We start from the raw sequence: 40,556 nt of genomic DNA on the forward strand, positions 1-40,556 counted from the left end.
AGATTGGCATTAGCCAGCTCGGTGAAGCAGGAACCGGCATCGCAAGCAATTGTGGTGCACCGGCGCTGGTTTTCAGCTAACCGGAATCCCCTTCCTTTCCCGACTTGTCGGGCGCGTTAGCGAGGGGGGGGAGGACGTCAATGATTGGGTGATAATACCAATTCCACTAAATATCTAATCAATCCTACAGGCTAAATGAACCACTTCTGCGTTAGAAGTTTTGCAAAGGAAACAATTGATTAGTGCAACTGCTACCTTGAATTGATTCATTTTTTCTCGGTGATATTTGCTCACATACTTAATGGATTTGCTATAAAATATTTGCTTAGACTTATGCCAATTCAATGGAAAATTGCGTCCGGGAAATCTCTGAGGTTGTATTGTTTTTTCATAATTACATTTAGTGTATACGTTTCCACTTTATGTTATAAAGGCCTCTCTTGTTATTTCTAGCGGGTTTATATTATGTCTGAGTCACTGACACCAAATATCGAACTATTTATTGAAAAGATAGATCCTTTTAGCCGTTTGCCCGAAAAGCTGCTGAAGCAAGTAACCTCAACAATCAAAATTATCTACCTTGCGAAAGGAGAGGTGATTCCCCCTCCGCAAACCGATAAAGAAAAGTTTCTGTTTATCATCAGAACAGGTGCGGTAGAGCAAAGATTAACTGATGGTACGCTCAGAGGCCGCCTGGAAGAGGATGATGTATTCGGGTTTAGTCTTTTTTCCGAGTCAGAGACAAGTTATCAAATACAAGCGATAGATAATACATTGCTTTATATTGTACCTGCAAAAACGATCTATTACATTCAGTCTACCTATCCTGAATTCGCGCAACATTTTACCGATAAACCTGAAGACCGGATCTATTCCGCGGTCGAATCAACCTGGACAGATATTAATAGCAGCTCTTTTTTTTATACCGTAGATCAGGTCTCCAGCGCACGGTATACCGAAGTTAATAGTCATGATTCGATTCGCGCGGTTGCCAAAATACTGCGTGCTAATGATGCAGATTGCGCGATTGTCAAAGATGACAATAGGCTGATCGGCATTGTAACGGGCACCGATTTAATAGGGCGGGTTATTGCTGACGGCAAACCTACTGATTCGCCCATCAGCGAGATCATGAGTCCGGATCCGGTTACAATTGGTCCGCAGGAAACTGTTTTTGACGCAGCCATCTGTATGATGGAAAAGAACATCAAAAACCTGCCGATTGTTAAAGATAAGCAAGTGATTGGCTTGCTTTCTCTGCATCAGTTGTTTCAAAATCAGCGCATACAAGCGGTTTATCTGATTGATAAGATAAAGAAATCAAGCAGTGAAGTCGAATTAGCTGAATATATGCCTGAGCGTGGAAGAATCTTTCAGAAATTGGCAAATGATAAGGTGCCGGCGGATCTTATCAGTACCATTCTCAGCACTATTATGGATGCGGTTAACCAGCGACTGATTGACCTTGCTATTGATCGGTTAGGACCACCACCTTGTGACTTTGCCTGGATTGTTTCAGGCTCTCATGCGCGAAAAGAAGTCAATATTCTCTCGGATCAAGATAGCGGAATTATCATGTCAGATCAGGCGACAGCAAAAGATAAGGTCTATTTTCTGCACCTTGCAATGATTGTCGCCAAAGGAATGGATCTGTGCGGTTATGAACTTTGTCCCGGCAAATTTATGGCTGCCACACGCAAATGGTGCCAGCCACTTTCGGTGTGGCGGCAATATTATAAAAAGTGGATTCAGAATCCGGATTATGAACGCCTGTTAAATCTCAGTGTTTTCCTTGATACCCGCGTTATTTACGGTAACGGTCAATATCGGACAATATTATTTGATGAATTTAAAGAGATGACCTCACAGCGTTTTTTCCTGGCCAAGTTAGTCAGAGATGCTGCTGAAAATCGTACCCCGCTAGGTGTATTTCATAATCTTGTGTTAACTAAGAATGAGAACAATGAAAAAACTTTAAATATTAAGCGCTACGGCATTAATATCATTGTCGATCTCGCGCGGATTTATGCGCTTTCAGCTAAGGTTGATGCCTGTAACACGACCGAGCGATTAATTGCGGTCAATAAAGCCGGGTTGATTGAGGACGGTACATTAAAAAATGTCCTCAGTGCCTATAACTTCCTTAAGAGTTTTCGTTTCTCTTATCAGGCGGACATGATGAACAAAGGGGAAATCCCGAATAATCAGATAAACCCTGATTATTTTGGCAGTTTCGAACGTAAGCATATCAAGGACACTTTCCGTTTAATTGACGACTGGCAACAGTTTCTAAAGATGAAGTTTAACTAATGCTGCGCTTTTTTAAAAAAACTGACCTGCTCAGAGAGCTAAAAGACAAACGGGTTGCATGTTTACAACAGGCTCTACCGGATTCGATAAAAAATAATTTGCGTCAGCCAATACCGGATAAAAATACGCCTTTTAGAGCGCTTTCTTTTTTGGTTGTTGACTTTGAAACGACCGGAGTTGAGGCTGAAACTAGCGATATTCTGAGTATTGGTTGGATAGAAATTTCAAATATGCAGATAGACTTTGCTTCGCAAAGGCATTTCTATATTAATAACGGTCAATATATCAATCATGAAACCGCTGTTATCAACCACATCGTACCGCAAATGGTGCATCATGGTGTTAATCTGGCAGAAGCAATTGATATTCTGTTGGATCACGCGAAAGGTAAAATACTGGTGGTTCATGGCAAAGTCATTGAAAAGCGTTTTCTTGATTGCTACGCGCAGAAAAATTTACAGCTTCCAGAGCTTCCTTTGATATGGCTTGATACCTTGAATATAGAGAGGTGGCGGACAATGAAAATGGAAGCGAAGATTGATCAGGATACGAGTCTTTCCTCCGTCAGAAAACGCTATAACCTTCCACAATATAGTGCGCATAATGCCCTTATCGACTCGATTGCAGCGGCTGAACTTCTGCTCGCACAGGTTGCAAATATTTATCGGGATAGAAACGTAACATTCGAGCAGCTATATGGAATAAGCCAGTAGGTTGCCTGCTGTTTTAGCAATTGATTATCTTTCCGTTTTAAAACACCTATCCAAACCTGATCACAGGCTGGTGGTTTCTTCTGCTTTCAACGATACTGGTTGTCTTTGCTGCTACGCAGCAAGGACAGAGCCGTTATCTTCCACAGCGTTAATTCCGGCTCAACGAGCCGTATAATTTTCTATAGAGCACCATATAGTGATTTGGCTTGTGTAACCAAGTCATTACGTTGATCATGGCTGCTCACCCTGGCATAGCCAATCTTCAACTTGTCATTATGGCCTAAATGATATCGTCGGTGGTTGCCTGGCGTTCTGATAGTTGATGTTAACCGCCCAGTTTTATCCCAGCGGCGCATTGTCGGCACCGATACGCTATAAAAACGAGCAGCTTCACTAATACTAACCAACCTGAAATCGAGTGTTTTCATAACTCAACACCCCCTATGAGCAGGTTTAGTTAATTATTCCACTTCTTGCAAAAGCCCTCTTTACTCGTTTTTTGGAGAAGATCACCGGGTGCCCATAGCGATGGAATAGTTGTTTTTATCAGGCTCCCTATTATTGTTTTCGAAAACATTGCTTGGCGAGATCAAGGTCACATTATAACCGCCGACAGGTTGAGCTAGATCTCATTATGAACTGGATTCGCTATATAGAATCCGTTGGCGTTGCTAATGTTCATTTATTGTTTGCGGAAACAATAAAGTTTTGCTTTCAACTTACTTTTTAACCTTAATAATTAACCGGAGAAATTACATGTCAATAACGATTCTTTTGTCATTCTTTTTCTTTACCGGCTTTGTGGTTTTATACACATGGTCCAAAGTAAAGAAAGATGATCATGACTCTAAAGATGGCTACTTCCTGGGCGGACGTAGTTTAACGGGTGGTCTTATTGCAAGCTCACTAATCCTTACCAACCTTTCTGCTACCAGTTTTGTTGGTATGAGTGCACTTGCATTTAAAGGTAACATGTCGGTAATGGGCTATGAAGTAGCATCAGGTATTACCCTGGTAATCATTGCACTTTTCCTGGTTCCACGCTACTTGAAGCAGGGTATCACAACCATTCCTGATTTCCTGGAGTCTCGTTATGACCTTTCTGTAAAGAAATTTGTAACCATCCTATTCCTTTTAAGTTATATCATTAACTTATTACCAAATACGCTTTACGCAGGCGCGATGGTTATCGGCGGTATCTTCGATATTGAAACGCTGTTGGGTATTGATCGCTTCCAGTCTGTGCTTCTTATCTCAGCTGTTATCGGCTTCTTAGGTCTATTCTATGCAATCTACGGTGGTCTGAAAGCCGTTGTTATTGCAGATAGTATGAACGGTGTGGGTCTTGTTGTCGGTGGTCTAATGATCCCTATCTTTGGCCTTTATGTCCTTGGTGATGGTAGCTTTATGGATGGCCTGACAACAATCACAACCCAGGCAACAGATAAATTACAAGCTGTTGGTGCATCAGATGATCCTAACGTTCCATTTTCAACGATGTTTACCGGTCTTTTACTTGTTAACCTGTATTACTGGGGTACTGATCAGGCAATCATCCAACGTGCTCTTGGTGCGAAGAACCTTAAAGAAGGTCAAAAGGGTGTTATCTTAGCGGGTGCGATCAAAGTAATTACGCCTCTATTCCTTATCATCCCTGGTATTATTGCTTACCATATGTTCGGTACTGTAGATGCAGCAGGTCAAAGCTTTGAAGCAGATACAATGTACACGCGTCTGGTAGGCGAAGTACTGCCTAAGCCATTAGTGGGTTTCTTCATCGCGGCGATGTTTGGTGCAATCCTATCGACCTTTAACGGTGTATTGAATTCATCAACAACACTATTTACGTTAAATGTATATAAACCTTTCTTTGATAAAGAGGGTAAACTTTCTGATGAAGAGTTAGTACATAAAGGTCGTATATTCGGTGTGTTCATTGCAATCTCATCGGTTGTTATTGCCCCGTTCGTTATGTATGCACCAAACGGTCTGTTCGATTTACTACAGCGTCTTGCCGGTCTATTTAGTGTGCCGATCTTCACTATTGTATTCATGGGTTACTTAACTAAGTATGTTCCTGCTATTGCAGCAAAAGTTTCACTGGCGTTTTTCGTAGTCGCTTACGGTATCATTCAGTTCACACCAACTGAGTTCCATGATTACTTAGGTCCACTTAAGCCGCTTGCTGAATTACACTTCTTCCATCAACTGGCTGTACTATTCGCTATCTGTTGTGGAATTATGTTAGTTATCGGTAAACTACGGCCTCGTGAGAGTGCTTACATTATGCCTGTTAACGAAAATATTGATATCACACCTTGGGCATTCCGCTTTGAAGCATCAGGAATCATTCTTTACATGGTACTGGGTGCGTATATCGTATTCTCTGACCTTGGCCTGGTAACGGGTGATAAAGGCTTAATGGTCATCTACGCTATCGTTGGTCTAGTTCTTCTTACTGGTATGTTCTTCAGAATTAAGACGAAAAAAACTAATCTTCTTAACATGGCGGAAATGCCTGCTAACTAATAGCTAAATTTCTTCCACGTCCTAAAGCAGAGTTAATAACTCTGCTTTTTTTTGCCTGGCAAAGTAGGTAAACCCGCTTATACCAATCTAAATTGCGCAGCTAAAAATAATGAGAACAAGGCTTTGATTGAGCAATAGCAGGCTATTGTGATTGAAAACAACGCAGTTATCGTTAATTTTAACCAGCAAGATAGATTAGATATTTACTTAGATTGGTATTATTTGCAAAGCAGTGAGCTCCCTCTGACTAAGTCGAAGATAACCCCAATAGCGGCTTAGATAATAAATTCCAGTAACCCTATGAATCACTTAGGTGTAATTTCCACCTGTCGTTTTTTATCTTGATTGATATGGGACAATAAAGGCACCCTTTGATAGGTAGCCTATTTTCTGCTAAGTGTGTAAAATAGCATCACTGAATCAGTGAAATGTACACCGCACAGGCCATAAACACGATTGCTTTGTAGGGGGTATAAGGAAGTAAAGCTGCCATTATGCAGCAAAAACATTAACGTATATGGATGCAGATAATGAGTGTGACATTTAAGGACGTGGCAAAGTTAGCCAATGTATCGACGCAAACAGTTTCCCGGGTCACTAATGGCTCGCCTAATGTGGCGGAAGAGACCCGAATAAAAGTCAATGCAGCCATTAAACAATTAGGTTATATCCCCAATAAAGGTGCACAGATATTAGGTCGGGCAAAATCAACCATGATTGGCGTAGTAACCATCGATATTCTGCTGCATGGTGCCTCATTGATTGCCAACGGTATCCGTCAACAGGCTAAAGACCTCGGTTACGGCACCTCCCTGGCGGTTGTTTCTGAACATTCACTGGAGAAAATAACAGCGGCAATTGACGAGCTTAAATCGCAACGGGTGGAGTTCATTATAATGAATATTCCGCTCAGCAAAGAAGAGTCGGAAATGCTGGTTGCACGCTATTCAGGTATTCATTTTGTATTTATTGATGTTCCCCCAAACAGTCAGGTTAATGCAGTATGTGCAGCGAACTATGAGGGCGCGCGGCAAGCTGCTGAGCTGATGCTCTCCCTGCAGAGAAAACGATTTTTACTTATTACCGGCCCACATGATTCCAGCGCGTCGGAACAGCGCCTGCATGGGTGGCTGGACGTATTAAAAGAGCATCCTGATGCTCAGGTTGTCAACCAGCTTGAAGGGGACTGGCAGGCGCGCAGCGGTTATCTGCGCACCCGTGAAGCACTCGGTAACAGTAGTGATTTTGACGGCGTGCTGGTTGGTAGTGATCAGATGGCGCTCGGCGTTATAAGGGCGTTAAACGAATTTAACTTGAGTGTGCCGCAGCAAGTTTCTGTTATCGGTTTTGATGATACGGCTGACAGCGCTTATTTCTCGCCGCCTCTGACAACCATCAGGCAGGACTTTTTATTGATTGGAGAGCGCAGCGTTTTAATGGCCTTAGGCATGGCTGATAAACCGGCAAAACAGTTTCAGCAGGAATCCATTGTCACCCAGTTAATCGAAAGAAAAAGTACCCAGCTTTACCAGCAGGCACAAGATAATAAGCAAAAAATGCGGGAATTACTCAGGCAGTTTGAACAACTGCTTGGCGACTAGAAAATAGGCAAAAAAAAGCTTCTCATTGAGAAGCTTTTTGTCTTTGAAAGCAATGTGCAGCTTTAAACCTGGGCAATTTTACAGGTGTTGGTTGAGCCAGCATAGTGATCTTCACCATGGGTGATTAACACTAAATCGCCTTCCTGCAGGTAACCACGCTGTTTTAATGTTTCAATTGCATTACGTGTAAATTCGGCATTATTGGTGGTGGTTGAATTAAAATTAACCGGTGTGACACCACGGTATAGGGCACAGTAGTTTAATGTCTGCTTATTGCTGGAAAGTGCAAAAATCGGCAATCCAGAACTTAGACGTGACATTAATAACGGGGTTGTCCCGGACGCCGTCAAGGCAACAATCGCTTTAATACCTACTGTATGGTTTGCGGCAAACATTGCGGTCATCGCCAGTGCTTCAGTCGGGTCATCAAACATATACCCCATACGGTTTTTAGAAATATTGATGCTTGGATGTTTTTCTGCACCCAGACACACTTCACTCATCGCTTTGACGGTTTCAACAGGATAAGCGCCTGCAGCTGTTTCCCCGGAGAGCATCACCGCATCAGTGCCATCTAATACCGCGTTGGCCACGTCCATTACCTCTGCACGTGTCGGCATCGGCGCGCTGACCATCGATTCCATCATCTGTGTGGCAGTGATAACCACACGGTTTAAACGGCGGGCAGTGCGGATCATGTTCTTTTGTACGCCAACCAGACGCGCATCACCAATCTCGACACCGAGGTCTCCACGGGCAACCATTACCACATCAGAGGCAAGAATAATATTTTCCAGTGCTTCCTGAGTTTCTACCGCTTCCGCGCGCTCTACCTTAGCAACGATTTTAGCGTTACAACCGGCTTCTTTGGCCAGGCGGCGTGCATAGTGAATATCTTCACCATTACGCGGGAAAGAGACGGCCAGATAATCACAACCGATTTCAGCGGCGGTGATAATATCTTTTTTATCTTTAGGGGTTAACGCCGCTGCCGATAAACCGCCGCCTTTTTTGTTAATCCCTTTATTGTTAGATAAAGGCCCGCCAATGGAGACTGTGGTGTGTACCTGGTTGCCGATAACCTTTTCAACAATTAACTGTACACGGCCATCATCCAGTAATAACAGATCACCAGATTCCACTTCCTGCGGCAGGGTTTTGTAGTCAAGACCGACCGCCTGCTGGTCGCCCTGACCTTTTTTTATATCACTGTCTAATATAAATTTATCGCCAACTGCGAGTTGGATTTTACCGTCTTTAAAGGTTGATACTCGAATTTTCGGGCCCTGCAGGTCACCCATAATAGCGACTTCTTTGCCTAAACGGGCGGCAATTTCCCGTACCTCATTGGCACGTTTTATATGGTCAGCAGGCTCGCCATGGGAAAAATTCATGCGCACCATATTGGCACCCGCAGCGATAATTTTTTCCAGATTATTATCACGGTCGGTAGCCGGACCTAATGTGGTAACAATTTTTGTACGTCTGGTCATTTTTAGTTCCTATTAGTGTTGATTGTTGATTGTTGATTTATCCCCAATTCGCAACAAGGTAGTGCCGCGCAAATTTGGAGCTAAATTAGCTTGTTATGGTCATTATGTGTCTGGCGCCATCTTTCGCCTGACTGAGGTAGATCGACTCTTTTAAGCCTGTAGCCGCCTCGTATTGAGCGGCAATGGCTGCTTCTACCTGTTTAACCAGAGTAACCGGGAGTAATGCAGCAACGTAGCTGCCAAAACCACCAGCGATCATCCGCACTCCGCCCAAGTCGCCAATTTCAGCTTTGACAATCTCTACAAGCAGATCAATTTCAGGCTCCGTGATTTCAAAATCATCGCGCATGGAGCGATGTGACTGTTCCATTAATTGCCCGATTAGCAGCATATCTCTTTGACTCAATGCATCAGCAGCCTTTAAGGTTCGCTCATTTTCACTGATAACGTGGCGTGCGCGTTTTGCCAGCTTTGTATCCAATTCATTAAAATGTCTCTCAAACTGTTGATGAGTTACATCCCGCAAGGCCGGCACAGAGAAAAATTTTGCCACTTGCTGACATTGCACACGGCGGGTATTGTATTCATTGTCAACTAAGGCACGCTTCTTATTAGCGTTGATGATCATCATGGTCATATTTTCAGGGATAGCTATCTGCTGGGCCTGCCGTGAGCGGCAATCAATCAGCAGTGCGTGATCCTCTTTAGCACAGGCTGATACAAGCGGATCTGCAATGCCGCAGTGACGGCCGATAAATTCATTTGCAGCCTGCTGAGCGTTTAATGCGAGATCGGGCTGGCTGATCTGCAGGGCGTAGAGTGTTTTAAAAGTCTGCCCAATTACTACCTCAAGTGCTGCAGATGAACCCAAACCCGCTCCCTGAGGGATATCCCCGCTGAGCACCAGATCCGCCCCCCGAAACTGATACCCGCATGCCAGTAAATGCTTCACGATACCGCGAATATAGTTTGCCCAGATATAATCGCTCTGAAACTCAATCTCTTTGCTCAAATCAAATAACGTTTCCTGATAACCGTAATCAAGCGAAATAACCCGGACGATATTGTCATCACGTTTCGCTGCTGCCACCATCAGCTGATAGTTAATCGCACAGGAGAGGGCAAAACCGTCATTATATTCACACAGCTCACCGAACAGGTTAACACCACCGGGCGCCTGGATAATATGGGTAGCAGGGTAGGCAAACAGGCTGGTGAAAGCCTCTTTTACCCTGGCAATTAAAGTATTCATTACCTTTTCTCTAAGTTCGTTTTTAAATCAGTAATAGCAAGATTTAACTCCACCGCGCAGAATCCTGTAGCCAGATAACCGGATTGATTATTCCGCTAGCCGAAACTCAAACAGGTTTCTTATTTCTCTTTTACAATAAGATGTTGCTGTGCAGGCAGGTTGCGAACAGCTACCTGAATAAGCAGGTAGCTGCTGCTAATTTGCCGGTACTAGATTTTTTTCAGATAGAGCATCAGCGCTGATTCCGGATCAAGAATCGGTAAGGTCAGACCAATCTCTTTGAGGTTTTCACCACTTAAAGTCAGTGTTTTATCCAGCCATTTAGGGCGTTGTTTCATTAACTGGAAGCTTGTATCCGGCATTTCAACTAATTTCACCTGATAGTTAGCATCAGTATCAATGCAGCTGATCCGCAGCGGGGTGGGGAGCGCGTAATCAGGCATGGTTAGTTGACAAACCGTAATCAGCATCTCCTGATCATTTTGTACACCATAAATATTCTGGCGTTTATCCGGTGTATCTAAACGGAAGCTGCGACCACTGTGTAATAATTCACGGTATTCTTTATGCAGCGTTATATATCTGGCAAAGGCTTCTCTTTCTTCTTTAGGCACTTTTACCGGATCTAACTCGACACCCATATGACCACCTAATGCAGTGATACCGCGCATATTGATATGGTGGCGGCGATTGGTTGAGTGACACTCCTCCGGACCGATATGCGCGCCCATTACTTCAGGCGGGAAGAAGTAACTCATGCCGCGTTGAATCTGCTGACGCTCTAATGCATCATTACAATCTGAAGCCCAGAAACGGTGAGTGCGTTTAAGGATTTCAAAATCAATACGACCACCACCAGAAGAACAGGATTCAATTTCAACTTCACTATGGGTTGCCAATAATTTATCTAACAATGCATATAACGCCTTCGTTTGGCCGTGAACAGCAGGCTTGCCTTCGTGACCCGGCTGTACTAACTCGCGGTTCATATCCCATTTCATGTAAGATATATTATAACGGGTGAGCAGATCATTTAGGCGATCAAACAGGTAGTTGAAGCAGTCCGGGTTCTGCAGATCCAGCAGATACTGCCAGCGGCCTGAAGGCTGATGGTAACCCTGCAGCTCTAGCACCCACTCAGGATGTTCACGGTAAAGGTTTGAATCTTTGCTGATCATTTCCGGTTCAACCCAAAGACCAAATTCCATACCCTGGTTGTTAACATGCTCGATCACCGGCTCCAGACCATTTGGATATTTTGTCTCATCAAGGTACCAGTCGCCTAATGAGGTACGATCATCATCACGGCCGATAAACCAGCCGTCATCAATAATAAAGCGCTCAACCCCCATCACAGCAGCTTCTGTTGCCATTTTCATGATGTATTCAGGGTTATGCTCGAAGTAGATCCCTTCCCAGGTATTAAGGTGTACCGGACGTGGTTTATTCAGCGGGAATTTTAGAATGTCGCTGCGTACAAAGCGGTGGAAGCGTTCAGAGATACCATTCAGACCTGCTGCACTGAAAGTTGCGTATAACCAGGGCGTTGTATAACTTTCAGATTCAGCCAGAACCGTTTCACCGGTAAGCAGTAATTCACCGGCCTGAACAAAACGACGACCATCACTTTTTACATCTGCACGCAGCTGGTGGTTACCGCTCCAGCCTAAATGGAAGCCCCAAACCTGACCATTTTGCTCATTAAAGTGATCGCTACCAACAAATAGACCCGGGAAGTTTTCGTGAGATGTTCTGCCGCGACGGTTTTCCTGCATGAAACCACCATGTGAAAATGATTGACGGTGTGTTTGAAATTCACGTGTCCAGCGGCCGTAGAAAGACATCAGTTCATTTGCATGGTTTGGCACGGGTAATGTGGAAGAAAGCTTGGTTAAATGATAGTTACCTGCACCGATGTTGGTAACGGTAATTCGTTTTTGAATAACATCACTTTCGAAATCAAGTTTGAGTTCAATGTCTAATTGCAGTTGTGCAACCTTATCCTGAAGTTTAAAGACAACTGACTGATCAGTTACGTTCTGATCAATAACTTCAAATACCGGTGCCCAATCATGGCTATTACGGTGACCTTCAATACCGGGTGCATTAAAGTGACCGCTACCTAACTCCGGACACAAAGAGAGCGGAACATCAACGTCAAGACGTGCTTGAGAAATGGGGCGCTCGGTAGAAAGCATAATGTCGGGATCAATCTGATTTATCTTCGCTCCCCAATGCAGAATTTCAGGAACGCGCTCAACTTTGATTATCAGACTGCAACTTTTGCTGGTCAGGTGGATAATTTCGCTCATTGTATCTCCAGAATATAATGTAATAATTAAGAAACTTGTGTTTGCGTAAACATTTTGTGTAGATTGGCATGTTTTCGCTTTTATTGAGAGCTTGTTTGGCTTTAATTGTGATGCGGTTCAATGTTTTGTTTTCTTTTTGTGTTTTCAATCACTTTTCATGTTTGCAAAAACATGCGCGTCCATGTTTAATAACAAAGGCACAATCCGATAAATTAAAAAGATTCAGGGGCAGTTGAGGCATGACCGTCAATATGAAAAATTAAAAGTGTAGTGCGCTTTCGGCTCAGGGAACAATTTAGTGCATTAAAAATGCGCAATATTCACAATGATTAAACTATATGGATAGCAATCAATAATGAGCGTGACGTTCAAAGATGTGGCTAAGTTAGCCAATGTGTCGACCCAGACGGTTTCCCGAGTTAGCAATGGCGCCGGCAACGTTGCGGAAGAAACCAGGCAAAAAGTTAATAGCGCGATTAAAAAATTAGGTTATGTTCCCCATAAAGGTGCGCAAATATTAAGGCAGACAAGCTCAAAGGTGATCGGTCTGGTGACCTTAGATATCATGCTGCAAGGCGCATCGCTTATAAGCAACGGTATTAGGGAGCAGGCGAAAGCGCTCGGTTACGGCATCTCTTTGTCGGTGGTTGCAAAGCATTCAATGGAGAAAATAACCGCGGCAGTCGACGATCTTAGATCGCAACGGGTGGAATTTATTATTATGAATATTCCGCTCGGCAAAGAAGAAGCGGAAATGCTGGTTGGTCAGTATGCAGATATCCATTTTGTTTTTATTGATGTTCCACCGGAGAGTGGGGTTAATGTTGTTTGTGCCGCTAACTATCAGGGAGCCAGACAGGCCGCCGAGCTGATGCTCTCGCTGCAGAGAAAACGTTTTCTGCTTATTACCGGCCCGTCTGATTCCAGTGCCTCGCAACTTCGCCTGCAAGGTTGGCTGGATGCTTTAAAAAAGTGTGCTGATGCCCGGATTGTCAATCAGTTTGCAGGAGACTGGACAGCCGCCAGTGGTTATCTGCATGTCCGTGAAGCGCTTAGCTACGGCTGTGGGTTTGATGCGCTGCTGGTGGGCAATGATCAGATGGCGCTTGGCGTTGTAAGAGCCTTAAACGAATTTAACTTGAGTGTACCGCAGCAAGTATCGGTTATCGGCTTTGATGATAGCGATGACAGTGCTTATTTCTGGCCACCTCTGACAACGATAAGGCAGGACTTTAGACAGATTGGCGAGCGCTGCGTTTTAATGGCGTTAAGCATGGCTGAAACACCTGCTGCTGATTGCCGCAAAGAGGCCATCGCCACCACATTAATAGAAAGAAAAAGTACTCAGCCTTATTTGCATAGCCAGAAGGACAATAAACAGAAAATAGCCACTTTACTCAAGCAGTTTGAAAAACTGCTTCCTCAGTAGTTATAAAGCCCTCGAGAGAGGGCGGCTGGTGTTATTTGTTAATCAAGAAAAGCTTATTTAACTTTAAAAACACGCTGACGCACTTTTTCCAAACGATTAAGTATATCGTCGAGGCGATCCGGTTTTACCATAAACTCCTGGAACCCTTTCATCGCTTCTTTGGCCATCGCCGGATCGGTATCCCGGTCAAAGAACTGCGCTGTACCATCGGCACTATTAAGCATTGCAACACCCTTGTTTAAAAAGACGTTATCAACAGCTTGTGCCTTATTGTTAGGCGGGATCTGCAGCAGTGCTTTGTTGACTAAAGTTTGGTTCTCCGGGCGGGCCATAAACGCTAAGAATTTGCGGGCATCTTGTTTATTTTTAGCCCTGGATGGAATATGCAGCGTATCCATCGGCGCATCTTCAGCGATAGCCACCTCCGGGTTAATCACCGGGAACTGCATAAACGCCAATTTACCTTCAAGTTCTGCCGGGAAGTTAGGGGTAATAAAGTTACCAATCAGATACATTGCAGCTTCACCACGGTACAAGAAGGGTTGTGCTTCCTGCCAGGAGTAAGTTGCATGATTTTCCAGATAATAACCCGGTTCAACCACCTGTTTCCAGGTTTCAAAGGTTTTCTTAACGCGTTGATCGGTATAAGGTACTTTACCGTCCATCAGCTCCATATGGAAATCCAGACCGTTTACACGTAAGTTAATATAATCAAACCAGCCCGCAGTAGTCCACAGGTATTTAGTACCGATAGTGACGGGAGCTATATTGTTTTTCTTCAACGTAGCACAGGCAGCCAGAAACTCATCCCATGTTTTTGGTTCGCTAATACCATACTGATCGAAGATATCTTTGCGGTAATAGATACCCCATTGATAGTATGTATAAGGTACTCCCCATTGTTTGCCGTTTATGCTCATTGCCGGCTTGGCGCTGACGAAATCTTCATGCAATTTGTTTGCATCCCAAATATCTGATACATCTTCAAACAGACCGCGGTCAACAAATGTTTTCATACGGTTACCGGCATACCAGAACACCACATCCGGTGGTGACGTTACTAGCCAGTTACGTATGGTGGTTTTGTAACCTTCGTGATCATAGAGGTTATAAGTTACTTTTATATCAGGATTTTCTTTTTCAAACGCAGTTACAATTTCGCTAAATGCCGCCTTGGGTGCGGGATCCGATGCATCGGAATTGATGATTAATTCACCAGCATATGACATCGAAGACAGTGTGACTGAAATCGCACTGGCAGCCAATATTGTTTGGAGCTTTTTCATATTGTATCCTTGTAAGTAATGTTGGGGCTGAGTCAGCCCCTGACGGTTAACCTTTTGTTGCACCTAGCGTTAAGCCCGCAATAAAATGACGCTGCATTGCGAAAAACAGTGCTACCGGCGGTAAAGCAGCCACCACGGCACCTGCTGAAATCAGGTTCCATGAAGCAAGCCACTGTCCTTGAAGCGAACTGAGTCCCGCCGTAACAGGACGGACGGTGTCGCTTTGCACCAATACCAATGCCCAGAAATAATCATTCCAGATAAAGGTAAATACCAGTACTGCAAGAGCCGCTAATGCCGGACGCACCAGAGGCAATACGATATACCAGAATATTTTAAACTCATTGACGCCATCTACCCGTGCTGATTCCAATAACTCATTGGGCAAACCGACAATAAAGTTGCGCATAAAGAGGGTGCAGAATCCCGTTTGGAAAGCGACATGAAACATGATTAACGCCATGTGCGTATCATATAAGCCGAGATCAATGGTTAAATCCCGGACAGGAATCATTAATATTTGAAAGGGTACAAAGTTACCGCCAATGAAGATGGCAAGCATCCAGATATTGGCTTTAAACTGGTATTTTGCCAGGGCAAAGCCAGCCAGAGTTGACAGCGCTACAGCCCCCATCACGGCGGGCAGGGTAATGAGCATAGAATTGAGCAGATATTTCCCCATTTCCGTTGACTGGAATACCATTTGATAGTTTTCAATAAAGTTAAAACTGGTTGGCCATCCCCAGTAGTTACCCTGATTAATATCCTGAATAGAACGGATCGAGGTCATCATTACCGCTGCAAGCGGCATCAGCCATAATAAAATAGTAACGGGCAGTGAGATACGATAAGCAAGGTTAATAAATCGTGATGAATGTTCAATCGGTTTTGGATACATTATTTTTCACTCCTTAGCATACGGACGAGGAAGTATGCGATATAGACAGCCATAATCAAAAACAATACGACGGCGACTGCTGCACCGTAACCCATTCGATAATTGAAAATGGACTCTTCATACATCATATATGCAAGTACCGTCGAGCTCCCCCAGGGTCCTCCGGCCGTCATGGTGGCAACTAAGTCAAATGAACGTAATGCGCCGATTACCGTCACTACCACAGCGATGAAGGTTGCAGGAGCGAGTTGTGGCAATATAATGTGGCGTAACATTTTCAAGCCTTTTGCGCGATCCAGACGGGCAGCTTCAATCTGATCCGGGCTGAGGCTGTTTAAGCCGGTAAGGTAAAGGATCATACAGTAGGCAATTTGCGGCCATAAGCCGGCGGCGATAATACCGTAGGTAACATATTCCTCACTCGACAATAACGCGATGGTCGGAAAGCCAAAGAGATCCAGCATACTGTTAAGCAACCCTAAATTAGGGTCGTAAAACCAGGAAAAAACTAAACCTATTACCACCTGGGAAATAACAAAGGGAAAAAAGAATAAGGCTTTAACCAGGCGGATCCCGCGTACCTGCTGGTTTAAGAACAGTGCAATGGCTAAGCCGATCGGCGGTGCCAGCATAAAAAGTACCATCCAGATAACGTTGTTGGTTAATGCAGTCCAGAATGTTTCCGAGTCAAACAGTTGAATATAATTATCAAAGCCAATCCAGGTTTTATCACCCATGCCATCCCAGTTATAAAAGCTGAGCATAAAACTACTGACGATCGGGTAGAGGACGTAAATACTGAATAATAACAGCGCAGGTGCCATGAATATCCAGGGCGTAAGCTGTTTAGGGAGCCTGCGGCGTGGGCTGGGCGGCGCATTTCTGAGCTGCTTAGAGTCTGTTGTGGGCGAGTGTTGAACCGGCATACCTGCTCCATATTTATTATTTGTTGACCTGATAATTCGTGTGTTTGTTTGCGCAGCCATTTAAAAATTGAATGTAATAATAGAGTTAGGGTAGTAGATAAAATCAGTAAGGTAAAAATATTCACGGGGAAAATAAAGATAAAATCCGGAAATGGGCGTTCAGGCACATTATTAAATATTTATACTTTATTGGGTCACGATTAAATAAATTAAGGCTATTTATCAGCCGGTTGTTGCGCTAGGTTTAAAGCTTAAAAAAATTAAATGTTAAATGTTGAATGTTGAATGTTAAGTGATGTTTCCGAAAACAAAATTGTCTTTTTTAATGCTTTTTTACTGGGAATAAAACTGATTTCATAAAACTTAAAACCTTAGAGGGCATTTGCAATGGCTGCAATTTCATTACAACAAGTTGTAAAACGTTTTGGCGAGGTCGAAACCATTCATGGTATCGATTTAGAGATAAAAGATGGTGAGTTTACAGTCTTTGTAGGGCCTTCCGGTTGTGGTAAATCTACTCTGCTGCGTCTTATTGCCGGACTGGAAGATATCAGCAGCGGCACAATTTCCATTGGTAATGCTGATGTCAGCCATGTTGAGCCGGCCGATCGCGGTGTGGCGATGGTGTTCCAATCCTATGCGCTTTATCCGCACATGACGGTTGAAGAAAATATGGGCTTTGCTTTGAAGATGGCCAACGTTGACAGTAGTGAAATTAAAAAGCAGGTAAAACATGCCAGTGATATTCTGCAGCTTGGTCCGTTATTATCACGCAAACCCAAAGAGCTTTCCGGTGGCCAGCGTCAGCGGGTTGCAATAGGACGTGCCATTGTCCGTGATCCGGAAGTGTTTTTATTTGATGAACCACTGTCTAATCTAGACGCCGAGTTACGTGTTGAAATGCGTCTGCAGATAGCCAACCTGCATTCACAACTGGCTAATACCATGGTTTATGTTACCCATGATCAGGTTGAAGCGATGACATTGGCGGATCGGATAGTGATCTTACGTGACGGCAGAGTAGAGCAGGTAGGTACGCCGATGGAGCTTTATTACCAACCCGGCAATGAGTTTGTCGCAGGATTTATCGGTTCACCGAAAATGAACTTTATACCAGTAAAAATAGCTGATGTTAACGGCTTACAAGTGAGTGTGGAATTGCCTGACGGTCAGCTAGTAGAGCTCAAAACCCACACTGCAACATGTAAAAAAGGTGACCAGCTTAAACTCGGGGTCCGGCCTGAACATATCCAGTTGCTTGACAGTGAATCGAGCGCACTAACCTTGCCGTTTCATGCGGATAATGTCGAACGTTTGGGCAACAGTACCTATCTGTTTGGTCATTATCAGGATCTGGACAATTTTAAAGTACATATTCCTTCCGATCAGCAGGTGTCCAGAGGGGATAATATGTCGCTGTATATTGAGAAAGCGAATCTGCATCTGTTTGATGAGCAGGGTTTGTCACTGCGCGAGTATAAGGAATCTTAATTGGTATTACGCTTAAGCGATTAATCTTAACAGCTCAGTAAGTCTGCCCTGGTAAATTAATTCCAGGGTGGGAAGGCTGATTTTTCCACATCACTGGGAAATATCAGGAAACTCTGATAAACCTGATCTCTGAATAAGGATCGGCTTCAAAATTACTTGATCTTTTGTTTCCAACATAACCAGTCATTTAAGGTTTTTTAGAAATAATGTAGAGAAAGTTATTGTGTAACGATTCCTAAGCGATATTCCTCAATATCGCTCTGTCCTTACCTCCCTCCGTTAAGCTTGATTAAACAGTCGTTTATTCTTTCAAAATACCTTTTTGGGTTAATAGATAAGCATAATAAACATAAGCAAAATAAAGTACAAAACTAATGGCCGTTGAGTAATATCCTAAAGGCTCGGCTTCGACTAATGCTCTCCAGGTCGGGGAAAATAGGTTGTGGGTCAGCAGTGCTGCCATTAGGGGGATATAACCAAGGTATAGCTTTAATGCCACCACTTTTAGCCTGAATAGCTGCAGTGCACAGATATAGAAGTAGATGGGAGCAAATACATTAAAAACATGATCAAGGGTCTGAAGGCTTTTATGGTACTCCCCGGCCAGACCTTCGACAACTAAGTCACCAGAAACAATAAAATAGTAACTGGCTAAGTTGGTTAAGCTAAATGTTGCATAAATAAATAATACCCAGACTAGAATCGGTCGCTTAAGTTTCTCATTGCCGGCTGATTCCGGTTGTTGCTGCTTTTCTTTGTTAGTGGCCATATTTTTTCCTTTGGGTTGCAATAGGGGGTAGTAAGGGAACTATTTTTTTAACCTTTCGAGTATAAATCTTTTCAGGGGTTCGGATGTTGGTATATGCTGTTTTTTTAAGTTTTCAGCAACGGCACAAGCTAACACTTAAAATGTATGCCAGATAGCCCTTGTAGTGCAGCAGAGACACAAATCAAGCCTTTCATTAAGCCTAATTGAATTTCACTGTCTAACTGTAAACGTTTACAATAGCATGGCCTGAGCCACCGGATCCATTTGAATCCGGTGGCAAAGTATGTCTTTTGCTTGTTTATTTGCTATTAATCACAATTAATTGGATATCTTCCCCCGACTACTTAAAATTGCAGGAATCAGCCTGTTGAAAGGTGACTCCTATTGCATAAGTCAAAAGGCAATGCATGAAGTAGAAGGTTTAGATAATTCTCATAATAAAAATCCATGGAGCGATTTTGAAGCAGCATTCATTTTAACGCATAAAAATGAATAGAAAATCCTTGAGCTTGCTATTCATTAAATGACAGTCTTACCTGATACTGATAACGCTTTTTATTTAAAAGAAACTCCTGGTGGACACTTGGACTCCAGGAATCATCACCCCCGACCCCCATATGGAAGCCGTCTAAACGCAGATAAAGCTGATCTTTTGCAATCAGCTCATTGGTGTGCTTAACTTGTGCCACATTAGCTTGACTATAACGGCTGACCGACAGATGGAAATCACCTGCTATCGTTAATTCTCCTACCTTGGCTTCTTTAACATCACAACGCAGCCCGCTCTCTGTCGGGAATATATAAGGTGTATGCATCTCTTCAATGGAACAGGAATGACGTCCAAAATAGGCAGACAATATACGATCCGGATAGTTTTCATGCGGACCGCGCCCAAACCAATTTATTTTTTTATCTGTATTAGGTAATACCAATTCCAGGCCGACTCTGGCTAAAGGCGGTAATGATTTAGCAGCACGCAGATCGATATCAATCAATACCGAGCCTTGTGCATCTATCTCATATTTCCAGCGCGTAGCCAGCATCAGTTTGCCTTGATAATAGTGACCGAACTGCACCTCTACCTGTACGATATGGGTTAATCTACGTGCTTCAATATTTAAACATTCTACATGCAGATCATTAAGACCTGCTGCTTGCCAACGGCTAGCCCAGGCATTTTCATCAATATTATCAGCTTCGCTTGTACCGATATCATTATCAAGCGGCGCACGGAAAAAGTTATCTTTGGGCCCTTGCAGTAGCTTCGCTTGGCCATTAACTAACCAGCTGCTGAGCAGACCCGTTGTTTTATCTATTTCAATGCTGAAATTATCCGCGGTTACTGAAATAGCCTGCCCGTTTTCATGCAAATCAGGTGCTTTACTTTGCGGTTGCGAGAGAGCTAATAATTCACCCATGTTGGCAATCTGCAGCTGCTCTGTAGCTACCACAAACCCTTTCTCAGCCCAAGGTTTATCCCTGTTTAGGCGCACCTCAATATTAAGGTGATAATCGCAATCTGGTTTTTGTTCAGGAAGCGCCTCTAGCAGGGTTATTACCTGATCACTTTTTGCTGCTACATCTAAAATGATTTCACCTGACTCAATCACATAACCTTCTTCACTGACATTCCAGTACAGCGTTTCCCCATTACTTGTCGTGAACAGGTTTTCATTGTTCACTTTAATGGTTAATTTAGAATCATTGACCTGGCTGAATTGATAATACTGTTGTGCTTTTTTTGCTTCAAAAACAGTCGGGTGAAGGCTTCTGTCCGGAAAAATCAAACCATTAATACAGAACTGACGGTCATTAATCAGATCACCAAAATCACCGCCGTATGCCCAGTATTTTTGACCCTTTTCATCTGTTTTGGTTAGCCCCTGATCCACCCAGTCCCATATAAAGCCCCCCTGCAGTCTTGGGTTTTCACGAAACGCCTGCCAATATTTATCAAAACTCCCCAAACTGTTGCCCATAGCATGCGCATATTCACATAAGATCAGGGGACGGTTTTCATTAGGTAATCCAATCCATTTTTTCAGTGCAAATTTGGGGACGACGCTGACAGCATTCGCTAATGTGACATCCTCATCTACACGTGCGTACATAGGCGCAATAATATCTGTGGCAGCCGTATTTGAGCCGCCACCTTCATACTGAACAGGACGAGTTGGATCTTTCTGTTTCGTCCACTGGTACATAGCATGGTGGTTATTGCCGATACCGGATTCATTGCCCAACGACCAGATAATAATAGAAGGGTGGTTTCTATCGCGCTGAACCATACGTGTCATACGGCGCATATAAGCATTTAACCAGCTTGCATCATTGGAAAGTCTTGACATTGGGAATTGCCCGTGTGTTTCAATATTGGCTTCATCAACCACATATAAACCGTATTGATCACACAACTCATACCATGCGGGGTGATTCGGGTAATGTGCAGTACGCACCGCATTAAAGTTATTTTGCTTAAGCAGCTTAATATCAACCAGCATATCTTCCCGGGAAACTGCATGCCCTTTTTCAGGGTGGTGTTCATGACGGTTAACCCCCCGAATTAACAGAGGTTCTCCATTCACTTTAAGTTGCCCGTCGCTGATTTCAACAACACGAAAACCAACCTGGAAAGCTTCGCAATCCAGCACTTCATCGGTACTATCAATAAGCGATACCACTGCACGATACAAATACGGCGATTCTGCGCTCCATTTTTGCGGCGATATTACGCTGATCTGATGTTCCACCTGATCTAAAGCAGGACCTTTTTCATCTATAATACGTTGCCCGGAATTTGCCAATACAGCTTCTGATACCGGCTGTAGTTGCGCATCGAACAGCTGTACTTTGACTCGATGTTCCTGACTTTGCCCGCTTAAAAAAGTGCAAACATTGAGTGTTCCGTGGTTATAACACCGATCCAAATCGGTGCTGAGTGTCACATCGCGAATAGAAAAAAACGGTTTACTCAACAGGGTTACATCGCGAAAAATTCCGCTTAACCACCACATATCCTGATCTTCAAGATAACTGCCATCAGACCAGCGCATTATCATCACGGTCAACTGGTTGTTTTTTGCAAACAGATGGTTCGTTAAATCAAATTCAGCAGCTAACCGACTATCTTGAGAATAACCAATCCATACACCATTGCACCAGAGATGGAATGCGGAGTTAACACCATCAAAAATAATGCTTTGTTTACGCCCTTTCCAGGACTCGGGAAGATTAAATTGCAGACGATAAACACCGGTCGGATTGTCTTGCGGAACAAAAGGAGGAGTATCGGCAAAAGGATATTTTATATTGGTATAAATCGGTTTATCATACCCCTGCAGCTGCCAGTTACTTGGTACAGGGATTGTGGGCCACGTATTATCATCAAAGTCGCCACTAATACAACCGGCAGGTACATTTTCTGGCTTATCAAATAACTGGAATATCCACTCACCATTCAGTGATTGCTGATAATTTGAATCCAGATTATTTAATGCCGCCTGCTGAGAATGATAAGCATGTAAAGGTGCATGCGCCTCTACAACATGCCGATGTGTTACATGTTGATTTTCCCAGTCACGGGCATCGATTATTTCAGAAAATGTTTTCATGTTATTCCTTTTGCGATCGCATATTGCGTTAGTTTACGGGTAATTATTTCAGCTACATTAGTTTATACTGTTGTAAGCGTTTACATTTTTAGTGTATTCTAATTTCCAACTAAGAAATTGGATCTAGGTAACATCTTCTGATTTTGGTGATTTCTTGCGCTATTAGTACGTGAATTTTAGTCATCGGCAAAATCAGCGTCTACCTGAGGAGACTTCAGCAATGCGATACCCAAGCTGTTTCAAGACTTCAATTTAGAAAAGACCTGACTTTCGCACATTGGGTAGATTAATATGGATAGATAAACATACTTAAAGAGAAGAAAATGGCAACTATTAAAGATGTAGCTAGAGAAGCAGGTGTATCAATTGCAACTGTATCCAGAGTGATTAATAACTCACCTAAAGCAGGGAAAGCATCGATAACATCTGTGCACTCTGCTATGAAAAAGCTGGGTTATCGCCCGAATGCTAATGCTCGTGCGCTGGTGAGTAAAAACTCCAGCACCATTGGCGTGTTGGTGAGTGATATTTCCGATCCCTTTTTCGGCTCTTTAATTAAAGCCGTTGATCAGGTTGCGCGGGTAAATAATAAACATTTGTTAATTGGCAATGGTTACCATGATGCGAATACGGAGCGGGAGGCGATAGAGCTATTAATTAACAGCTGCAGAGAATCCCTGATTATTCACGCGAAAGCATTAAGTGCTGAAGAACTTATCGGTTTCGCTAAAGAGGTGCCGGGTTTTGTACTGATTAACCGCTATATTCCGGAAATTGCTGATCGCTGTATTGCATTTGATAACTTCAAAGGTGCCTATATGGCTACCGAGTTTCTGATTAATAATGGCCACAAACATATTGCCTACATTAATTCGAATCATAAAATTGATGATGCCAGCGAACGTAAAGCCGGTTATCTGCAGGCCCTGAAAGATCATAATCTGCCTTGTCCGGCTCAGTATTCCATATCTGCAGATAGCAATGATGAAGGCGGGAAAGCTGCCATGATTGAACTGCTGTCTAAAAACATTCCGATTAGCGCAGTGCTGACCTATAACGATTTTATGGCGGCGGGGGTGCTTTCTGCGCTGGAAGAAAACAATATTGCCGTGCCGGCACAAATATCATTAGTTGGTTTCGATAATGGTTTGATTTCCCGTTATGTTCACCCGAAGCTGACTACTATCAATTACCCGGTGGAAATAATGGCCAGGCAGGCAACCCAACTTTCTCTTAAGCTCGCTAAAAAAGAGAAATATACACCTGAAACCCGCATTTTCTCACCAACGCTGGTCAAACGTTTGTCGGTCAGCAAAAACTATTCAGATTGAGGCAATATATGTGCTCGTGACTAAAGCCATCGAGTTTCCAAGACCCCATATCAGGCAAGGTCCATTGTTGTAAGAAAGGCTTTGATTAAGACCTACTGCCTGGGCGGTTTGCGAAATAATGCCCGCAAGCGGCATGCTTGATCGCGCAGCCTTGACATTGACCACAATATGCTTCGATGTCTGATGACAGAAGTGCTCTAGAGTATGCACCGTTTTATGATCTAGAGCGGAAATCTTATCTGCCAAGTAGTCCTATATAAATTGTCAGGTAGTTAGTTCTCTGTTTGGGGCCGCGGCTTCAGCCGCGCTATCATCAAGCTCGGCTAACGCCCTGACTCTTATACAAAAGTCCCATGATTGTGGAATTTGGATAGCAATCCAAATTGGCTACGTTTCCCCCATCCATTTTTCTTGTATTGAGCAAGTACTTTAGCAAGGAAAATCATGGAGCGAATTAAACGACAGTTTAGGTTCATGAGAAGGCTCGGCCTAGATTTCCCTAATCTCAGCCAGTACAGGATGTACTGTCTGGGATGGTGCGTTAAAAAGTGCTTGAGCAGTACAAGATAAAAAAAATGGCTTGGGCAGCCTTTCTGTTGGGCGAGTTATGCGACAGCATAGTGTTACGAGCGGGCAAAGCTGTGCGTGCCCTGTTTTCTTTGGCAGTGCAAAGAGCATGACTTTTCGAACTGCGAAACTGCGTTTCGGTTTCTCATAGTCTACACGCCGTCAAGGGCGGAATAGCAAATTTATTAAATTTTACCTTTATTTGCAGGATAAATCCTGCACCCCGAAAAGAATACAGAACACCACCAATGGTTACAGACTTGTGTATAAGAGTCAGGGCTAAAGCCGAGGCCCCGTGGAGGCGTTCTGTATAATAGACAGTACGGAATTGCATAAAATACCAGATAACTTTTCACTAAGTACTTAGAAACTTGCCCCCCACGTCTCTCTCAGTTGATCCAACAGTTTCGAAATACGGATGATTTCGCTGTGGGGCATTTGAGGGCATTCCACTTCGCCGCTGCGGATTGCCTTGATGCAGGCTTCCACCTGATATTCAAGGCCGGTGATCTGCGGCGGCCTTTGATGTTGTTGAATCAGGTTCCGCTTCAAGTCATAAACCTCTATCGCTTCACAGTTATTAATGTTTTTTACTGCGATAAAACCTTTATTACCGTGAATCACTCCCTGGCGATCCGTCAATGCCATCATGCTGCTGTGAAGCACCGCCATCTTGCCGTCTTCATAGGTGATTGCAATGTTGTTTTGTGCATCTACGCCTTCTTCTGTAAGAACTGCCGAAGAGGCGATGTGTTTGATCTTGTCTTTAAACAGCATGGAGGCAAAATGGATCGGGTAAACCCCCACATCCAATAATGCACCGCCCGCAAGCGCCGGGTCGGCCAGTCTTGGTATATGGTTGATGACATACCCGAGATTTGCTGTAAGGGAATAGACGTCACCAATAATGCCGCTTGCGACTACCTCATCCAATATTTTTCGCATCGGCATGTAACGGGTCCAGATGGCTTCTGCAAGCAACAGTTTTCTGCTCCTGGCCAATTGGATCACCTCTTCCGCCTGCCATGCCGTTGCCATAAACGCTTTTTCGCAAAGCACATGTTTACCGTGAGTCAGGCAAAGCCTTGTATGCTCATGATGATACGAATGAGGTGTTGCAATATAGACCAGTTCAACTTCCGGATCGGTTACCATCGCTTCATAAGAGCCATAGGCATGTTCAAACCCAAATTCATCTGCAAAGAGCTTCGCTCTTACATGGTCTCTGGCGGCCACCGCATAGCATTCTACGTCGTCCATTTTGTCCATCGTATAAGCCATGGTCCTCGCAATGCTGCCTGCACCTAATATTGCTATTTTCATAAATCAATCCTACTTTTTTTACTGGTTTATTGAGTATGAGTTGCTCATCCTCTTGTATGGTTGCATTTATGCCCGAGGGCATCGCCGCGCGTTATCCAGACTAAGAGAGGTCGTTTAACTTTCTCTTTGTCGGTTGATTACGGTTGCTCCTTTTTTTGGTGAGTAGCCATATTTTTTCTTTTGATGGTGATCATTAAGTTGTTTCAATCGATCATGCCACAGGCCGTTTTTGTCTTCGCGAGCCATGATATAGCTCCTTCATTAACGGAGCTATATCAATACCAAGCACTCATGTTTATCGGAATGTGGGGAGAAATGGGCGGTTATTTTTATCATTAACAATGAACTGATAAGTAGTCTGATAAACGTACTTTTTATCGGTTTGTAAAATTGAGCAAGGGTGTTGCCATTCCGGGTGATTTGGTGCATCTGGTAAAAATTGCGTTTCTAAGGCGATACCCGCATAGTCCATGTATTCTCCACCGCTCCGTTTGGGGGTTCCTGCCAGCCAGTTTCCGGTGTACAACTGCATTGCCGGTTTATCGGTAAACACTTCTAGTGTAATGCGCTGATCGGCACTGCAAAGCTGCGCTGCGCATTCACCCCGTCGGTAATTCGTATTAAGCAGGTAGGCGTGGTCATAACCTTTGGCTGCCTGCTGCTGCGCATCCGATAAAAATTCTGAAGCAATTACTTTCGGCTGACGAAAATCAAAACTGTTTGCCTCAACGGGAACGGGGCCGTCAATAGGAATACCTAGATCATTTGTCGGCAGGTAACTGTCAGCATTGATATACAGAGTATGATCTCTGCAGTCAGTACCGGACTCTGCACCTGAGAGGTTAAAATAAGCATGGTTTGTAAGATTCACCGGGGTCGCTTTATCCGTGGTTGCGTAATAACTGATTACAACCTGATTATCATCGCTTAACTGATAACGGACTGATACCTGCAGTTCACCAGGAAAGCCCTGATCGCCATCCGCTGAGATAAGGGAAAATTCAACTGAATTTTCATTTTCCTGTGCAATCTCCCAGCGGCGTTTATCAAATCCTTCCGGCCCTCCGTGTAGCGTGTTTCCTGCCTGATTGGTTTCCACCTGATAATGCTCACCATCAATCTCAAACTGCCCCTGCGCAATACGGTTAGCATAACGACCAACCGTTGCGCCCATATAGGTTGAGTGCTTTTTAAAGTCCGCCATGGTCGATACACCCAGCAACACCTCGCGCCATTCTTCTGCAACTGGGATGATGCAGCTCAGCCAGGTTGCGCCGATGTCCATTAGGGTGACAGACATACCGTTTTTATTTTGCAGCTTAACCAGTTTCGCAGGGCGGCCGTCAAAGGCCAGCTCCCGGGTCATGGTTTCAAAAAGTGTATCTGCCATAGTGATAACCTTATTTTTAGCCAGTCTTTTTCTAAAAGCTGATGATTTAATGTTTTGGGGCGCGGACTTTAGTCCGCTTGCTGTTAATGATAAGCGGACTAAAGTCCGCGCCCCAGATGATGCAAGTTAAAGCAATAAGTTCTCTGTAAATTTGTCATTACCTGAACCAGCTGCACTAGCATCTATTTTTATATTTGACCTGCACCATCTTGCGGCGTACAGATATAAATAGACTCTTTAATACCTGTTTTCGCTTCATATTTAGCTTCAATAGCCGCTTTCGCCTGATCAACCATATCGGCAGGCATTAACGCGACACAGCAACCACCAAAACCACCACCAGTCATACGGGCACCACCTTTAGTGCCTAATACTTCAGTCAACACCTCCACAATATAATCAATTTCCGGCACCGTGATTTCAAAATCATCACGCATCGAAGCATGGGAGGCATACATATATTCGCCCACTTTCTGCAAATCACCGGCAATCAAGGCATCCGCGCAAGCGACAGTACGGAAGTTTTCAGAAATGACATGATGCGCACGTTTATAAACATCAGAGCCTTTTTCAATAGCGGAAGCGTTTAACTCTGCTAATGTCGCATCACGCAGAGCAACTTTGCCAAGAATGCGCGAGGCTTCTTCACACTGCCTGCGCAGTGCATTATAGGCACCATCAACCAGACTATGAGTGACATTGGAGTTAACAATCATAATGCTGATATTTTCCGGAATATGCACTGCTTTGGTTTCCAGGCTGCGGCAGTCAAGAAGCAGGGCGTGGTTTTTCTCACCGCAGGCTGAAATCATCTGATCCATAATGCCGCAGTTACAGCCTGCAAAGTTATGCTCTGAGGCCTGTCCAATAAGCGCTAATTCTGATTGAGCAACATCCAGATCATACAAGGCTTTCATTGCCTGACCGGTTACTACTTCAAGCGCAGCTGAAGAACTCAAACCTGAGCCTAAAGGAACATTACCGGTAATCGCAATATCTGCACCGCCCACTGCGTAGCCTTTTTCTTTTAAGAAGTGGACAACGCCGCGCATATAGTTTGCCCAAAGTTTATCTTCAGTGGGTTGAATGGGCGCATCCACAGCAAATGAATCCTGCACATTGTCATAATCGACAGAGATTAAGCGTACAATTCCATCACTGCGTTTAGCGCAGGCAATCACTGCCTGATAATTAATCGCACATGGCATAACAAAACCATCATTGTAATCTGTATGTTCACCGATCAGGTTGACACGACCAGGGGCCTGCACAAATGTTGTTGCCTGATAACCACATACATCCTGGAATGCTTTTGCTGCACGCAGCTTTAGTTCATTAGTTGACATAGACTGAGTCCTCGTTGTTATTGTTCTTTATAGTGAACATCGCTCACATCACGTAATTTTTGTGCAGCTTGTTCGGCGGTCAGATCGCGCTGAGATTCCGCCAGCATTTCATAACCGACCATAAATTTACGTACTGTTGCAGAGCGCAGCAGTGGCGGATAGAAAAGCGCGTGCAGCTGCCAGTGTTCAATATCCGTGCCTTCTGCAAAGAAAGGCGCAAAGTGCCAGCCCATGGAATAAGGGAAAGAACATTGGAAAAGGTTATCGTAACGGCTGGTCAGTTTTTTCATTGCCAGAGCAAGATCATCACGTTGTTCGTCGGACAATTCGCTGATACGGCGAATATGTGTTTTTGGCAGTAACATGGTCTCAAAAGGCCACGCCGCCCAGTAGGGAACAACCGCAATCCAGTGCTTGGTTTCTACCACGGTGCGTTCACCATCTTTCATTTCAGCCTGAACATAATCGACTAAAAGATTTGCACCATTTTGCTGGTAATACTCTTTCAGGTGTTTCTCTTTACGCTCAATTTCATTAGGCAGGAAGCTGTTTGCCCAAATTTGACCATGCGGGTGCGGTTGTGAACAACCCATTGTTTCGCCTTTGTTTTCAAATGCCTGAACCCAAAGGTAGTCTTTGCCCAGCTCTTCGATTTGATCATTCCAGGTATCGATAACACCACGGATTTTTTCAACAGGAAGCTCCGGCAAGGTTTTACTGTGATCCGGAGAGAAACAGATCACCCGGCTTAAACCGCGAACCCCCATGGTTTTAAACAGCGGGTTATCCGATTCCGGTGCATCCGGAGAATCGGTCATTAATGCGGCAAAGTCATTAGTGAAGACATAAGTACCTTGGTAATCGGGGTTTTTATCACCGGAAATACGCTCGTTACCTGCGCATAAGAAGCACTTCTCATCATAGCTTGGCAACTCTGCTGTTGAAGGTTTCTCATCCTGGCCGCTCCAGGGACGTTTCGCCCGGTGCGGAGATACCAGAATCCATTGACCGGTTAACGGGTTATAACGGCGATGTGGATGATCAACCGGGTTAAATTTATTGTCAGACATAATTCATTCTCAATTTAATTAATAATTCTGGTGTACAACTGAACACCTGCTATTTAAGATTTAGGAATCGTTACACAATAACTTGCGCTAAATTGTTGCCAAAAAGCCTAAAATGACGGGCTATTTTGAAAACAAAAGCGCAAGTAATTTTGAAGCCGATCCTTAATTAGTAACCTTGCGGATTTTTTGACTGCCAATTCCAGGTGTCAGCGGTCATTTCCATCACCGAGCGGGTTGCCTTCCAGCCAAGATCTTTCTCCGCTTTTGCAGTGCTTGCCCAGCATTCAGCGATATCGCCAGGACGACGCGGACAGATTTCATAGGGCACCGGTTTACCACAGGCTTTACTGAAGGCAGTAACCATTTCCAGTACGCTTGAGCCTTTGCCTGTACCGAGGTTGTAGATATGCAGACCGGCTTTCCGGCCGACCGCGTTTAATGCAGCAATGTGGCCATCCGCTAAATCCATAACATGGATGTAATCACGCACACCCGTACCGTCTGGTGTTGGATAATCATCACCGAATACCGCAAGTTTATCGCGCCGGCCGACTGCGACCTGTGCAATAAAGGGCATTAAATTGTTCGGGATCCCCTGCGGATCTTCACCCATAGAGCCGCTTGGATGTGCGCCTACCGGGTTGAAGTAACGCAGCAGGGTGACGCTCCAGTCCGGTTGCGACTGATAGAAATCGGACAGACATTCTTCAACCATATATTTACTGCGGCCATAAGGGTTGGTTGTTGCACCAACTGGAGAATCTTCAGTAATAGGCACGGTTTGCGGATCGCCGTAAACCGTTGCAGAAGAACTGAATACGATACTTTTCACGCCGGCAGTGCGCATTGCGCGGGCAAGCACCAGAGAGCCATTAACGTTATTATCGTAATATTCCAGAGGTTTAGCGACAGATTCACCAACGGCTTTCAGACCGGCAAAGTGAATAACTGATTTAATATCGTGCTCACTGAATACTTTATTCAGGAAAGCTTCGTCACGTATATCACCTTGATAAAAAACCGGACGAACCTTGGTCAGTGCTTCGATACGATCTAAAACCGCTACTTTAGCATTACACAGGTTATCAACAATAATAGGCTCCATGCCTGCTTCCAACATCTGTACGCAAGTATGGCTACCTATATAACCCATTCCACCAGTAACTAGAACTTTCACAATAAACTGCTCCTATAGCTATTTAATTAAGATAAATAATAACAACTAATCTTCTGCAAAGAAGTGATCTAACGCACATAGTGTAAACGTTTACATGTTTTCATGGTGTTTTTAAAATGTTTTCCAAATTATCTCTTTTAAGCAGCTTAAATCATCATTATATGTTTAACATCGAGCAATCCGCTCTTATTTACCTGTGAAAAATGTAATAAATAAGATTTAAAGATTAAAAAACAGACAGAAATGTTAGAGGTCTCATGAATTGTTCGGGAAACAACAAATGTTTTTGAAAACATTTATTCACGTAAGTGTGATTTTTTACTTGTGTTTACAAAGAATTGTTTTCAGAAATTCACACTATCACTTTGTGTTTAGGATGTTAAGGCCTTATGTTGTAAGGTGTTGTTAGTGGGAGAGATGAGCGTTAAGGTTAAAAATAGGTTGAAGATCCGTGCAATAAACTGTTTGTGAAAACACAAGCTCGCAGGGATATTTGTGTAAACGCTTACATTCTGTTAAGAAGATCACAACTTGGCATTTTTAATAATAGTAAGATGAATGCAGTTGATAATCTCGTGTCGAAATATTTGCTTCACTATTTGATTATCGTTTCAGTCAACAATGTACAAATTCATAGCAATAGTAAGGATGTTTTCCATGTCAAAGTTATTTTTTAACGAGCGAAAAACACTGGTTAGTGATGCAATCGACGGGCTTATCTACAGTAATCAACATAATAATTTAACCAGGTTGAATATTGATGAACATATCCGCGTAGTTATCAGAAAAGATTGGGATAAAAGTAAAGTTGCAATCATTTCCGGTGGCGGCTCAGGACACGAACCGGCACACGCAGGTTTTGTTGGCGAAGGTATGTTAACCGCCGCGGTTTGCGGTGATGTTTTTGCTTCTCCAAGTGTGGAAGCGGTATTAAATGCCATTATCTATGTAACCGGTGAAGCGGGCTGTTTATTGATTGTTAAAAACTACACAGGTGACAGGCTTAACTTTGGATTAGCTGCTGAAAAAGCGAAAAAGCTCGGCCTTAAAGTTGAAATGGTTATCGTCAATGATGACATCTCTATTGAAAACAGCAAAAAGCCGCGCGGTATCGCCGGTACTGTATTTGTACACAAAGTCGCTGGTTATTATGCGCAGCAGAATGCCAGCCTGGAAGAAGTAACCCGAGCAGCTGAACTGTGTAATGAAAATGTCAGCAGTATCGGTGTTGCGGTGAGCAGTTGTCATGTCCCGGGCGAAGAGAGTGAAGATCGCATCCCGGCTAATAAAGCGGAGCTGGGTATTGGTATCCATGGCGAGCCGGGTATTGCCGTGATTGATATCGACAACTGCAATGATGTTGTTGAGCTGATGGCGGAAAAATTACTGGCTAAAACCAATAAGCAAAAATATGCGCTATTGCTGAATAACTTGGGCGGTACATCTCCACTGGAGATGAGTCTGCTGACAAAAGATGTAGTTGAATCTTCGTTAGGCCAAGATATGACTTACCTGTTCGGACCAAAGCCTTATGTGACTGCTATTGATATGAAAGGTTTCTCTTTATCCTGTGTTGTGCTTACAGAGGAAATTGAAAAAGCACTGATGGCGCCAGTTGCTGTGGAATCCTGGGCAGATGCTATTAAAGTCAATGATGCCACACCGGTCACTATTGAAAAAGTATCCGACAGCGTTGAATTTACTGCTTCACAATCAGCTGAAGTTGAACAAATTGTTGAGCAGGTTTGCGCAACGGTTATTAGTCTGAAAACTGAATTAAACCGGCTTGATGCTTTAGTGGGTGATGGCGATACGGGGTCAACATTCTCTTCAGGTGCGCTGAAGGTTCAGCAAGAGCTGCTGGATAAAAACCTGCCATTAGCTGATATGCAGCTGTTATTTGAAGTTGTTGGTGAGAAACTGGCAATGTCGATGGGCGGCTCAAGCGGTATTTTACTGTCAATTTTCTTTACCGCCGCAGGTACGCACTATGGTCAGCACCAGAATTTAGCAGAAGCACTGCTCAATGGTCTTGAGCAGATGAAATTCTTCGGTGGTGCAAAAGTGGGTGATCGCACCATGATTGATGCGTTAGAGCCGGCATTAATAGCACTTAAAAACGAAGGTCTTGCAGCTGCGGTTGTCGCAGCGAAATCCGGTGCGGAAAGCACCGCACAAATGCTGGAAGCAAAAGCAGGGCGCTCCTCTTACCTGAACAGTGAAAGTCTTGAAGGTGTGAAAGATCCTGGCGCGGTAGCGGTAGAAAAAGTATTTGAAATTTTTAAATAACAGATTGCTTTGACGTTATAGCAATCCGTGAATGCGGATTGTTATGCAGATCAACCCAATCTAAATCTATTTTTAAGAGGAAAAGAATCATGGATAAAATTATTATCTCTCCGAGCAAATACGTTCAGGGTGCAAATGCACTTAACAATATCGGCCAATATGTAAAACCGCTTGGTCAAAAAGCCTTAGCCATTGCCGATGATTTTGTCACTAATCTGGTTGGTGATCAGATAATGACAAGCTTTGCTCAGGCTGAAGGGCAATTAGTATTAGAAAAATTTAACGGCGAGTGTAGCCGTCCTGAAATAGACCGTTTAATTGAATTGGCAACAGTTAATGAATCACAAGTGATAATCGGCATCGGTGGCGGTAAAACATTAGATACCGCCAAAGCGATCGCTTTTTACCGTAATATTCCTGTTGTGGTTGTCCCTACCATTGCCTCAACGGACGCACCAACCAGTGCACTTGCGGTTATCTATACCCCTGAAGGTGAATTTAGCGAATACCTGATGATCCCAAGTAACCCTAATATGGTTATTATGGATACTAAAATCATTGCCGGTGCACCTGCACGATTATTGATATCCGGTATGGGCGATGCGTTATCAACTTACTTTGAAGCCCGTGCCAATGCCCGTTCAGGCGGTCAAACCATGGCCGGCGGTGCACCCACCCGCGCAGCACAAGCTTTAGCAAAACTTTGTTATGAAACACTGATTGAAGATGGCCTGAAAGCCAAAATTTCAGTAGAAAACGGGTTAACCTCTCCGGCGGTTGAAAATATTATCGAAGCGAATACCTACCTGAGCGGTATCGGCTTTGAAAGCAGCGGACTGGCAGCAGCACATGCTATCCATAACGGTTTAACAAAGCTGGAAGAGTGTCATCACCTGTTCCATGGTGAAAAAGTTGCCTTTGGTACTTTAGTACATTTAGTGCTGGAAAATGCGCCAATGGCCGAAATTCAGGAAGTACTGGCATTCTGCAGATCCGTTGGCCTGCCGACCAACCTGCATATGATGGGCGTTAAAGAGCTGAATATAGATAAATTACGTGAAGTTGCTGCGGCATCCTGCGCGGAAGGTGAGACTATTCACAACATGCCCTTTGAAGTTACAACAGAATCGGTTCTGTCGGCGATTTTAACTGCGCATAAACTTGGGCAATAAAGGTTTATTCTATAGACATTGACATTCTCCCCGCCCTTTAGGGCGGGGTTTCCTATGGTTATCTTTTAAGTTCAATTAATGCCTGCGCCAGCTCAACAAGATCGGTTTTGGATATATCAGGCTGAGGATAATACGGGTTAAATATTTCTTCTTTGCGTTTGATATATGCGCTAGTTAAACCGACTTTTTTGGCGCCAAACAAATCCCAGTCATGAGAGGCAACCATGGCGATATCCGCGACAGCAAGAGCTTCTTTATCGGCCACATACTCATAGATATCATTAAACGGTTTGTATTTTTTAACCGAATCTACAGAATAATAGTTATCAAATAGTTCGATAATCTGTGCATTTGTCAGCTGCTCTTTAATCATCGCTAACGATGAGTTTGAGACGGCAATAGTTTTAATGCCATTATCGCGAAGCAGTTTAAGTGCTTTAGGCACGTCATCATAGGCGGGTAAGCTTCTAAATGAGCCTAATATTTCAGCTTTGGTTGCTGCTGTTAACTCTTTACCACTTTCATGGAATAGACTTTCCAATACCACTTCAGAGAGCTGCCCAAAGTTTGTGTATTCATCCATGCTTCCTACTACCGTTGAGGTATGCAGCAGTTTAGTAAACCAATATTTTAATACATATTTATCATCAAAGCTTTTGTCAAAGTTGTTTTTAAGTAAGCTTAAATTTAGCATCGTTTCATTCATATCAAAGAAAACAGCTTTTATCATCTTTACTTCCTTGTTTTAAATATATCTTGTCACTTGCTCCGGGATTACCGACAAAAAATCGGCAATGACAGGGAAAGAAAATTTGTTATCTTCGGCATCTTTTATCAAGGATCTCAATGCAGTTATGCAGTTAAGGATCGTTGTTCTTTGAAAATACCGGAAAACTTATGCATGAGCATTAAGTTATTACAGTAGAATCGACAGTTCAGCTCATTAAAATGCCATAAGAGTACTGGAAACGCCAACGACGTTGCAGAAACTCGATTTTGTAGCCATCCGCCTTTAGGCCAGGCAGTCATTGTTGTTGTCCGTTTAAAGGTTCAGTTCCAGATACCGCAACACCTGAACCCAGCACGGCTAGCGCATTTTAATCCCTTAACCACGCAGGGTTTGAGCGATCGTTCATGTTTTTGTTGAATAAATGAAATAATCGGGATAGGATTACAAAACTGAACGGTTGTTCATCTTGTGAATAAATATGATTTAGGAGAAATTATGGGAAACGAATATACACCACCAAAGGTTTGGACCTTTGATGATGAAAATGGTGGTGAATGGGCTAAGATAAATCGTCCTGTGTCCGGTGCGACCCATGACAAAGTGCTTCCGGTGGGTACACATCCTCTGCAGCTTTATTCAATGGGGACGCCAAATGGTCAAAAAGTCACAATTATGCTTGAGGAACTGCTCGCTTCCGGCGTAACAGAAGCTGAATACGATGCTCATCTAATTAGCATTGGCGAAGGCGAGCAGTTCTCCAGCGGGTTTGTTGGCGTGAACCCTAATTCAAAAATTCCAGCGCTGGTTGATCAATCTGGTGATCAACCTGTAAATGTATTTGAATCGGGTCATATTTTACTTTATCTAGCGGAAAAATTTGGTCGTTTTCTTCCTGAGAATAAAGAACAACGGGTGAAGGTAATGAACTGGTTGTTCTGGTTGCAGGGGGCTGCGCCCTATCTTGGCGGTGGCTTCGGGCATTTTTATGCTTACGCACCGGAGAAGTTCGAGTATCCAATTAACCGATTTACCATGGAAATCAAACGTCATCTGGACCTATTGGATAAACAGCTTGCTGCGCATAAATTTATTGCGGGTGATGAATACAGCATTGCAGACATGGTTATCTGGCCATGGTATGGCAATCTGATATTAGGCAGATTGTACAATGCGCAAGAGTTTTTGGACGTTAAAAGTTATAGCAACCTCCAACGATGGGCTGCAGAGATTGATGAGCGTCCTGCAGTGCAGCGTGGTCGCCTTGTTAATCGTACTTGGGGCGAGGAGTGGGAACAGGTTCACGAGCGTCATAGTGCAGATGATATTACTAATATCATGAAGCACAAAGCATAATCGCTTTGATGGATTGCAAAAGGCCCTTTGATATTGAATTAAAGGGCCTTTTTGTTTGTATAACTGAAATACAAAACAGATTTTAATGCTTTTGTTTTCAATCTTGTGCCACAGCGCCGGCAAGAGGTCCTGTTGCAAAAATATCGTCAACCAAAGCCAAAACAGCTTGATGATTGTTGTTGGCACGGGCATAAGTACGCAAACCAATTATCTGTACCTGCAGATACCTTGCTAACATCTCAGGATCTTTGGATTCGTCCAGCTCGCCTCGTACAATCGCTTCGCGAATGACCTTGACAAACTCAGACTCGACTCCGGACAATAGCTGTTTGGTTTCAGCAAGTAGTTCAGCTTGCTCTTCCGTAAGTTCCGCTATTGTTTTCACCATCATACACATGGCGCTAGGCGCTGTTCCAGTCTCATCGACAACTGCGCTTTCGACAAACAGTTTTAATGCACCGAGTATAGATGGCTGCTGCTCAAGGCACTTGTTGAACTGCACCTCAAATGCACCGGCATAATGCTGAAGTGCTTCTTTAAATAAATTTTCTTTACTACCAAAGGTAGCGTAGATGCTGCCAGGGCGCATATCAACGACATCCTGCAAGTTTCTCATCGATGTTCCATGAAAGCCTTTTTCCCAGTAGAGATTGGTTGCTTTCTCAACCACTTCGTCTCTATTGAATCTGGCATGTTTACTCATAATGAATGCCTCTTTTAAATTTATGAACGTTCGTTCATAATACAGTGAGTAGCACCTTTAATCCAGATGTGACAGAAGTTATTTAATAGCTACCATGAAAAAGGTTTTTGTCCGGATCAAAATTTTGTTCCTCCGGAGTACAGGAGTTATTGCTGCTAACTCGCTTGGAATGTCTGCAGCGATAACGTTGTTTATTGCCTGTTTTGACTGCTCTGTATGTTACAATTGCCCACCAAAAGATCTTTTAAAACGAAGTACTTAGTGAAAAGTTATCAGGTATTTTATGCAATTCCGTACTGTCTATTATACAGAATGCCTCCGCGGGGCCTCGGCTTTAGCCGAGCTTGATGATAGCGCGGCTGAAGCCGCCCAAACAGATAACTAACTACCTGATAATTTATACTTGACTACTTAACAATCGTGAGCAGTTTAAATTGGCTGCTCCGAATCATTTTTTAATTCACCATCCAGGATAAATTATAATGCTAATAGGTATAACTTTTGGAACAAACGATCTCGAGAAAGCAGGGGGCTATTAAGTGAAAGTGTGGCTGCTCAATTTTAATGAGCAGCTTTTGTGTTTTAAAATTTATTTAAAAACAGCAACTTATAAAATATCGACTCAAATTAATGCACATTAATTCGTACAAGGAATGCACTTAAATCAAGTAGTTAGACTTAATTTTGTAGATTGATAATCACTATTATTCTATTTGGAAACTCTGATTATGCAAAAGTAAACTTAAATAGTTCAATATCGATTTTTAATAACTCTGGACAAGGTTGTATATAGATAATAATCCTCAATTTTATCTAAGGTTGGGGATCTTTTTGTTTGATCAATCAATATTAGTTATTAAAATAACATTTTAAAAGACTGTGTTTAATGAAAGTTTGTTGAGCATAAAAACGATTTCCGCACTTGTTGGATTTTTAAACTAAATAGCCAAGCGCAGCAATAATACGGCTTGGGGCTGTGGTCAAATAAAACTAACTACAAATTTGAAGTTTCTATCCAGAGGCAAAGCGACATAGAATATTTGCTCTAATGTCGTGCTGTAATTAAATATATCTGGCTTTCTTTTAGGGAAAAGATCGATTTACGCCATAGCGTCGCCATGAGTACAAAACGGATATTAACAGTGTTCGATTTCTAGCTGCCTCTTTGCAAGTCAAAATCCTAGCTCGCAAACACCCCAACGAGTTAGAAAGCTATCTCTCTTTCGCCCCAATCAATTTAGAAACCTACAAAATCATGATCAGAATACAAAGCCATGGACTTCCCATACTTTGCTAGACACTTTAAACACAATCACAAAGCGATTTAATGCTGCTTTCTAATTCCTAATCTGCATTGCTCATTTTTTTGATACATCCATTCTAATACCTGAGGCACTTGTACTTTATTTTATTCTTTGGCTATACTTCATTAATGCAAAGAAAAGTAAAAGTCAAGTGAAAACCAAAGATCAACGTCAACGTCAACGTCAACGTCAACGTCAACGTCAACGTCAAACAAAATGGTGAATCTAATGCTTAGTATAATAAGAAAAAGTAATTATTTTATTTTCATACTCTCGATGATTGTATCAGGTGCTATTCATGCAGAAGTTGTAAATCTTTTCCAAACAGGAAGACTATTTGTTCCTTCCACTACATCCAAAGTAAATGTATATGAACAAAGTGGAAATCTAGTAGCGACTATTTCATTACCTCAAAACTCTCAATCTGGTGATGTAGCGTTTAATTATGTGCGTAACATACTTTATGTCACCAACAGAACAGATGGAACTATCCATCTTGTTGATAATACAGGTATAATTATTCAAACTATTACACCACCAACTCCTGTTTCACAATTTATTGGTATTGAGGTAGATATCAATGGTAATGCTTATGCAGCTGCTACTGACGGTAATGTCTACGTCTTTTCCAATAATGGAGATTTTCAAAGATTAATTTCCGTTCCCAATCACCCTGTTTTGCTGTTTGTCACTTTATCTCCAGATCAAACCAAATTATTCGTCTCAGAAAGTACATACAATAAAGGGCTACATTATTTTGACCTAACGAGCTCTGATGCTTATCTTGGATTCTATGGTGATACTCAGGCATATAGTAGTTTGTATGCCCAATTTGCATTTTCAGATGATGGAAAACTATATATTACAGATGTTAATACTGACAATATTGATTTATATAGCGCAGATGGAAGTTTCAGTGAGACTTTTTATTCAGGTCTAGTTGATGCTTGGGGACTGGAAGTTAGTCTAGATGGAACAGTGTGGGTGGGTAATACAAATGACTTCTCTGGATCTCCTAAAATTCTACAGCTTGATCAAAATGGCAGTATCTTAACGCAATTTGGTGACTTTAGTGTATTGGGTCAAAACCCCGGTATGGCATTTTATTTCCCGCCAATTAGTGACCTAGATAATGATGGGATTATTGATGATATAGACAACTGCCCAACTGTAGCTAACCCTGACCAATTAGACATCAATAACGATGGTTTTGGTGATGCCTGTGTTGATCCAAATGTGGTCGTGCCAGACGATTTGGATATTGGCGAGAATGTAATTATTGCCGAGGGCGTTGAACTGAGCAAAGATTCAGCGATTGGCGACAATACGGTCATAGGCGAAAATGTTTCTATCAGTAAGGGCAGTAATATCGGCGAAGAAACCGATATCGGCGCAAATTCTACGCTTCAAAAAGATACGGAGATTGGTGGATTTACGACTATAGGAGAAGGCGTTTTTATTGCTAAGGGCGTCACTATAGGAACAGGTGTTTATATCGGCGACAACACTACGATTAAAAAAGAAACTACTATCGGAAATGACGCATGGATTGGCGAAAGAGTCTTTATTGACAGTAACGTAACTGTGCATGATGACGCTGTAATTACGGATGATACCGTTTTGCCTAAAGGAGCCGTTGTGAACTAAGTTGAGTCTGTTAAACCAGTTAAGGTAATCCCCTTATGTTAGGGGATTACCTTAACTATATAATAAACCTTAAAATTAAATATCATTTAAGTTATTCTTAGACTTATTTCATTAAAATATTCTGAGGAATGTTATCAACGAATTCCTTGTGATAACTAAAACTTAAAATATCCTGAGCAGTAAATACCTTATCTACAATACCGATTCTTTGGGCTGGTGTGCTTGGCTTTTCGGCACTCTTCTTAATTTTTAATGACTTCTCATTGGTGCGACAAAAATTATTATAAACTCGCATGATTTCAATTAACTTAGACATCCATTCTGGGTTGTAGCCTGCATAAGCATTCCATTTTTTTGAATTGGTGGCACTGGTAATTGGACGCTCAAGCATATTAACCCCCTGTGTCAGACTAGTTGTCACCCTTTAGTTTTCACTTAATAATAAAAACAGGGAGCGGTAATTTAGGTTGGAATGACTCGATATTCACCAGAAAGAAAAGAAGCTGTTTTACGTAAAGTGTTACCACCTCAATC

29 protein-coding genes are annotated in these 40,556 nt (G+C 43.0%); 11 read left to right on the forward strand and 18 right to left on the reverse strand.

What is annotated here, in order from left to right; genetic code table 11:
* Window positions 1–465: 465 nt before the first annotated feature.
* Window positions 466–2,310: a putative nucleotidyltransferase substrate binding domain-containing protein gene (locus tag ABZA00_RS02000; RefSeq protein ID WP_372880470.1), complete on the forward strand. Its 1,845-nt coding sequence runs from the start codon at window positions 466–468 to the stop codon at window positions 2,308–2,310.
* On the forward strand, window positions 2,310–3,023 hold the full coding sequence (locus tag ABZA00_RS02005; protein ID WP_372880471.1) for an exonuclease domain-containing protein: 714 nt from the start codon (window positions 2,310–2,312) through the stop codon (window positions 3,021–3,023). Before ABZA00_RS02000 ends, ABZA00_RS02005 begins: the two co-directional genes overlap by 1 nt.
* A 179-nt stretch (window positions 3,024–3,202) precedes the next feature.
* On the opposite strand, the gene ABZA00_RS02010 is transcribed toward ABZA00_RS02005, so the two are convergent.
* Window positions 3,203–3,451, reverse strand: coding sequence for a recombinase family protein (locus tag ABZA00_RS02010; RefSeq protein WP_372880472.1), 249 nt, complete (start codon window positions 3,449–3,451; stop codon window positions 3,203–3,205).
* A 328-nt stretch (window positions 3,452–3,779) separates the two neighbouring features.
* On the opposite strand from ABZA00_RS02010, the gene ABZA00_RS02015 reads away from it, so the two are divergent.
* Complete coding sequence (locus ABZA00_RS02015; protein WP_372880473.1) at window positions 3,780–5,552, forward strand: solute:sodium symporter family transporter; 1,773 nt, start codon at window positions 3,780–3,782, stop codon at window positions 5,550–5,552.
* Between the two features lie 530 nt (window positions 5,553–6,082).
* On the forward strand, window positions 6,083–7,153 hold the full coding sequence (locus tag ABZA00_RS02020) for a LacI family DNA-binding transcriptional regulator (RefSeq protein ID WP_372880474.1): 1,071 nt from the start codon (window positions 6,083–6,085) through the stop codon (window positions 7,151–7,153).
* A gap of 62 nt (window positions 7,154–7,215) precedes the next feature.
* Here the strand turns inward: ABZA00_RS02020 and pyk are convergent, their stop codons facing one another.
* The 3 genes from pyk to ABZA00_RS02035 form a co-directional block, all read right to left on the reverse strand.
* On the reverse strand, window positions 7,216–8,646 hold the full coding sequence (pyk, locus tag ABZA00_RS02025; RefSeq protein ID WP_372880475.1) for a pyruvate kinase: 1,431 nt from the start codon (window positions 8,644–8,646) through the stop codon (window positions 7,216–7,218).
* 85 nt (window positions 8,647–8,731) lie between these two features.
* Entirely contained in the window at window positions 8,732–9,898 is a 1,167-nt protein-coding gene (gene galK / locus ABZA00_RS02030) for a galactokinase (RefSeq protein WP_372880476.1), read from the reverse strand.
* Window positions 9,899–10,107: 209 nt separating this feature from the next.
* Entirely contained in the window at window positions 10,108–12,210 is a 2,103-nt protein-coding gene (locus tag ABZA00_RS02035; RefSeq protein ID WP_372880477.1) for an alpha-galactosidase, read from the reverse strand.
* Between the two features lie 355 nt (window positions 12,211–12,565).
* On the opposite strand from ABZA00_RS02035, the gene ABZA00_RS02040 reads away from it, so the two are divergent.
* Window positions 12,566–13,639 carry a LacI family DNA-binding transcriptional regulator gene (locus tag ABZA00_RS02040; protein ID WP_372880478.1) on the forward strand — a complete coding sequence of 358 codons (1,074 nt, stop codon included), beginning with the start codon at window positions 12,566–12,568 and terminating at the stop codon, window positions 13,637–13,639.
* A gap of 53 nt (window positions 13,640–13,692) precedes the next feature.
* Here ABZA00_RS02040 and ABZA00_RS02045 read toward each other — a convergent pair whose 3' ends face one another.
* From ABZA00_RS02045 to ABZA00_RS02055, 3 genes are read right to left on the reverse strand one after another with little or no spacing between them, the layout of a single operon-like run.
* On the reverse strand, window positions 13,693–14,925 hold the full coding sequence (locus tag ABZA00_RS02045) for an ABC transporter substrate-binding protein (protein WP_372880479.1): 1,233 nt from the start codon (window positions 14,923–14,925) through the stop codon (window positions 13,693–13,695).
* Window positions 14,926–14,971: 46 nt separating this feature from the next.
* On the reverse strand, window positions 14,972–15,823 hold the full coding sequence (locus ABZA00_RS02050) for a carbohydrate ABC transporter permease (RefSeq protein WP_372880480.1): 852 nt from the start codon (window positions 15,821–15,823) through the stop codon (window positions 14,972–14,974).
* Complete coding sequence (locus ABZA00_RS02055) at window positions 15,823–16,749, reverse strand: carbohydrate ABC transporter permease (RefSeq protein WP_372880481.1); 927 nt, start codon at window positions 16,747–16,749, stop codon at window positions 15,823–15,825. Before ABZA00_RS02055 ends, ABZA00_RS02050 begins: the two co-directional genes overlap by 1 nt.
* A 387-nt stretch (window positions 16,750–17,136) precedes the next feature.
* Between ABZA00_RS02055 and ABZA00_RS02060 the strand changes: the two genes are divergently transcribed.
* Entirely contained in the window at window positions 17,137–18,240 is a 1,104-nt protein-coding gene (locus ABZA00_RS02060) for an ABC transporter ATP-binding protein (RefSeq protein WP_372880482.1), read from the forward strand.
* 301 nt (window positions 18,241–18,541) lie between these two features.
* On the opposite strand, the gene ABZA00_RS02065 is transcribed toward ABZA00_RS02060, so the two are convergent.
* Together ABZA00_RS02065 and ABZA00_RS02070 are read right to left on the reverse strand one after the other, a co-directional pair.
* The gene (locus tag ABZA00_RS02065) at window positions 18,542–19,009 is read right to left on the reverse strand and encodes a hypothetical protein (RefSeq protein WP_372880483.1); all 468 of its coding nucleotides are present in this window, start codon (window positions 19,007–19,009) and stop codon (window positions 18,542–18,544) included.
* 512 nt (window positions 19,010–19,521) lie between these two features.
* On the reverse strand, window positions 19,522–22,620 hold the full coding sequence (locus ABZA00_RS02070) for a beta-galactosidase (RefSeq protein WP_372880484.1): 3,099 nt from the start codon (window positions 22,618–22,620) through the stop codon (window positions 19,522–19,524).
* A 323-nt stretch (window positions 22,621–22,943) separates the two neighbouring features.
* Between ABZA00_RS02070 and ABZA00_RS02075 the strand changes: the two genes are divergently transcribed.
* Window positions 22,944–23,951, forward strand: coding sequence for a substrate-binding domain-containing protein (locus ABZA00_RS02075; protein ID WP_372880485.1), 1,008 nt, complete (start codon window positions 22,944–22,946; stop codon window positions 23,949–23,951).
* A gap of 930 nt (window positions 23,952–24,881) precedes the next feature.
* On the opposite strand, the gene ABZA00_RS02080 is transcribed toward ABZA00_RS02075, so the two are convergent.
* The 6 genes from ABZA00_RS02080 to galE form a co-directional block, all read right to left on the reverse strand.
* Window positions 24,882–25,841, reverse strand: a complete 960-nt coding sequence (locus ABZA00_RS02080) for a Gfo/Idh/MocA family protein (protein WP_372880486.1) — start codon at window positions 25,839–25,841, stop codon at window positions 24,882–24,884.
* A gap of 114 nt (window positions 25,842–25,955) precedes the next feature.
* A complete protein-coding gene (locus ABZA00_RS02085; RefSeq protein WP_372880487.1) occupies window positions 25,956–26,087 on the reverse strand; it encodes a hypothetical protein in 132 nt (43 codons plus the stop codon).
* Window positions 26,088–26,136: 49 nt separating this feature from the next.
* Entirely contained in the window at window positions 26,137–27,231 is a 1,095-nt protein-coding gene (galM, locus tag ABZA00_RS02090) for a galactose-1-epimerase (protein WP_372880488.1), read from the reverse strand.
* Between the two features lie 188 nt (window positions 27,232–27,419).
* Window positions 27,420–28,577, reverse strand: coding sequence for a galactokinase (gene galK / locus ABZA00_RS02095; RefSeq protein ID WP_372880489.1), 1,158 nt, complete (start codon window positions 28,575–28,577; stop codon window positions 27,420–27,422).
* A 17-nt stretch (window positions 28,578–28,594) separates the two neighbouring features.
* Window positions 28,595–29,647 carry a UDP-glucose--hexose-1-phosphate uridylyltransferase gene (locus ABZA00_RS02100; RefSeq protein WP_372880490.1) on the reverse strand — a complete coding sequence of 351 codons (1,053 nt, stop codon included), beginning with the start codon at window positions 29,645–29,647 and terminating at the stop codon, window positions 28,595–28,597.
* A 166-nt stretch (window positions 29,648–29,813) separates the two neighbouring features.
* On the reverse strand, window positions 29,814–30,824 hold the full coding sequence (gene galE, locus ABZA00_RS02105; RefSeq protein WP_372880491.1) for a UDP-glucose 4-epimerase GalE: 1,011 nt from the start codon (window positions 30,822–30,824) through the stop codon (window positions 29,814–29,816).
* A gap of 657 nt (window positions 30,825–31,481) precedes the next feature.
* On the opposite strand from galE, the gene ABZA00_RS02110 reads away from it, so the two are divergent.
* Together ABZA00_RS02110 and ABZA00_RS02115 are read left to right on the forward strand one after the other, a co-directional pair.
* Window positions 31,482–33,113 (forward strand): dihydroxyacetone kinase subunit DhaK, encoded by a 1,632-nt coding sequence (locus tag ABZA00_RS02110; protein ID WP_372880492.1) that lies wholly within the window; start codon window positions 31,482–31,484, stop codon window positions 33,111–33,113.
* A gap of 89 nt (window positions 33,114–33,202) precedes the next feature.
* Window positions 33,203–34,285, forward strand: coding sequence for a glycerol dehydrogenase (locus tag ABZA00_RS02115; RefSeq protein ID WP_372880493.1), 1,083 nt, complete (start codon window positions 33,203–33,205; stop codon window positions 34,283–34,285).
* Between the two features lie 58 nt (window positions 34,286–34,343).
* On the opposite strand, the gene ABZA00_RS02120 is transcribed toward ABZA00_RS02115, so the two are convergent.
* Window positions 34,344–35,015, reverse strand: a complete 672-nt coding sequence (locus tag ABZA00_RS02120) for a haloacid dehalogenase type II (protein WP_372880494.1) — start codon at window positions 35,013–35,015, stop codon at window positions 34,344–34,346.
* A gap of 495 nt (window positions 35,016–35,510) precedes the next feature.
* Between ABZA00_RS02120 and yghU the strand changes: the two genes are divergently transcribed.
* Window positions 35,511–36,368: a glutathione-dependent disulfide-bond oxidoreductase gene (gene yghU / locus ABZA00_RS02125; RefSeq protein WP_372880495.1), complete on the forward strand. Its 858-nt coding sequence runs from the start codon at window positions 35,511–35,513 to the stop codon at window positions 36,366–36,368.
* Window positions 36,369–36,465: 97 nt separating this feature from the next.
* Here yghU and ABZA00_RS02130 read toward each other — a convergent pair whose 3' ends face one another.
* Window positions 36,466–37,071, reverse strand: a complete 606-nt coding sequence (locus tag ABZA00_RS02130; protein ID WP_372880496.1) for a TetR/AcrR family transcriptional regulator — start codon at window positions 37,069–37,071, stop codon at window positions 36,466–36,468.
* A gap of 1,532 nt (window positions 37,072–38,603) precedes the next feature.
* On the opposite strand from ABZA00_RS02130, the gene ABZA00_RS02135 reads away from it, so the two are divergent.
* Window positions 38,604–40,022, forward strand: a complete 1,419-nt coding sequence (locus ABZA00_RS02135; RefSeq protein WP_372880497.1) for a thrombospondin type 3 repeat-containing protein — start codon at window positions 38,604–38,606, stop codon at window positions 40,020–40,022.
* Window positions 40,023–40,125: 103 nt separating this feature from the next.
* Here ABZA00_RS02135 and ABZA00_RS02140 read toward each other — a convergent pair whose 3' ends face one another.
* Window positions 40,126–40,413 (reverse strand): hypothetical protein, encoded by a 288-nt coding sequence (locus tag ABZA00_RS02140; protein ID WP_372880498.1) that lies wholly within the window; start codon window positions 40,411–40,413, stop codon window positions 40,126–40,128.
* Window positions 40,414–40,556 lie beyond the last annotated feature (143 nt).

Source organism: Psychromonas sp. (genome assembly GCF_041586535.1).
Classification (GTDB): domain Bacteria; phylum Pseudomonadota; class Gammaproteobacteria; order Enterobacterales; family Psychromonadaceae; genus Psychromonas.

Coding starts and splice junctions, on each gene's coding strand:
- ABZA00_RS02000 (WP_372880470.1), top strand. CDS start 466: ATGTCTGAGTCACTGACACCAAATATCGAACTATTTATTGAAAAGATA.
- ABZA00_RS02005 (WP_372880471.1), top strand. CDS start 2,310: ATGCTGCGCTTTTTTAAAAAAACTGACCTGCTCAGAGAGCTAAAAGAC.
- ABZA00_RS02010 (WP_372880472.1), bottom strand. CDS start 3,451: ATGAAAACACTCGATTTCAGGTTGGTTAGTATTAGTGAAGCTGCTCGT.
- ABZA00_RS02015 (WP_372880473.1), top strand. CDS start 3,780: ATGTCAATAACGATTCTTTTGTCATTCTTTTTCTTTACCGGCTTTGTG.
- ABZA00_RS02020 (WP_372880474.1), top strand. CDS start 6,083: ATGAGTGTGACATTTAAGGACGTGGCAAAGTTAGCCAATGTATCGACG.
- pyk (WP_372880475.1), bottom strand. CDS start 8,646: ATGACCAGACGTACAAAAATTGTTACCACATTAGGTCCGGCTACCGAC.
- galK (WP_372880476.1), bottom strand. CDS start 9,898: ATGAATACTTTAATTGCCAGGGTAAAAGAGGCTTTCACCAGCCTGTTT.
- ABZA00_RS02035 (WP_372880477.1), bottom strand. CDS start 12,210: ATGAGCGAAATTATCCACCTGACCAGCAAAAGTTGCAGTCTGATAATC.
- ABZA00_RS02040 (WP_372880478.1), top strand. CDS start 12,566: ATGAGCGTGACGTTCAAAGATGTGGCTAAGTTAGCCAATGTGTCGACC.
- ABZA00_RS02045 (WP_372880479.1), bottom strand. CDS start 14,925: ATGAAAAAGCTCCAAACAATATTGGCTGCCAGTGCGATTTCAGTCACA.
- ABZA00_RS02050 (WP_372880480.1), bottom strand. CDS start 15,823: ATGTATCCAAAACCGATTGAACATTCATCACGATTTATTAACCTTGCT.
- ABZA00_RS02055 (WP_372880481.1), bottom strand. CDS start 16,749: ATGCCGGTTCAACACTCGCCCACAACAGACTCTAAGCAGCTCAGAAAT.
- ABZA00_RS02060 (WP_372880482.1), top strand. CDS start 17,137: ATGGCTGCAATTTCATTACAACAAGTTGTAAAACGTTTTGGCGAGGTC.
- ABZA00_RS02065 (WP_372880483.1), bottom strand. CDS start 19,009: ATGGCCACTAACAAAGAAAAGCAGCAACAACCGGAATCAGCCGGCAAT.
- ABZA00_RS02070 (WP_372880484.1), bottom strand. CDS start 22,620: ATGAAAACATTTTCTGAAATAATCGATGCCCGTGACTGGGAAAATCAA.
- ABZA00_RS02075 (WP_372880485.1), top strand. CDS start 22,944: ATGGCAACTATTAAAGATGTAGCTAGAGAAGCAGGTGTATCAATTGCA.
- ABZA00_RS02080 (WP_372880486.1), bottom strand. CDS start 25,841: ATGAAAATAGCAATATTAGGTGCAGGCAGCATTGCGAGGACCATGGCT.
- ABZA00_RS02085 (WP_372880487.1), bottom strand. CDS start 26,087: ATGGCTCGCGAAGACAAAAACGGCCTGTGGCATGATCGATTGAAACAA.
- galM (WP_372880488.1), bottom strand. CDS start 27,231: ATGGCAGATACACTTTTTGAAACCATGACCCGGGAGCTGGCCTTTGAC.
- galK (WP_372880489.1), bottom strand. CDS start 28,577: ATGTCAACTAATGAACTAAAGCTGCGTGCAGCAAAAGCATTCCAGGAT.
- ABZA00_RS02100 (WP_372880490.1), bottom strand. CDS start 29,647: ATGTCTGACAATAAATTTAACCCGGTTGATCATCCACATCGCCGTTAT.
- ABZA00_RS02110 (WP_372880492.1), top strand. CDS start 31,482: ATGTCAAAGTTATTTTTTAACGAGCGAAAAACACTGGTTAGTGATGCA.
- ABZA00_RS02115 (WP_372880493.1), top strand. CDS start 33,203: ATGGATAAAATTATTATCTCTCCGAGCAAATACGTTCAGGGTGCAAAT.
- ABZA00_RS02120 (WP_372880494.1), bottom strand. CDS start 35,015: ATGATAAAAGCTGTTTTCTTTGATATGAATGAAACGATGCTAAATTTA.
- yghU (WP_372880495.1), top strand. CDS start 35,511: ATGGGAAACGAATATACACCACCAAAGGTTTGGACCTTTGATGATGAA.
- ABZA00_RS02130 (WP_372880496.1), bottom strand. CDS start 37,071: ATGAGTAAACATGCCAGATTCAATAGAGACGAAGTGGTTGAGAAAGCA.
- ABZA00_RS02135 (WP_372880497.1), top strand. CDS start 38,604: ATGCTTAGTATAATAAGAAAAAGTAATTATTTTATTTTCATACTCTCG.
- ABZA00_RS02140 (WP_372880498.1), bottom strand. CDS start 40,413: ATGCTTGAGCGTCCAATTACCAGTGCCACCAATTCAAAAAAATGGAAT.